The 55,519-nt window shown below is 64.9% G+C and carries 61 protein-coding genes (1 of these 61 running past the window's edge); 24 read left to right on the forward strand and 37 right to left on the reverse strand.

What is annotated here, in order from left to right; translation table 11 throughout:
* Positions 1-67: 67 nt before the first annotated feature.
* The 5 genes from CK489_RS40580 to CK489_RS05185 form a co-directional block, all read right to left on the reverse strand.
* A complete protein-coding gene (locus CK489_RS40580; protein ID WP_143278100.1) occupies positions 68-286 on the reverse strand; it encodes a hypothetical protein in 219 nt (72 codons plus the stop codon).
* Positions 287-486: 200 nt separating this feature from the next.
* Positions 487-861: a DUF6894 family protein gene (locus tag CK489_RS42755; RefSeq protein WP_349626914.1), complete on the reverse strand. Its 375-nt coding sequence runs from the start codon at positions 859-861 to the stop codon at positions 487-489.
* A 30-nt stretch (positions 862-891) separates the two neighbouring features.
* Entirely contained in the window at positions 892-1,653 is a 762-nt protein-coding gene (locus CK489_RS05175) for a Crp/Fnr family transcriptional regulator (protein WP_095731915.1), read from the reverse strand.
* Positions 1,654-1,891: 238 nt separating this feature from the next.
* A complete protein-coding gene (locus tag CK489_RS05180; RefSeq protein ID WP_162240513.1) occupies positions 1,892-2,254 on the reverse strand; it encodes a PRC-barrel domain-containing protein in 363 nt (120 codons plus the stop codon).
* 89 nt (positions 2,255-2,343) lie between these two features.
* Positions 2,344-2,634, reverse strand: coding sequence for a hypothetical protein (locus CK489_RS05185; RefSeq protein ID WP_245350259.1), 291 nt, complete (start codon positions 2,632-2,634; stop codon positions 2,344-2,346).
* Positions 2,635-2,805: 171 nt separating this feature from the next.
* Between CK489_RS05185 and CK489_RS05190 the strand changes: the two genes are divergently transcribed.
* The 3 genes from CK489_RS05190 (at position 2,806) to CK489_RS05200 (ending at position 3,538) form a co-directional block, all read left to right on the forward strand.
* Entirely contained in the window at positions 2,806-2,997 is a 192-nt protein-coding gene (locus CK489_RS05190; RefSeq protein ID WP_050629547.1) for a hypothetical protein, read from the forward strand.
* Positions 2,998-3,032: 35 nt separating this feature from the next.
* Positions 3,033-3,248 (forward strand): hypothetical protein, encoded by a 216-nt coding sequence (locus CK489_RS05195; protein WP_050629546.1) that lies wholly within the window; start codon positions 3,033-3,035, stop codon positions 3,246-3,248.
* A 71-nt stretch (positions 3,249-3,319) separates the two neighbouring features.
* Positions 3,320-3,538 (forward strand): hypothetical protein, encoded by a 219-nt coding sequence (locus CK489_RS05200; RefSeq protein WP_095731520.1) that lies wholly within the window; start codon positions 3,320-3,322, stop codon positions 3,536-3,538.
* Positions 3,539-3,569: 31 nt separating this feature from the next.
* Here CK489_RS05200 and CK489_RS05205 read toward each other — a convergent pair whose 3' ends face one another.
* Positions 3,570-4,427: a DUF6537 domain-containing protein gene (locus tag CK489_RS05205; RefSeq protein WP_095731521.1), complete on the reverse strand. Its 858-nt coding sequence runs from the start codon at positions 4,425-4,427 to the stop codon at positions 3,570-3,572.
* Positions 4,428-4,456: 29 nt separating this feature from the next.
* Positions 4,457-5,125: a Crp/Fnr family transcriptional regulator gene (locus tag CK489_RS05210; protein ID WP_095731522.1), complete on the reverse strand. Its 669-nt coding sequence runs from the start codon at positions 5,123-5,125 to the stop codon at positions 4,457-4,459.
* Between the two features lie 327 nt (positions 5,126-5,452).
* Between CK489_RS05210 and CK489_RS05215 the strand changes: the two genes are divergently transcribed.
* On the forward strand, positions 5,453-6,565 hold the full coding sequence (locus tag CK489_RS05215) for a cyclic nucleotide-gated ion channel (protein ID WP_095731523.1): 1,113 nt from the start codon (positions 5,453-5,455) through the stop codon (positions 6,563-6,565).
* A gap of 11 nt (positions 6,566-6,576) precedes the next feature.
* The gene (locus tag CK489_RS05220; protein ID WP_095731916.1) at positions 6,577-7,362 is read left to right on the forward strand and encodes an enoyl-CoA hydratase/isomerase family protein; all 786 of its coding nucleotides are present in this window, start codon (positions 6,577-6,579) and stop codon (positions 7,360-7,362) included.
* A gap of 58 nt (positions 7,363-7,420) precedes the next feature.
* Here CK489_RS05220 and CK489_RS05225 read toward each other — a convergent pair whose 3' ends face one another.
* Both CK489_RS05225 and CK489_RS05230 read right to left on the reverse strand, forming a co-directional pair.
* Positions 7,421-7,855, reverse strand: a complete 435-nt coding sequence (locus CK489_RS05225) for a DUF6157 family protein (RefSeq protein WP_050629542.1) — start codon at positions 7,853-7,855, stop codon at positions 7,421-7,423.
* Between the two features lie 14 nt (positions 7,856-7,869).
* On the reverse strand, positions 7,870-8,523 hold the full coding sequence (locus CK489_RS05230) for a glutathione S-transferase family protein (protein ID WP_095731524.1): 654 nt from the start codon (positions 8,521-8,523) through the stop codon (positions 7,870-7,872).
* An 83-nt stretch (positions 8,524-8,606) separates the two neighbouring features.
* On the opposite strand from CK489_RS05230, the gene CK489_RS05235 reads away from it, so the two are divergent.
* Complete coding sequence (locus CK489_RS05235; RefSeq protein WP_095731525.1) at positions 8,607-9,617, forward strand: helix-turn-helix transcriptional regulator; 1,011 nt, start codon at positions 8,607-8,609, stop codon at positions 9,615-9,617.
* On the opposite strand, the gene CK489_RS05240 is transcribed toward CK489_RS05235, so the two are convergent.
* From CK489_RS05240 to CK489_RS05280, 9 genes are all read right to left on the reverse strand, one after another.
* Positions 9,611-10,021, reverse strand: coding sequence for a hypothetical protein (locus CK489_RS05240; RefSeq protein WP_095731526.1), 411 nt, complete (start codon positions 10,019-10,021; stop codon positions 9,611-9,613). The two genes, CK489_RS05235 and CK489_RS05240, sit on opposite strands and share 7 nt — an antisense overlap.
* 71 nt (positions 10,022-10,092) lie before the next feature.
* A complete protein-coding gene (locus tag CK489_RS05245) occupies positions 10,093-10,803 on the reverse strand; it encodes a nitroreductase (protein ID WP_095731527.1) in 711 nt (236 codons plus the stop codon).
* Between the two features lie 2 nt (positions 10,804-10,805).
* Positions 10,806-12,050: an acyl-CoA dehydrogenase gene (locus tag CK489_RS05250; protein ID WP_095731528.1), complete on the reverse strand. Its 1,245-nt coding sequence runs from the start codon at positions 12,048-12,050 to the stop codon at positions 10,806-10,808.
* Positions 12,051-12,079: 29 nt separating this feature from the next.
* Entirely contained in the window at positions 12,080-13,327 is a 1,248-nt protein-coding gene (locus CK489_RS05255; protein WP_095731529.1) for an acyl-CoA dehydrogenase, read from the reverse strand.
* A gap of 12 nt (positions 13,328-13,339) precedes the next feature.
* The gene (locus CK489_RS05260; protein ID WP_095731530.1) at positions 13,340-14,467 is read right to left on the reverse strand and encodes an acyl-CoA dehydrogenase family protein; all 1,128 of its coding nucleotides are present in this window, start codon (positions 14,465-14,467) and stop codon (positions 13,340-13,342) included.
* A gap of 156 nt (positions 14,468-14,623) precedes the next feature.
* Positions 14,624-16,492, reverse strand: coding sequence for an AMP-binding protein (locus CK489_RS05265; protein WP_095731531.1), 1,869 nt, complete (start codon positions 16,490-16,492; stop codon positions 14,624-14,626).
* A 41-nt stretch (positions 16,493-16,533) separates the two neighbouring features.
* A complete protein-coding gene (locus tag CK489_RS05270) occupies positions 16,534-17,340 on the reverse strand; it encodes an enoyl-CoA hydratase/isomerase family protein (protein ID WP_095731917.1) in 807 nt (268 codons plus the stop codon).
* 162 nt (positions 17,341-17,502) lie between these two features.
* Positions 17,503-18,261 (reverse strand): SDR family NAD(P)-dependent oxidoreductase, encoded by a 759-nt coding sequence (locus CK489_RS05275; protein WP_050629536.1) that lies wholly within the window; start codon positions 18,259-18,261, stop codon positions 17,503-17,505.
* 46 nt (positions 18,262-18,307) lie between these two features.
* Complete coding sequence (locus CK489_RS05280) at positions 18,308-18,973, reverse strand: TetR family transcriptional regulator (RefSeq protein ID WP_095731532.1); 666 nt, start codon at positions 18,971-18,973, stop codon at positions 18,308-18,310.
* A gap of 174 nt (positions 18,974-19,147) precedes the next feature.
* Between CK489_RS05280 and CK489_RS05285 the strand changes: the two genes are divergently transcribed.
* Together CK489_RS05285 and CK489_RS05290 are read left to right on the forward strand one after the other, a co-directional pair.
* Positions 19,148-20,320 (forward strand): acetyl-CoA C-acetyltransferase, encoded by a 1,173-nt coding sequence (locus CK489_RS05285; protein WP_050629535.1) that lies wholly within the window; start codon positions 19,148-19,150, stop codon positions 20,318-20,320.
* 185 nt (positions 20,321-20,505) lie between these two features.
* A complete protein-coding gene (locus CK489_RS05290; protein ID WP_198960834.1) occupies positions 20,506-22,050 on the forward strand; it encodes an acyl-CoA synthetase in 1,545 nt (514 codons plus the stop codon).
* A gap of 87 nt (positions 22,051-22,137) precedes the next feature.
* Here the strand turns inward: CK489_RS05290 and CK489_RS05295 are convergent, their stop codons facing one another.
* Positions 22,138-22,608 (reverse strand): hypothetical protein, encoded by a 471-nt coding sequence (locus CK489_RS05295; protein ID WP_245350260.1) that lies wholly within the window; start codon positions 22,606-22,608, stop codon positions 22,138-22,140.
* A gap of 163 nt (positions 22,609-22,771) precedes the next feature.
* On the opposite strand from CK489_RS05295, the gene CK489_RS05300 reads away from it, so the two are divergent.
* Complete coding sequence (locus tag CK489_RS05300; protein WP_095731535.1) at positions 22,772-23,920, forward strand: alpha/beta fold hydrolase; 1,149 nt, start codon at positions 22,772-22,774, stop codon at positions 23,918-23,920.
* Positions 23,921-24,026: 106 nt separating this feature from the next.
* Positions 24,027-24,404, forward strand: a complete 378-nt coding sequence (locus tag CK489_RS05305) for a hypothetical protein (protein WP_095731536.1) — start codon at positions 24,027-24,029, stop codon at positions 24,402-24,404.
* Positions 24,405-24,478: 74 nt separating this feature from the next.
* Here the strand turns inward: CK489_RS05305 and CK489_RS05310 are convergent, their stop codons facing one another.
* Complete coding sequence (locus CK489_RS05310; protein WP_095731537.1) at positions 24,479-25,201, reverse strand: hypothetical protein; 723 nt, start codon at positions 25,199-25,201, stop codon at positions 24,479-24,481.
* Between the two features lie 167 nt (positions 25,202-25,368).
* On the opposite strand from CK489_RS05310, the gene mbfA reads away from it, so the two are divergent.
* The 5 genes from mbfA to CK489_RS05335 all read left to right on the forward strand — a co-directional run bounded on the left by mbfA (position 25,369) and on the right by CK489_RS05335 (position 29,884).
* Positions 25,369-26,340 carry an iron exporter MbfA gene (mbfA, locus tag CK489_RS05315; protein WP_095731538.1) on the forward strand — a complete coding sequence of 324 codons (972 nt, stop codon included), beginning with the start codon at positions 25,369-25,371 and terminating at the stop codon, positions 26,338-26,340.
* Positions 26,341-26,356: 16 nt separating this feature from the next.
* A complete protein-coding gene (locus CK489_RS05320) occupies positions 26,357-27,223 on the forward strand; it encodes a hypothetical protein (protein WP_128089578.1) in 867 nt (288 codons plus the stop codon).
* Between the two features lie 37 nt (positions 27,224-27,260).
* Positions 27,261-27,791, forward strand: a complete 531-nt coding sequence (locus tag CK489_RS05325; RefSeq protein ID WP_050629530.1) for a cytochrome b — start codon at positions 27,261-27,263, stop codon at positions 27,789-27,791.
* A gap of 82 nt (positions 27,792-27,873) precedes the next feature.
* Positions 27,874-29,346, forward strand: coding sequence for an amidase (locus CK489_RS05330; protein WP_095731539.1), 1,473 nt, complete (start codon positions 27,874-27,876; stop codon positions 29,344-29,346).
* 184 nt (positions 29,347-29,530) lie between these two features.
* A complete protein-coding gene (locus CK489_RS05335; protein WP_050629528.1) occupies positions 29,531-29,884 on the forward strand; it encodes a nuclear transport factor 2 family protein in 354 nt (117 codons plus the stop codon).
* Positions 29,885-30,052: 168 nt separating this feature from the next.
* Here the strand turns inward: CK489_RS05335 and CK489_RS05340 are convergent, their stop codons facing one another.
* Both CK489_RS05340 and CK489_RS05345 read right to left on the reverse strand, forming a co-directional pair.
* Positions 30,053-31,141 carry a Zn-dependent alcohol dehydrogenase gene (locus CK489_RS05340; protein ID WP_050629527.1) on the reverse strand — a complete coding sequence of 363 codons (1,089 nt, stop codon included), beginning with the start codon at positions 31,139-31,141 and terminating at the stop codon, positions 30,053-30,055.
* 52 nt (positions 31,142-31,193) lie between these two features.
* Positions 31,194-32,975 (reverse strand): acyl-CoA dehydrogenase family protein, encoded by a 1,782-nt coding sequence (locus CK489_RS05345; RefSeq protein ID WP_095731540.1) that lies wholly within the window; start codon positions 32,973-32,975, stop codon positions 31,194-31,196.
* Between the two features lie 71 nt (positions 32,976-33,046).
* On the opposite strand from CK489_RS05345, the gene CK489_RS05350 reads away from it, so the two are divergent.
* On the forward strand, positions 33,047-33,748 hold the full coding sequence (locus CK489_RS05350) for an SDR family NAD(P)-dependent oxidoreductase (protein ID WP_095731541.1): 702 nt from the start codon (positions 33,047-33,049) through the stop codon (positions 33,746-33,748).
* Between the two features lie 158 nt (positions 33,749-33,906).
* Positions 33,907-34,737, forward strand: coding sequence for an enoyl-CoA hydratase (locus CK489_RS05355; RefSeq protein WP_095731918.1), 831 nt, complete (start codon positions 33,907-33,909; stop codon positions 34,735-34,737).
* A 121-nt stretch (positions 34,738-34,858) separates the two neighbouring features.
* On the opposite strand, the gene CK489_RS05360 is transcribed toward CK489_RS05355, so the two are convergent.
* On the reverse strand, positions 34,859-35,482 hold the full coding sequence (locus CK489_RS05360) for a GNAT family N-acetyltransferase (protein ID WP_095731542.1): 624 nt from the start codon (positions 35,480-35,482) through the stop codon (positions 34,859-34,861).
* 66 nt (positions 35,483-35,548) lie between these two features.
* The gene (locus CK489_RS05365) at positions 35,549-35,752 is read right to left on the reverse strand and encodes a DUF1127 domain-containing protein (RefSeq protein ID WP_198960835.1); all 204 of its coding nucleotides are present in this window, start codon (positions 35,750-35,752) and stop codon (positions 35,549-35,551) included.
* 118 nt (positions 35,753-35,870) lie between these two features.
* Between CK489_RS05365 and CK489_RS05370 the strand changes: the two genes are divergently transcribed.
* The 5 genes from CK489_RS05370 (at position 35,871) to tcuB (ending at position 41,273) form a co-directional block, all read left to right on the forward strand.
* Positions 35,871-36,770 (forward strand): transcriptional regulator GcvA, encoded by a 900-nt coding sequence (locus CK489_RS05370; protein ID WP_095731543.1) that lies wholly within the window; start codon positions 35,871-35,873, stop codon positions 36,768-36,770.
* A gap of 162 nt (positions 36,771-36,932) precedes the next feature.
* The gene (locus CK489_RS05375) at positions 36,933-38,255 is read left to right on the forward strand and encodes an MFS transporter (RefSeq protein ID WP_050629521.1); all 1,323 of its coding nucleotides are present in this window, start codon (positions 36,933-36,935) and stop codon (positions 38,253-38,255) included.
* A 79-nt stretch (positions 38,256-38,334) separates the two neighbouring features.
* The gene (gene tcuA, locus CK489_RS05380) at positions 38,335-39,735 is read left to right on the forward strand and encodes an FAD-dependent tricarballylate dehydrogenase TcuA (RefSeq protein ID WP_198960836.1); all 1,401 of its coding nucleotides are present in this window, start codon (positions 38,335-38,337) and stop codon (positions 39,733-39,735) included.
* A gap of 159 nt (positions 39,736-39,894) precedes the next feature.
* Positions 39,895-40,104 (forward strand): hypothetical protein, encoded by a 210-nt coding sequence (locus CK489_RS05385; RefSeq protein WP_245350261.1) that lies wholly within the window; start codon positions 39,895-39,897, stop codon positions 40,102-40,104.
* A gap of 65 nt (positions 40,105-40,169) precedes the next feature.
* Positions 40,170-41,273, forward strand: a complete 1,104-nt coding sequence (gene tcuB / locus CK489_RS05390) for a tricarballylate utilization 4Fe-4S protein TcuB (RefSeq protein WP_095731544.1) — start codon at positions 40,170-40,172, stop codon at positions 41,271-41,273.
* Between the two features lie 21 nt (positions 41,274-41,294).
* Here tcuB and CK489_RS05395 read toward each other — a convergent pair whose 3' ends face one another.
* From CK489_RS05395 to CK489_RS05410, 4 genes are read right to left on the reverse strand one after another with little or no spacing between them, the layout of a single operon-like run.
* Positions 41,295-41,864 carry a class I SAM-dependent methyltransferase gene (locus tag CK489_RS05395; protein WP_245350284.1) on the reverse strand — a complete coding sequence of 190 codons (570 nt, stop codon included), beginning with the start codon at positions 41,862-41,864 and terminating at the stop codon, positions 41,295-41,297.
* Between the two features lie 49 nt (positions 41,865-41,913).
* Entirely contained in the window at positions 41,914-42,327 is a 414-nt protein-coding gene (locus CK489_RS05400; RefSeq protein ID WP_016846808.1) for a Rieske (2Fe-2S) protein, read from the reverse strand.
* The gene (locus CK489_RS05405) at positions 42,327-43,436 is read right to left on the reverse strand and encodes an amidohydrolase family protein (protein WP_095731545.1); all 1,110 of its coding nucleotides are present in this window, start codon (positions 43,434-43,436) and stop codon (positions 42,327-42,329) included. The genes CK489_RS05400 and CK489_RS05405 overlap by 1 nt, the downstream gene beginning before the upstream one ends.
* Positions 43,437-43,451: 15 nt before the next feature.
* Positions 43,452-44,567, reverse strand: a complete 1,116-nt coding sequence (locus CK489_RS05410; protein WP_095731546.1) for an amidohydrolase family protein — start codon at positions 44,565-44,567, stop codon at positions 43,452-43,454.
* A 185-nt stretch (positions 44,568-44,752) separates the two neighbouring features.
* Here CK489_RS05410 and CK489_RS05415 point away from each other — a divergent pair, with 185 nt between their 5' ends.
* Entirely contained in the window at positions 44,753-45,235 is a 483-nt protein-coding gene (locus CK489_RS05415) for a CinA family protein (RefSeq protein ID WP_095731547.1), read from the forward strand.
* 163 nt (positions 45,236-45,398) lie between these two features.
* Here CK489_RS05415 and CK489_RS05420 read toward each other — a convergent pair whose 3' ends face one another.
* The 3 genes from CK489_RS05420 to CK489_RS05430 all read right to left on the reverse strand — a co-directional run bounded on the left by CK489_RS05420 (position 45,399) and on the right by CK489_RS05430 (position 49,413).
* The gene (locus tag CK489_RS05420) at positions 45,399-46,721 is read right to left on the reverse strand and encodes an HlyD family type I secretion periplasmic adaptor subunit (protein WP_095731548.1); all 1,323 of its coding nucleotides are present in this window, start codon (positions 46,719-46,721) and stop codon (positions 45,399-45,401) included.
* Entirely contained in the window at positions 46,718-48,469 is a 1,752-nt protein-coding gene (locus CK489_RS05425; RefSeq protein WP_095731549.1) for a type I secretion system permease/ATPase, read from the reverse strand. The genes CK489_RS05420 and CK489_RS05425 overlap by 4 nt, the downstream gene beginning before the upstream one ends.
* A 149-nt stretch (positions 48,470-48,618) precedes the next feature.
* A complete protein-coding gene (locus CK489_RS05430) occupies positions 48,619-49,413 on the reverse strand; it encodes an acyl-CoA thioesterase domain-containing protein (RefSeq protein ID WP_095731550.1) in 795 nt (264 codons plus the stop codon).
* Between the two features lie 108 nt (positions 49,414-49,521).
* Here CK489_RS05430 and CK489_RS05435 point away from each other — a divergent pair, with 108 nt between their 5' ends.
* Positions 49,522-50,430 (forward strand): LysR substrate-binding domain-containing protein, encoded by a 909-nt coding sequence (locus tag CK489_RS05435; RefSeq protein ID WP_095731551.1) that lies wholly within the window; start codon positions 49,522-49,524, stop codon positions 50,428-50,430.
* A 59-nt stretch (positions 50,431-50,489) separates the two neighbouring features.
* On the opposite strand, the gene CK489_RS05440 is transcribed toward CK489_RS05435, so the two are convergent.
* The 6 genes from CK489_RS05440 to CK489_RS05465 form a co-directional block, all read right to left on the reverse strand.
* Positions 50,490-51,467: an ABC transporter ATP-binding protein gene (locus CK489_RS05440; RefSeq protein WP_095731552.1), complete on the reverse strand. Its 978-nt coding sequence runs from the start codon at positions 51,465-51,467 to the stop codon at positions 50,490-50,492.
* Positions 51,464-52,876: an Asp-tRNA(Asn)/Glu-tRNA(Gln) amidotransferase GatCAB subunit A gene (locus CK489_RS05445; RefSeq protein WP_050631013.1), complete on the reverse strand. Its 1,413-nt coding sequence runs from the start codon at positions 52,874-52,876 to the stop codon at positions 51,464-51,466. The genes CK489_RS05440 and CK489_RS05445 overlap by 4 nt, the downstream gene beginning before the upstream one ends.
* Entirely contained in the window at positions 52,873-53,070 is a 198-nt protein-coding gene (locus tag CK489_RS05450; protein WP_021080297.1) for a hypothetical protein, read from the reverse strand. Before CK489_RS05450 ends, CK489_RS05445 begins: the two co-directional genes overlap by 4 nt.
* The gene (locus CK489_RS05455) at positions 53,067-54,140 is read right to left on the reverse strand and encodes an ABC transporter ATP-binding protein (protein WP_198960838.1); all 1,074 of its coding nucleotides are present in this window, start codon (positions 54,138-54,140) and stop codon (positions 53,067-53,069) included. The genes CK489_RS05450 and CK489_RS05455 overlap by 4 nt, the downstream gene beginning before the upstream one ends.
* Positions 54,141-54,144: 4 nt before the next feature.
* Positions 54,145-55,032, reverse strand: coding sequence for an ABC transporter permease (locus CK489_RS05460; protein ID WP_095731553.1), 888 nt, complete (start codon positions 55,030-55,032; stop codon positions 54,145-54,147).
* 65 nt (positions 55,033-55,097) lie between these two features.
* Positions 55,098-55,519 carry the 3' end of an ABC transporter permease gene (locus CK489_RS05465; protein ID WP_095731554.1) on the reverse strand. Its footprint extends 532 nt past the window's final position, so 422 of the gene's 954 nt are visible here — the last part of the coding sequence; its start codon lies beyond the right edge, outside the window — the gene reads right to left on this strand; the stop codon is at positions 55,098-55,100.

Raw genomic sequence — 55,519 nt, forward strand, 5'->3', positions numbered from 1 at the left:
GCGCAAGGCCCAAGGCACGATCATGCTCGCACAGACGCACGCGCGTCGCCGCTCTCTTTGGCCTTATTCACTTGTTGCTGTAATGAGTTCGCCGCTTCGGCGTGAAGCCGCCGAAGATTTCACCAGCTCGGTGATCCAGGTGGACGGCGCCGCCACTGAAACATTGCGACACATTGTGTTGCCATTGTCGTGTCGAATCACCCGCTCGGGACTTCACTTTGCGGTCGCGCTTGATCGCGCTCGCGATCATGAATTGGCTGTCACCGCTTGGAACGAAGCGGAACACCGGGAGTCGACTCATAGCTCCCGACTTTTAGCCCCCGAGCGCATCGGGAGTAGCGACCCCCTGGTGCCGCCAAACCTCCGGTCCCGGGGGTCGCTGGTCGGCTCGTTCAGGGTGCGGGATATTTGTGGCGCTACAAGACCGCGAAAGCGAGCCTTGGGTGGCCCTTGGGTGCGCGGACTTCACAGTCAGTTGAGGCAGCCTTATTGCCTTAGATGGGTCGTCTCGAAAACGAAGACAACCTTGAAGACCGGGCCGTCCTCGGTCCGCACCTCGATCGCAAAATCGTGCCGGTCGTCCAGCGACGCAAGGTCTCTGGCCAACTCGCCGAGGGTACGAGCGGCCTCTAGTTCTGCGGCCCGTTGATCTTCAAATTCCAGCCCCTCTTCATCCGGATAGAGCCCAGTGCCATCTCTGATATCGAAGAAATAGCGCACCATCCAATCGCCTCCATCATTGTCGGCGACAATGGTCAACAACGCGAAGCATAGGGAAATCGTTCCTAAGCGGGCGACGACAGCCAGGCGCTCATGCGAACCGCTGCGCGCCTGATCCAGCTTGCACCCGTGGAGGACCAAGCGTTGCGTCTCCGCGAAAGGACGCGCCGGTCATCCCGCGGCGGCGTCCGACGGCGTGCCGACGGCGTCGAGCTGCCGCCCCTCGTGATCCATGTGCAGATAGTTCGGATTGAACAGGCCGGCGCGCATCAGCCGGTCGAGATTGGGGACGGACAGGGTCTTGCCCTTGAGCACGATCAGCCCCTCGGCGCGCAACTCCTGTAGCGTCCGGTTGACGTGGACCTTGGAGAGTCCAGTGGCGTCTGCGAGGTCGCCCTGGGTCAGCGGGAAGTCGCAGCTGTCGCCCTGGGTTAATCCGGCAAGACGCAGCCGCAGCCAGATCTCGCAGAGCAGATGAGCGATTCGCTCCAGCGCCGTGCGCTGGCCGAGGCTCATGGTCCATTCGCGCTGGATCGCCGCATTGACCAGGGTTTCCCACCAGAACGCGGTGACGATGCGCGGATGCTCGGCCGCGACCTTGTCGAAGAACTCGCGCGAGAGATCTGCGATCGACACCGAGGTGATGGTGCCGATCGAATGATCCATCTCGCGCAGGATGAAGACGTTCACGTCGCAGATGTCGCCGGGCAGGAAGAACGACACCACCTGGCGCCTTCCGTCCTCGAGCTGCTTGTAGCGACAGGCCCAACCGGAGAGGATCAGATGGACGTCTTTCGGCTTCTCGCCTTCACGGACGATATCGACGCGCGGCCCAAAGTGGCGGACACGCTCGGTCGACGCGCGATTGAGAATGACGTGGTCTACCGGCGAAAGCCGTACGAACTGCTCTAATTTACGGACTAGCGACGCCAACGACATTGATCTCCCCGGATGTCTAATCGGGTAACTGCCGGGCCGTTTTCAATAACGTATGTTACATTGCACAGCTATTGACGTCTGTGCACTAGTGTACAGACGCCGGAGGACTCGACGGTTACAGTCCTCAAGCGCCCTACAATTCGGTTACTGTCAGGGCATCGCCGCCGTTGGCGTTTCAAAAGCCTTGCAAGGGGTGGCCTTGCAAAGCGCCAGCCCTGCAAGCCGTCGCCGCTCAGACGAGCGGCACACCGTAGTAATCATTCACCGCCCGCGTGGTGCCGATGTCGGCCCAATTCCAGTCCCGCTCGCTGCCGTATTTCGGCGCGCCGCGCAGCTGCTGCTCGGTCACGCCGGTGACGTAGCCGCCGAGCCTTGTGTCGTACTTGAGCGACTGCCAGGGCAGCGGATAGTGGTCGTTGCCGAGGCCGAGAATGCCGCCGAAGCCGAGCACGGCATAGGACACCCGGCCGCTTTTCTTGTCGATCATCACGCGCTCGATCGAGCCGATCTTGCGCTCGTCCGATCCATAGACCGCGGTGCCCTCGACCTTGTCGCTGCCGATCAGGTTTCCGAGCTCCTTGTCGTCCATCGCCATATCATTCTCCATCGATCTCCGGGGCCAACGATGAAGCAGCACCTTCGTTCCTGCCGCGTTGCCGCAGGTGCTGCACAGCAAAACATGGTTCAGCAGCTTGGGGGATCTCCGCGATCGTCCGACATCATGCCGGATCCCGGAGTTTTGTCCGCGTCGTTCAACTTTGGATCCCGCGTCGCTTCGGGCTTTCCCGGTTTTCGCTGATCCGTCTTGTGGGCGTTCTGCGCGCGCGCCTTGTCGGCCGGTTGCTCCTGGCCCTTGTCGTCTTTCACGATGCCATGGTTCGAATGTGCCATTGCGTTTCCCTTGGTTCGTTCCCTTGGTTCGATTGCCTTGAAGCTATGCGGGCCCCGGCGATGCAATTCGCCGAGGCCCGTCACCAGAGTGGTCCACTGCCTTCGGGGAGCAAGCAGCGAACGCACGAGCGTTACGCATGGCGCCGAAGATCGTTCCTGCGGTGCTGACGACGATTTCGTTTAAGCCGATGTCATGGGTTAACGACGGCCTCTTGGGAACATGCCTAGTATCGCTGGTTCCACTCTGGAGGCAGCATGATCAAGAAGAAGCGCAACAGGTCGCGGCCTCCCGGATCGTTAGAAGATCGCCTGCAGAAATTCGCCGAGGATTCGCGCCTTGCAGCGCGCAAGCTGCCACCGGGACGGGAACGCGAAACGCTGATGAAGAAAGCCAGGCAGACCGAGACCGTGATGGAAGTCAGCGAGTGGCTGACACTCCGCAAATAGCCGCGCCCCGAAGATGGCCGACAGGGAGAGCTGCGATGATCGAGGAACGGTTTGACTCACGCACGCTTGCCGCCATGAACTTCGCGCTCGACCAGGTCTGCGCCGATGCGCTCCATGGCGAGGAACATGCCACCCGCAAGCGCGTTGCCAGATACATCATCAAGTGCGCCAGGAGCGGCAGAACGACGCTCCCCGAGCTCACCGAAGCCGGGCAGCAGGCGCTGGCCAAGGCCATCGCCGCGGCGGGATAATCGGCACAACCTGCCTTGCAACCCGTCTTGCAGACTGCCTTGCTCCTGGCCTTCAGCAAAGGCAGAACCCCATGCGCATTGCAATCAGCATCGGCCTGCTCGTCTTCCTCGTCGCCGTCGGCGCCTACGCCTATGAAGGGCTCACGGTAGACGCTCCGGTGCCGACCTTCGGCATCGTCATGTTCACGACCGGAATTGCAGTTCTGGGCACGGTCTGCGCCGGCCTGATGGGCCTCTTGTTCTATTCCAGCCGCCGCGGCTACGACGAGCCGCCGCATCTGAAGCGGTAGATCCCTCAGAGGCCCCTCGCCTCTTGACCCGTCATCCCCGCGCGCGAATCTCCGCGATCTTGCGCTTGAGCGACGCCTGCCGCGGATCGGGCATGATGGCGGCGCGGGCCTCGGTGATGGCGCCGGCAAGGTCGGCAAGCGCGAGCACGCCGTCGAAGGTCGGCTTGACCAGCCCGTCGATGATCACATGCCAGTCCGCGATGCCCTGGCGATAGGGATCGCCGTAACCCTGGATCATGGTCGCGGTCTGCACGACGGCCGGGGCGGCGGTCGGCTGCTTGGTCAGGCTGCGGTCGATCATGTGCAGCCAGCGCTCGACCCAGACCCGCTCCTTGGCGTAGCGCCCCGAGAACAGCCGCCAGCGCTTCAGGCCCGCCTCGATCCTGAGCCGGCGAACGCTGAAGCGATTGTTGGCGCTGAAGCGGATCGACACCCGGCGGCGACGCCAGCCGAACTGGTCGAGCACGGCAAGCATCGGATCGGCGACCATCTCCGGCAAAGCGTCGATCAACTCGTCAAGGCGGAGCTTCTTGACGTCGTCGGCCGAGCGCACGGCGAGGCCGGCCGCCGCATCGACCTCACCAAGCTTGAGCTGTGCGATCCGGATTGCATCCTCATAGGCCATGCGCTCCGCCATCAGGCAGGCGATGTCGCCGAGCAGCGCGTCGTCGACGCCGCGGCGGCCGACGAAGCGATTGAGCCGGTCGACATAGAGCTGGGCGTAGCTCGTGCTCTGATAGGCGATCAAGCGATGGATGGCCTCGGTGACAACCGGCCCGAGATGACCCGGGCAGGCGTCAGGCAACACGGGCGGCCCCTCGTCCTCATCGCCGATGATGTCGGCGAACAGGTAGCGGAGCGAAGCCAGCAGACTGTCGTCATCCGGCACTGCGGCGCCTCAATAACTCGTCGCGGGGCTCATGCAGGTTTGGGCTCCGCGACTGGTGGTGTGGCTTGCTGCGCGAGCCGCTGCTCGAGCGTCGCGATATTCTGGAACAGGCGGGCGGAGAACAGACGCAGCAAGTAGAAGCCGAACGCCGGGTTCTGGACGTAGAGCTGCTCGACCTGGTCATAGGTCACCGACAGCACCATGCCGGTCTCGACGCATTCCAGCGTCTGGGTTCGCGTGTTCGACGGCGACAGCATGCCGAATTCGCCGACGAGGGCGCCGACCGGCAGCTCGATGCCGGACTCGACCAGGCGGAAGCGGCCGCTGACGATGTAGAATATGCTGTCGGCCTTCTCGTCCTTGTAGAACAGGACCTCGCCCGCGGCGCATTTGCGCTCCGTCGTGAACGGCCGCAGCCAGTCCATCGACAGGTCGCTGTTGACCGATCGCTTCACGCTGCGGACCAGCTGCAGCATCTGGTGCAGACGATAGGTGTTCACCGGCAGCAGCACGGCATGCAGGATCAGCGTCGCGTAATTGTGGGTCGGGATCGCGGTCACGATCAGGATGATGTTGGTCAGGATGGCGAAGACGCGCAACGGGATCATGGTCCGCATCGACAGCGTCGCGACCACGAAGATCGATGCGAAGAAACTGCCGGCGGCGCCGGCGTGCTCCGCGAGATGTGAGGTATCCATCGGAAACCAACCAATCCTCAAGAAATGAACAGATCGCCTTATTAGTCGCTTCATTCCTGCCGAGGTTGCCGACCCTCGCGTCGCAGGCCAACATCCCCTGATATAGGAAGGAAAAGGCGACGATTTGTCCGATTTCTCACATTCGCGGGCGCAAAATCGGGCCAACATGGTTATGCCATTCGTCCGGCCTATGGGCCTTTTGCCGCGATCATGCCGCCACCGCCTGCGCGTTGACGGCCTCAACCGGGAGAGGCACGTTGTGACCTCGGCCCGGCCACGCGCGGGGTCTCGATTCCCGCAGTTCAGCGACAGGCAAGCACCGTTCCGATGTCCAAGCCGCTCGTCCTTCCGGCCTTGACGCGCTTCGTTGCCGCCACCGCCGGTCGCAACATGACCACTGCGGCCTATGTCGCGGTCGCGGTAGGCGTCGCCATGATGACGCTGCTGACGGTCGCGCCTGCCTATGACGCGGTCCCGCGCTGGGTCGACGCTCTGCTGTGGGCCTGCCTGGCCTATTTCGTGTTCGAATGGCTGGTGCGGCTGCGCCACATGCGACGGCAGGACAAGTTCTGGTTCTACCAGCTGTCCAGCGCCGGCATCGTCGACGCGATCGGCGCGCTGGCGGTGCCGCTGGCGCTGCTCTCCGGGATCGAGCCGAAGACAGCATGGCTGCTCGGCGTGCTCTGGGTGCTCAAGGTGGTGCCCGGCATTCCCGGCCTGCGCCAGCTCCGGCGCGTGCTGGTGGTGGAGTCCGGGCCGCTGCTCAGCGTGCTCGTGATCTTCCTGATGGTGGTGTTCCTCGCCTCGGTCGCCGAATATTTCCTGGAGCGCGACGTCCAGCCGCAAACCTTCGGCAGCGTGCCGGCGGCGCTGTGGTGGGCGGTGGTGACGCTGACCACGACAGGCTATGGCGACGTGGTGCCGATCACCCCGCTCGGCCGCGTGGTCGCCGCCATGGTGATGATCTCGGGCCTCGGCGTGTTCGGGCTATGGACCGGTATTCTGGCGACCGGTTTTGCCAACGAGACCCGCCGCGACAATTTTCTGAAAACCTGGGAGACGGTCAGCAAGGTACCGTTCTTCGCGCATCTCGGCCCGGCCGCGATCGCCGACGTCACCCAGATGCTGCGGACCATGGATCTGCCGCCGCGCACCATGATCATCCGCAAGGACACCAACGGCGACTGCATGTATTTCGTCGCCGCCGGCGAAGTCGAGGTCGACCTGCCCGGGCGCAAGGTCAAGCTCGGCGAAGGCGCGTTCTTCGGCGAGATGGCGCTGCTCGGCAACGCCAAGCGCGGCGCCAGCGTCTCGACCAGCAAGGTGACCCGGCTGTTGGTGCTTGACCTCGTCGATTTCCGCCTGTTGATGGCAAGGCATCCCGATCTCGCCGAGACCATCGACGCCGAGGCGAGGCGGCGCGAACGTGAGAATCAATGATGGAGACCAAGATGGCTGATGCGGCTGACACCGCCAGCGGACCCGTGCTCGAAATCGCGGGCGCGCGCGCCACGGTCCGCCTCAACCGACCGAAGCATCTCAACCGGTTGCAGGCCGAGGACCTCGGCGACCTCGTCCGGCTGTTCGACCGGATCGAGGCTGATCCGGCGATCCGGGTGCTGGTGCTGACCGGGACCGGCCGCGCGTTCTCTGCCGGCTACGATCTCAACTCAGTGGCGGAGCGCGCGGTGAGCGCCAGCGAGCAGCAGAGCGCGGGCTCGGCGTTCGAGGTCGTGGTCAACCGCCTCGAGGATTTGAGCGTGCCGACGATCTGCCGGCTCAATGGCGGCGTCTATGGCGGCTCGACCGACCTCGCGCTCGCCTGCGACTTCCGTATCGGCGTCGATACCGCCGAGATGTTCATGCCCGCGGCGCGGCTCGGGCTACACTATTACAAGAGCGGCATCCAGCGCTATGTCACACGGCTCGGCGTCGACAACGCCAAGATGCTGTTCCTGACCGCGCAGAAGATCTCGGCGCCGGAGATGCTGCGGATCGGCTACCTCACCGCGATGGTGCCGCCCGAAATTCTCGACGAGGAAGTGGACAGGCTGGCGACGATCCTGGCCGGCAACGCGCCGAAGGCGATGGCCGGCATGAAGCGCGCCATCAACGAATTCGCCCGCGGCGAGCTCGATGAGGCCGCCGCCGACCAACGCCACCGCGACAGCATGCGCGGCGACGAGATCAAGGAAGGCATCAAGGCGTTCGCCGAGAAGCGGGCGCCAAGGTTTTAGTCGAACGGCCGGATAGCGTCTCACCCTCCCCTGGAGGGGGAGGTGAAGCAGCGACCCGCTACGCCCGCTTGCTCCGCATCGCGCGCGTCTGCGCGACCTCGGGATCACCAGCCAGCGCCTGGTAGCGCTTGCTGTCGACGGCGTAGATCGCGATGCGGCCTTCGGCGTCGGCGTGCACGCCCCAGCCGAAACGCTTACCGAGCGGCGAGGCGCGCATGCAGGCCTGGCCGCGCGAGAAGAACGTCTCGCGGGCAAGGCCGCGTTCCTTCTTCCCCGCCTTGCCATCAAGCGCGCGGCCGGCCGACGACGTGGCGAACACCACATCGTCGGACGTGTATTTATAGGGCGCGCCGGCAATCATCCGGTATTGCAGCACGGCGACCGTCGGCTGGCCGCCGCGCGGCTGCGGCTCCTCGCCGCGCTGCGCCGGGCAATCCTCGGCGACGCGGATCAGGGTGTTGAAGCAGTTGGTGCTGTGCAGGACTTTCGCCATCGGCACGATCCGTATCACACTCCGGCGGCGACGGCATGCTGCGCCGCCATCTCGTCGTCGGCCTTCGAGATCCGGACGAAGGTCGGACGCGCGACGATGCGTTCAGCGTAACGGACGAACACGTCCCGTTTCGGCACGATACCGAACATCATGGTCCAGGAGAGCGCAACGCCCCAGAGGATGTCGGCCGCCGTGATCTCTTCGCCGAACAGATAAGGCCCCTTGGCGAGCTGCGCCTCGAGTGCGGCCAGCATGGTGTCGTAATCGGCATAGGGCGATTGCGTGATCGGCGCCGGCACGCGCTTCATGAAATGATCGATCACGGCCGGCTCGAACGAAGAGCCGTAATAGGCGATCCAGCGCAGATACGGGCCGCGTCGGGGGTCGTTCAGCGCCGGCGTCAGGCCGGCCTGCGGAAACAGATCGGCGAGATAGATGAAGATCGCGACCTGCTCGGTCACCAGCGCGTCGCCGTGGCGGATCGCCGGCACCTTGCCGAGCGGATTGATGGCGAGATAGGCGTCCTTGCGCTGCTCGCCCGCCTTCATGTTGAGGATGTGCAGATCATAGGGCGCGCCGAGTTCCTCGAGCAGCACGCGGGTGCCGGTGGCGCGGCTCTGCGGCGAGTAATACAGCGTGAGGCGGTCGGTGGGGGCAGCGGTGGTCATGGCAGGTCTCCTTGCGCCGACAGGGGCATGATCCCTTTATGTCCGCCTATACCTGACATCCTGTGTCAGGTATGATTTTCCCCATGCGCGCGAGCCGGCTGTTTTCCATCCTTACCACCCTGCAGGCGCGGGGACAGGTCACCGCGCCCGAGCTGGCCGAGGCCTGCGAAGTCTCGGTGCGCACGATCTATCGCGACATCGACGCGCTCTCGGCCGCAGGCGTGCCGGTCTATGCCGACCGCGGCGCCGAGGGCGGCTACCGGCTGCTCGACGGCTACCGGGTGCGGCTCAATGGGCTGTCGCAGGGCGAGGCCGAGGCGCTGTTCATGACCGGGCTTCCGGGACCCGCCGCCGCGCTCGGCCTCGATGCCGCGATGATGGCGGCACAGACCAAGCTGATGGCGGCGCTGCCGGAGAACTTGCGCCCCAACGCGAACCGCTTGCAGCAGCGTTTCCATCTCGACGCGCCGAACTGGTTCGGCGAAACCGAGGAGCCGAAGCATCTGCGCGCGATTGCCGGCGCGGTGCTGCGCGAGAACCTGATCGAGATCCGCTACCAGAGCTGGAAGGCCGAGAAGCGGCGGCGCGCGGCGCCGCTCGGCCTCGTGCTGAAGGGCGGCAGCTGGTATCTTGCCGGTCTCGTCGACGGCAATGTGCGCACCTACCGCGTCGCGCGGGTGCTGGATTGCACGATCCTGGAGAGGCCGTTCACGCGTCCGGCAGACTTCGACCTCGCGGCCTACTGGCGCGACTCGATCGAGCGGCTCGAGGCCGAGCTGCATCCGAACGAGGCCACGGTGCGGCTGTCGCCGCTCGGGCTGAAGCTGTTCGATGCGCTGGCGCATCCTTACGTGAAGGCGCGGATGCGGCTCGCCGATGGCACCGACACCGACGGTTGGCGCGTCGCCACCATGCCGGTCGGCAAGACCGTGTGGCACGCGGCGAGCGAGCTGCTGCGGCTCGGCGCCGAGGCCGAGGTGACCGCGCCCGACGAACTGCGCGAGAAGATGGCCGAACTCACCGGCGCAATGGCTGAGCGCTATGCCGACGCACCGCCGCGGCGCGTGGCAAAGCGCCGGGCCAATGGTCAGTAACGGCTGTCCGAACTGATGACGAAGCGATCGACAAGATTGACCGGCAATATCTCGAACTTGTCGAGCGTCAGCGTAATCCCGGTCACGAAATCAATCGCCTTGATCGTGCCCTGGAGATCGATCCGACGGCCGCGGCGCAGGCCGCGTGTTTCCGGATGTTGCTCGATATCGATATAGGCATAGATCGGATTGTCGAGACGCGCATGGCGGTGCCAACCTCGTTGCAGGAAGCTGAATTGCAGTACCGAACCGGCGCCCCAGTCGATCGCGTCGAAGAAACGCGTCTTCCACGCGACGCCCTGCCCCAGATAATGCGCGGCGATGAACGCGTCGCGCTCGAGCGCAGGCAGCCGGTGCAGTTGCCAGCTGATCTCAGCCGGCGTCGGAGCGGCGTTGTTCGCCATTGTTCTTCTTGACGTTTCTCGTGTCGCTTCTTCTTGTCCTCGGCAGAGGGATAAGTCCCGCCTTGAGGAAACTATACATCAACGAATGTGACAGTATCAGCCACAGTTGCGCGTGACGTGCGGTAGCTGTTCACTTTGTGTGCATGATCCGCATAGCCGAACGAGATACCGCAGACCACGCGGCGATCGTCAGGCAGGTTGAAATGGCGGCGGATTAAGCCGGAATGGCGGGCGAGCGCGGCCTGCGGGATGGTGCCGAGCCCGAGCGCCTGCGCGGCCAGCATGAAGTTCGAGACATATCCGCCGCAGTCGATTGCACCATAGATGCCGAGCGGCTCGTTGGTGTGGATGACGGCGACATGCGGGGCGCCGAAGAAATTGTAGTTCTCCAGCGCCTGCTTCGAATAGGCGGCCTTGTCGCCGCGCGCGATGCCGAGCGTGTTGTAGAGCTGGAAGCCGCTTTCGCGGCGCCGCTCCAGATAGACCCCGACATATTCGCGCGGCGGTGTGAAGTCGTGATCGTCCTTGGCTCCGGACGCGGCCTCGGCATAGATCGCCTTGCGGAAACGCTCCTTGGCCTCGCCGCTCGCGATCAGCACCTGCCAGGGCTGGCTGTTGCACCAGGACGCGGTGCGCTGCGCGACACTGAGGATATGTTCGATGACCTCGCGCGGCACCTCACGCGGCAGAAACGCTCGCACCGAGTAGCGCTCGTTGAGCAACTCCTCGAGCGCACCGATGCGGTCTTCGGATGAATAGCGCGTGTTCGTTTTCGCATCCATGCTCAGCGCCCCTTGGTCGGGATCTTGTTGTAAGGCACGTCCTTGTCGACCCGGATGTCGCCGGGCAGGCCCAGCACGCGCTCGGCGATGATGTTGCGGAGGATCTCGTCGGTGCCGCCGGCGATGCGCATCGAGGGCGACGACAGCAGCATCTGCTGGAACTGGCCGTTGGCCTGCTCCTCATCGGTGCCGGTGAGGCTGCCGGCTGCGCCCTCCAGGTCCATCGCATAGGTCGCGATGTCCTGCAGCATCAGGCCGGAGACGAGCTTGCCGATGGAATTCTCCGGCCCCGGCCGCTCGCCCTTCGACAGCGCTGAGATGGCGCGGTAGCTGGTGTATTTCAGCCCGCTCGCCTTCACCGCCCAGCTCGCAAGCTTGGAACGGACCGCCGGATCGTCGATCGCAAGCCCGTCCTCGAGCATCAGGTTGGAGCAGAACTCGAACATCTCGGGCACGCCGGTCGCAAGCCGCGCGCCGATCGACATGCGCTCGTTCATCAGCGTGGTCAGCGACACGCTCCAGCCCTCGCCGACCGCACCAAGGCGCTGGCTGTCCGGGATCACGACGTCGGTGAAATAGACCTCGTTGAATTCCTGCATGCCGTTGGCCTGCTTGATCGGCCGCACTTCGACGCCCGGGCTCTTCATGTCGAGGAAGAACATCGTGAGGCCCTTGTGCTTGGGCACATTCGGATCGGTACGCGCGATCAACAGGCCGTAATCGGAGTAGTGCGCGCCCGAGGTCCAGATCTTCTGGCCGTTGACGACCCAGTTGTCGCCCTTCTTCTCGGCGCGGGTACGAAGCCCCGCGACGTCGGAGCCGGCCGACGGCTCGGAGAACAGCTGGCACCAGATCTCCTCGCCCGCAGCGAGCTTCGGCAGATAGCGGCGCTTGGCATCCTCGCTGCCCCAGGCCATCACGGTCGGGCCGCACATGCCCTCGCCGATCTGGAACGGTTGGGTGAGCTTGCCGTAGACGCCCTCTTCCTGCTGCCAGATCACGCGCTCGATCGGGGTGGCGCCACGGCCGCCATATTCCTTCGGCCAGTGCAGGCAGGCCCAGCCGCCTTCCGCCTTCTTCTTCTGCCAGGCCTTGCCGACCTCGACCATGTCGTGCTTGGCGAGCCTGATGCGGCCGAGCGACGACTTCGAGAGCTCGGCCTCGAACTCCTTGGGCGCGTTGGCGGCGATCCACTTGCGCGCAGTGGTGCGGAACTCGGCTTCCTGCGGCGTGTCATCGAAATTCATGGCGAACCTCTTTTTGATTTCACGCGCGCTCAGGCGCGGCCCTTGGTCGGGATCTTGTTGAAGGGAACGTCCTTGTCGACCCGGATATCGCCGGGCAGGCCCAGCACGCGCTCGGCAATGATGTTGCGCATGATCTCGTCGGTGCCGCCCTCGACGCGGGTACCCGGCGCACGGAGCAGCATCGCCTGGAACTTGCCGGCGACCTCGGCATCCTCGGGCCCGCTCAAGGCGCCGGCGGCACCCTGCAGGTCGAGCGCATAGGTCGCGACATCCTGGATCATCGAGCCGGCGACCAGCTTGCCGATCGAGTTCTCCGGTCCCGGGCGCTCACCGCGCGACAGCGCGGAGATCGCCCGCATGCTGGTATATTTCAACCCGCTCGCCTTCACCGCCCAGCTCGCAAGCTTGGAGCGGACCGCGCGGTTCTCGATCGCGGGGCCATCCTCCAGCATCAGGCTGTTGCAGAAATCGAACAGCTCGGGGAAGCCGGTCGCGACGCCGGCGCCGATCGACATGCGCTCGTTCATCAGCGTGGTCAGCGACACGTTCCAGCCGTCATTGACGTTGCCGAGCCGCTGCGAGTCCGGAATTCGCACGTCGGTGAAATAGACCTCGTTGAAGTCGGACGCGCCGCTCGCTTGCTTGATCGGCCTGACCTCGACACCCGGGCTCTTCATGTCCAGGAAGAACATGGTGAGACCCTTGTGCTTGGCAACCGTTGGATCGGTGCGGGTCAGCAGGATGCCGTAGTCGGAATAATGCGCGCCCGAGGTCCAGATCTTCTGGCCGTTGATCACCCATTCGTCGCCGTGCTTCTCGGCACGGGTGCGCAGGCCGGCGACGTCGGAGCCGCCGGCGGGCTCGGAGAACAACTGGCACCAGATCTTCTCGCCGGAGGCCAGCGGCGGCAGATATTTGCGCTTCTGCTCCTCGCCGGCGAACGCCATCATGGTCGGCCCACACATGCCGTGACCGATGATGAACATCGAGCTGAGGCGGCCGAACGGGCCCTCCTCCTGCTGCCAGATCACACGCTCGATCGGCGAGGCGCCGCGGCCGCCATACTCCTTCGGCCAGTGCAGGCAGGCCCAGCCGGCATCGGCCTTCTTCTTCTGCCAGGCCTTGGCGACCTCGAGAATGTTGGCGCCCTTGAGCGCAACGCGGCCGAGCGAGGCCTTGCGCAGTTCGTCTTCATATTGCTTCGGCGCATTGGTTCCGATCCAGGCTTTCGCCTCGGCGCGGAATGCGGCCTCCTGCGGGGTATCGTCGAAATTCATGACGGTCCCCGCTTACGCCGCGTTCTTCTTGCGCATGTGATCGATCAGCGCGTCTTCCCAATAGGAAAGACTGCCGAGCCCGAGCGCCACCGCGTTGGCGCGGCGGTAGTACATGTGGCAGTCGAACTCCCAAGTGAAGCCCATGCCGCCATGAACCTGGATGTTGTTCTTGGCGCAGTGCTGGAACGCCTGCGTCGCGCTGATGCGCGCGGCGGCGGCCGCTTCCGGCAATTCGCCGGCGTTGGTGGAAAGCGCCCAGGCGCCGTAGTAGCAGTTCGAGCGCGCCAGGGTCGCCGAGACGTACATGTCGGCCAGCATGTGCTTGACCGCCTGGAACGAGCCGATCGGACGGCCGAACGCGATGCGGTCGAGCGCATAGTCGCGGCCCATCTCCAGGGCGCGATCGGCGCCGCCGACCTGCTCGAACGCCATCAGCACGGCCGCACGATCCAGCACCTGGGTGATGACGCTCCAACCCTCGCCGGTGGCGCCGAGCGGCTCGGCCTTGGCATCCTTGAAGGTGATCTCGGCCTGGCCACGGGTGAGATCGATGTTGGTCAGCGACTTGATCTCGACACCGCCGGCCTTGAGATCGACGATGAACAGCGAGATATCGGACTCGCGTCCGCTCGAGCCGGTGCGCGCCGCGACAACGGCGAAATCAGCGATCGCGCCATCCGCAACCGGCTTCTTGACGCCGTTGAGCACGCCGCCATTGGCCGTGACCTTGACCGCCTTCGGCGACGGATTGCCCTTGCCCTCGAACAGCGCCAGCGTACCGATGGCATCGCCGGAGGCGATCTTCGGCAGCCATTTCTGCTTCTGCGCGTCGCTGCCCGCGATCAGCAGCGCTTCGGCGGCGAGATAGACGGTGGAGGAGAACGGCACCGGCGCCAGCGCGCGGCCCATTTCCTCGGCGATCACGCAGAGCTCGAGATGGCCGGCGCCAGCGCCGCCGAACTGTTCGGGGATCGCAACCCCGAGGAAGCCCATCTCGGCGAGACCCTTCCAGAGCGACTTGTCGTACGGCGCCTTGCCGTCGAGCACTTCGCGCACGGCCTTCGGCGGGCACTGTTCGCTCAGGAATTTCCGCGCCTCGTCGCGCATCTGCTTCTGTTCGTCGGAGAAATCGAAATTCATGGCGTTTCCTTTTTTCTTGCTGTCACGTGTTCTTCGTCATTCCGGGGCGCGACGAAGTCGCGAACCCGGAATCCATCGGGCTCCGGATTCGCTGAAAGACGGATTCCGGGCTCGCGCTTCGCGCGCCCCGGAATGACGAGTGGAGAGAGTCTTGCCTCAGCACAGCACGATCACCTCGCCGCAGGGCTGCTCGGCATAGAGCTTCTCGACCAGTGCAGCGCGGCGTTCGAGGCCAGCGCGCTGGTTGATATAGCCCTTGTCGGTGAGCTCGTTGCCATCGATCGACGGCGGCTCGACCATCAGCATCGCGCGCGCGATCCGCATGCTGCTGCCGGTGGTGGACGCGTTGTGGGCCTGCAAGCCCTTTTCGAGACAGGCGATCACGGCCGGGTGCCGGATCACGTCCTCATAGCTCGCGTCCGCATTGCCGACGAGCTGACGGCAGGCATGCAGGTTCGGCCAGCACAGCAGGCCGATGAATTCGCGATCCTGCCCCGCCACCAGCGCGTCATGCACGACCGGCGTCGCGGCCGCGATCGCATCGGTGCGCAGCGAGCCGACATGGACGAAGGTGCCGGTGGTCAGCTTGAAGTCCTCGACCACGCGGCCGGCGAAGATGATGCCCTGCAGCGGATCCTGGGGATCGACGAACACTCCGGCATCGCCGATGCAGTAGAAGCCTTCCTCGTCGAACATCTTCGCCGTGAGGTCCGGCTGGCCGAAATAGCCCGGCGTGACGTTGACGCCGCGCAGCCGCAACTCGTATTTCGAACCGCACGGCACCATCTTCAGCTCGACGCCCGGGAACGGCAGGCCGATCAGGCCGACGCGCTCGGTGTCCCAATAGGTGCCGGTCGAGGTCGGCGCGGTCTCGGTCGAGCCCCAGCCGGTGTAGAACACGATGCGCTCGCCCGTGGTCTTCACCGCCAGCGCCTGCATGCGGTCATAGAGATCGTCGGGCAGCCGCGCGCCGCCATAGGCCATGATCGAGAGGTTCTTGAAGAAGCTCTCGCACAGCGCCTCGTCCTTCTCCATCGCGGCCGCAAGCGCGGCATAGCCGGCCGGCACGTTGGCGTAATAGGTCGGCGAGACCTCGCGCAGATTCCTGATGGTTTCCTCGAGCTGGCCCGGCATCGGCCGGCCGTCGTCGATATAGAGCGTGCCGCCGTCGACCAGCACCGGATTGAACGCGGCGTTGCCGCCCATGGTATGGTTCCACGGCATCCAGTCGAGCACGGTCGGTATCGGCCCGGCCGTTTCGCGTGGCCGCACTTGCATCATCATCGCCGCGTTGGCGCACATCATCTCCTGGGTGTTGATGACGGCCTTCGGCATGCCGGTCGAGCCCGAGGTGAACAGCAGCTTGCCGACGGTATCAGGCGTGATCTTCGCGATCGACGCGTCGACATCGGCCGTGACCTTCGTTGCCGCGAGATCGGCGAACGCCACGCTCTTGATGCCCTCGCAGGGACGCAGCACGTGGACGACCGTGATGCCGCTGAGATCGAGCGCTTTCAGCGCCTTCTCGAAGGCAGGTCCATCCTGCACCATCACGACGGCGGGCTTGATCAGGTTGAAGAGATATTTGAGCTTGAGATGATCCTGGCTCATCAGCGAGTAGGCCGGCGACACCGGCGCGGCCGGCAGCCGTGCCTGCATCGCGGCCTGCGTCATCAGCGCGTGCTCGATCGAATTGCCCGAGAGGATCGCGACGGGCCTGCCCTCGGCAATGCCGAGATCGAGCAGGCCCTGCGTCAGCGCATCGACGGTGCGCTTGGCTTCGCCATAGGAGACCTTGCGCCACTGCCGGTCGGGACCGCCGCGTTGCGCGAGCCAGATGCGCTCCGGCGCCTGCGCCGCCCATTTGGCGAGATAGGCCGGGATGTGCGTCTCGTAGGCCTGGAGCGGGATCCGCGACTTCAGGACGACGGTGCCGTCGTCGCGCCGATCAATCGCGATGTCACGTGCGAGCCAATCCACCTTGCGGAAGGCGGGTTTCGTCAGCATCGCCGCGTCTCCATCCATTTTGCGTCTCCCGGAATTCTTGTCCTTTTGAGGATCTGTTCTCAGCGCCTGATATAGACAGGCTTTCGTTTCTCAAGGAAGGCCCTGATGCCCTCCTGGAAATCCTCCGAGCGGCTGCACAGCACCTGGTTGCGATCCTCCATCGCAATCACGGCCTCGATCGAGCCGGCATCGACGCTCATGTTGATGCATTCCTTCGAGAGGCGCAGACCGACCGGTGAGGCTGTCATCATCGCATCGACATAAGGATTGGCAGCGCTATCGAGATCGGTGGCCTCGACGACTTCAGACACGAGACCGACGGCGAGCGCGCGATCGGCGTTGATGAAGCGCCCGGTCAGGATCAATTCGGAGGCGACCGACACGCCGACGAGGCGCGGCAGGAAATAGCTGGTGCCGATGTCGCAGCCGCCGAGCCCGAGCTTGATGAAGGCGCAGTTCATGCGCGCGTTCTTCGCCGCGATGCGGATGTCGGCGGCAAGCGCCAGCGCAAAGCCGCCGCCGGCGGCCGCGCCCTGCACCAGCGCGATGATCGGCTGCGGAGCACGCCGCATCAGCATCACGATGTCGGCAATGCGGCGCTGCGAGTCCAGGGAGTCAGTGACGCTCGGCGGTTCGGTCTGGCCGCCGCGTCGCGCCATCGCGTGCTTGAGGTCGAGCCCGGCGCAGAAATTCGCGCCGGCGCCCTTCAGCACCACGACGCGAGTGTCGCGATTGCGCTGCAAGCCCTGGAAATAGACATTGAGCGCATCGATCAGCGAGGGATCGAGCGCGTTCAGGCTCTCGGGACGATTGAGCGTGACCCAATCTGTTCCGTCATGATGTTCGATCAGCAGCGGTTGAGACACGCGCATGGTCCTCCCGACCGTCGTCCCGGCCAAGCGAAGCGCGAGCCGGGACCCATAACCACAGGCTTTTGTTGTTTTGCGCGGCGTCTGCCAGGTTTGCCTGTTACAAACGCCGCGGAGTATGGGTCCCTGCGTTCGCAGGGACGACGGCGGAGTATGCCGTTAGCGCGGCGCCATGCGGATGGCACCGTCGAGGCGGATGGTCTCGCCGTTGAGCATCGGGTTCTCGACGATGTGGACGGCGAGGTTGCCGTATTCCGAGGCGTCGCCGAGACGGGCCGGATGCGGCACCTGGGCGCCGAGGCTCTTGCGGGCTTCTTCGTTGAGACCCATCAGCAGCGGCGTCAGGAACAGGCCGGGCGCGATGGTGTTGACGCGGATCTTCAGGCTGGCGAGGTCGCGCGCGGCCGGCAGCGTGAGGCCGACCACGCCGCCCTTCGAGGCGGAATAGGCGATCTGGCCGATCTGGCCTTCATAAGCCGCGACCGACGCGGTGTTGATCACGACGCCGCGCTCCTCGCCGATCGTCTCGGCGGTGGCAAGGCGCTCGGCGAACAGGCGCAGCACGTTGAAGGTGCCGATCAGATTGACGTTGATGATGCGGACGAATTTCGCCAGCGGGTACGTTCCGTCCTTGCCGATAATGCGCTGCGAGCCGCCAATGCCAGCGCAGTTCATCAGCACGCGCGCGACGCCGTGCGCGGCTTCGGCCTTGGCGATCGCAGCCTTGATCGCTTCCTCGTCGGTGACGTCGGCGTGCAGGGCAACGCCCTTCACCTCGGCGGCGACCTTCTCGGCGTTTTCCTTGTTCTGGTCGATCACGCCGATCTTGGCGCCCTTGGCGGCCATGGCGCGCGCGGTTGCGGCGCCGAGGCCGGAGCCACCGCCGGTGATGAGAACGGCAACGTCTTTCAACTGCATGAGAGCAACCTTTCCTTGGGCGTTTCTTCTCTAGACTTCGAGCTTGTTATCCGGCGGCGATCGCTGCCGTTTCCTTATCGGGATTGAGCACGCCACCGAAGATCAAGGCTTCCATGTGCTTGATGTATTCGCGGCAGACCTCGTCGGTGACCGGACCGACGCCGACCGCGCGCGACATTGCGTGGCGGCCGAAGAACAGGTGATCGCAAGCGCCGATCAGGCTGGTGTAGAACAGCACCGGATCGATCTTGCGGAATTGGCCGGCCTTGATGCCCTCGGCGAGCAGTCGGCGGTGAAAATCCAGCAGCGGCGCGACGAAGAATTTCGACACTTCGTCCGCAGCGCCAGCCGAGCTCTCGTGCAGGAGATAATGGATCAGCCGGTTCATATAGGGAAACTGGTGGTAGGCGCGGATGATGCCGCCGATATGCAGGCGCAATTTCTCCGCCGGCGTGATCGGCTGCGCCAGCAGATATTCGAGCTGCGATATCTCGGTGGCGGCGTCGCGCGCCAAAAGCGCCAGCAACAGGCCGTCCTTGTTGCCGAAATGATATTTCACCAACGCAGCGTTGACCCCGGACTTCTGCGCGATGTCGGACAGCGAGACCTCGATCGAGGCGCGTTCGATCATCAGCTCGCTGGCTGCGACCAATAGCTTGTCGGCAGTGGCGTTTCTGCCTGCGGCGAGTTTCGTCGGTACGCTGGTATTCAACTGCGCTCTGGTCCCGCTCTGGTGTCTGGACTCGACGGTAAATCGAGGCCGCACATAAGCCCATGGCGGGGCTGCACTCAAGAGTTAATTGATTGATTGACTAAATGCTGGACCGCCCCTTAAATCCGGCCCAACTTGAAGACCACCCCCAAGAAAACCTCAGGGAGATCAGACATGGCCGAGGCATATATCGTCGCCGCCGCTCGCACCGCGGGCGGCCGCAAGGGAGGGCGCCTCGCCGGCTGGCATCCGGCCGATCTGGCCGCGACCGTGCTTGATGCACTGGTCGACCGCACCGGCGTCGACCCGGCGCAGGTCGAGGACGTGATCATGGGCTGCGTGATGCAGACCGGCGAGCAGTCCACCAATATCGCGCGCAATGCGGTGATGGCCTCGAAGCTGCCGGAGAGCGTGCCCGCGACCTCGATCGACCGCCAGTGCGGCTCCTCGCAGCAGGCGCTGCATTTCGCGGCGCAGGCGGTGATGAGCGGCACCATGGACTGCGTGATCGCGGCCGGCGTGGAATCAATGACCCGCGTGCCGATGGGGCTCGCCTCCTCGCTGCCCGCCAAGAACGGCTTCGGCCACTACAAGAGCCCGGGCATCGAGGCGAAGTATCCCAACATCGTGTTCAGCCAGTTCACCGGCGCGGAGATGATGGCCGAGAAGTACGGCCTGTCGAAGGATGAGCTCGACGAATACTCGTACAACAGCCATCAGCGCGCGATTGCGGCCACGCAAGCGGGTCACTTCAAGGACGAGATCGTGCCGGTGAAAATCACCCGCGCCGACGGCTCGACCGACACCCACCATATCGACGAAGGCATCCGCTTCGACGCCAGCCTCGACGGTATCAAGGGCGTCAAGCTGATCGCCGAGAACGGCAAGCTGACTGCGGCCAGCGCCAGCCAGATCTGCGACGGCGCCTCCGGCGTGATGGTCGTCAACGAGAAGGGCCTCAAGGCGCTCGGCGTCAAGCCGATGGCGCGCGTCCACCATCTCACCATGATCGGCGGCGATCCCGTGATCATGCTGGAAGCGCCGCTGCCGGCAACCCAGCGCGCGCTGCAGAAGGCCGGCATGAAGATCGACGATATCGACCTGTTCGAAGTCAACGAAGCCTTCGCCTCGGTGCCGACCGCGTGGCTGAAGACCACCGGCGCCGATCCGGCCCGGCTCAACGTCAATGGCGGCGCGATCGCACTCGGCCATCCGCTCGGCGGATCCGGCACCAAGCTGATGACCACGCTGCTGCATGCCCTGAAGCAGCGCAACAAGCGCTACGGCCTGCAGACCATGTGCGAAGGCGGCGGCATGGCGAACGTGACAATCGTCGAGCGGCTGTAAGAGGCCTCCGCTGAGGCCGTAGCTGCCTCCATGCAAAAGGTGTCGTCCCGGCCTTGAGCCGGGACCCATAACCACAGGTCGATGTGGTTATGCCGGGCTGCGGCCCCAACTCATTTCAACAACACAACACGGTGGTTATGGGTCCCTGCTTTCGCAGGGACGACGCATCACCCGAGGAAACGTCTTTGACCCATCCGTCGATCCACGCGCGCAACCATCCGGACAAGATCGCCTACCAGATGGCGGGCAGCGGCAAGGCTATCACCTATCGCGAGCTCGACGAGCTCTCGAACCAGGGCGCGCATCTGTTTCGCTCGCTCGGCCTGAAGCCCGGCGACCACATCGCGCTCCTGATGGAGAACCGCCTTGCCTTCATGGAGATCTGCTGGGCCGCGCAGCGCTCGGGGCTCTATTACACGGCGATCAGCCGCTACCTCACCGAAGAGGAGATCGCCTACATCATCAAGGATTGTGGGGCGAAGGTGTTCATCACCACGCCGCAATGCGCCGACAAGGTGAAGGGCCTGATCAAGGGCGAGGTGGGCGAACCGCTGTTCTACATGATGGACGAGCCGGCACCGGCCTTCCGCTCCTATGACAAGGAGGCCGCCGCGCAGCCGACCACGCCGGTTGCCGACGAGGTCGCCGGCTACGACATGCTGTATTCCTCCGGCACCACCGGCCGCCCCAAGGGCATCAAGAAGGAGTTCGAAGGCAACCGGATCGACGTGCCGAACCCGTTCCTGCGGATTCTCACCGCCGACATGTGCGGCATGAACGCCGACAGCATCTACCTGTCGCCGGCGCCGCTCTATCACGCGGCTCCGCTGCGCTTCAACATGATGGCGACGGTGCTGGGCGGCACCTCCGTGATCATGGAGCATTTCGACGCTGAGGAGTTCCTGAAGCAGGTCGAGAAGCACAAGGTGACGCAGTCGCAGCTGGTGCCGACCATGTTCGTGCGCATGCTGAAGCTGCCCGACGAGGTGCGCGCCCGCTACAACGTCTCCTCTCTGAAAGGCGCAATTCACGCCGCGGCGCCCTGCCCGGTCGACGTGAAGGCCAAGATGATCGAGTGGTGGGGACCGATCCTGATCGAGTATTACGCCGGCTCCGAAGGCAACGGCGTCACGGTCTCGACCTCGCAGCAATGGCTGACCCACCGCGGCACGGTCGGCCGCGCCGTGGTCGGCAAGGTCAAGATCCTCGACGAGAACGACGAGGAAGCGCCGACCGGGCAGATCGGCCAAGTCTATTTCGCCGACGCGCCTGTGTTCAGCTATCACAACGATCCCGAGAAGACCAAGAAGGCCTACAATGCCAAGGGCTGGTCGACACTCGGCGACGTCGGCTACCTCGACGAAGAGGGCTTCCTTTATCTCACTGACCGCAAGAGCTACATGATCATCTCCGGCGGCGTGAACATCTATCCGCAGGAGACCGAGGACGTGCTGATCACGCATCCCGCGGTGTCCGACGTTGCGGTGTTCGGCGTGCCGAACGAGGAGATGGGCGAAGAGGTCAAGGCCGTGGTGCAGCCGCACGACATCGGCAAGGCCGGCAAGGCGCTCGAAGCCGAGCTGATCGCGTTCTGCCGGCAGCATCTGTCGCCGATCAAATGCCCGAAGAGCATCGACTTCGAGCAGGAGCTGCCGCGCACGCCGACCGGCAAGCTGGTGAAGCGCCATCTGCGCGACCGCTATTGGCCGAAGGCTCCGGCGAAGGCCTAGATCTCCTTATCGTCCCCCTCCAGGGGAAGGTGAAGCGTGCATCGGGGCGGCGCTCGCTCCCCACCTGCGGACTTTGCTGACCCAGACCTACAACTCCGCCGCCGGCTCGCAGGCGGCGGAGGCCGCGGCGCGCAGATGCAGCTGGCCGTGCTTGCCTGACGCCGTGGTGGTCCACTGCGCGTCGATCTGCTGCAAATCTGCCGACAGCTTGCCGCGATGGCTGCCATTGGCCTCGAACGCTCCGCCGTCGTCCGGCGACCGTTCGAAGATCTCGACCTCGAGGTCGGACAGCCGGATGAACATCTCCACGCCGATCTTGGTCACGTGACGGCCGACCTCATATGAACCGCAGCCGCGCGCCTCCGCATTCTGCTCGTTCAGGGCCTTGATCTTGTCGAAGGTGATGACGACGTTCTGCACCGTGTTGTCACCGTCCCACAGGAACTCGCCGATATAGGCCCGCGGCAGCTTCTCGGTCAGCTGCTTGATGTCGGCGGCGCGTACGGCCGACATCAGCACCAGGCTTGCAGCCGCGACCGTCAGACCGAGGCGCGCCATCCCGCCGGGCAGCCTTGCAGTCCCTCTTGCAATCCTCTTTGCAATTCTCGCATGGCGCATGCGGTAGGCACCCCCTGGGCAAAGTTGCTATCGTCACAACAATGACCGCCAGCATACAGCCAAATGCGCTGGTTGTGCGGCGATGCCCAACAGGTGATCCCAGATGGAAGCCCTCCCCGACGTCCCGCTGCCTTCCACCATCCGCTCGCGTTATGTCGACGGGATCAACGGCCTCAACATGCATGTGCTGGAATCCGGCTTCGAGACGTCAGGCCGGCCCTGTCTGCTATTGCTGCACGGCTTTCCGGAGCTGGCGTTTTCCTGGCGCAAGGTGATGCCTGTCCTCGCCGCCGCCGGCTATCACGTGATCGCGCCGGACCAGCGCGGCTATGGCCGCACGACCGGCTGGAGCGCGGAATATGACGGCGATCTCGCCGCCTTTCGCCTGCCCAATCTGGTGCGCGATGCGCTCGGACTGGTCGCGGCGTTCGGCTACCAGCACGTCGATGCGGTGATCGGGCATGATTTCGGCTCGTCTGTTGCCGCGTGGTGCGCGCTGATCCGCCCCGACGTGTTCCGCGCCGTCATGATGATGAGCGCGCCGTTCGCGGGTCCGCCGTCACTGCCGTTCAACATCGCCAACGAACCGGCGAAGCCCGCGACTGAGGACCCCGTGCATCGCGACCTCGCCGCGCTGCCGCGTCCGCGCAAGCATTACCAATGGTACTATTCGACTCGACCGGCCAATGCCGACATGCATCACGCGCCGCAGGGCGTGCACGATTTCCTGCGCGCCTACTACCATCACAAGAGCGCGGACTGGAAAGACAACACGCCGTATCCGCTGCAGTCATGGTCCGCAGGTGAACTGGCAAAACTGCCGACCTATTACGTGATGGATCTCGCCAAGGACATGGCCGCGACGGTCGCCGAGGAGATGCCGTCGCGCGAGGCGATCGCCGTCAACACCTGGCTGCCCGATCGCGAGCTCGCCTACTACAGCGCGGAATATCGGCGCACGGGATTCCAGGGCGGGCTGCAATGGTATCGCTGCGGCACATCAGGCGCATTCACGGCGGAATTGCAGACCTGGAGCGGCCGTAGCATCGACCAGCCATCCGCCTTCATCTCCGGCAAACAGGATTGGGGGACCTATCAACGGCCCGGCGTATTCGAGGCGATGCAGACGAAGGCCTGTACCAAAATGATCGGCTGTCATCTGGTCGACGGCGCCGGCCACTGGGTGCAGCAGGAGCAGCCGGACGAGGTGAGCCGGCTGCTGCTCCAGTTCCTCGCGCGTGCGGCGCAATAGCGAGTTGACGCTTAGGGAAATGCTCCGGAAATTTCCGGGAACATTCCCTGGAACCTGGCGTTGCAGTCAGCCGGTCTTGTCCGGCAGACCGATCTGGAGGAGGACTATGGAAAAGAAGATTGCCGGACTGTTGGGAGCTGTCGCATCGCTAGGCGCGCTCGGGGTCGCGCAAGCTGCGCCGGCACCCGCGCCGACTGACGTGTTACAGGCGAACTCCTACGCGGAATTGCTGGCGCCGATCACCAACGCCTCGGCAAAACTGCAAGCCCTGGACGAGGCGACGCCTCCTCCGGCACGCGAGACCGTCCAGCTCGCGCAGTTCTATCACCACCACCATCATCACCATCACCACCACCATGGCTACCATCGCGGCTATGATCGTGGCTACGGACCTCCGGTCATCGTGGTGCCGCGCTATCGGCGATACCATCACCATCATCACCACCACCATCATCACCACAGCTTCTATCGGCGCGACTACTGAGCCGCGGCGGTTGGGCGACGCGACAACGGGGCCTGCGGGCCCCGTTGGTTTACCTGCAATGATGCGACGACGCCTCAGTCTCCTCGCGCCTTCTCCTTGGCGGCGCGGTGGAGATGGCGATAGGTGCCGTCGAACACCGTGTCGGTCGACGAGGTCCATTCGGTGCCGGCGGCCAGTTTGGGCCGATTGCTGTAGATGCGGCGCGCCTGCAATTCGCGCTCGGCGGCTTCCTCCTCGCCCATCGGCTCGAGCTGAAAGTTCGCCTCATCCGGGATCACGATGATCTGCGCGAACGGCTCGTTCGGCCGGAAGATGTGCGTGCGCCCTTCGGCCGGCGCCTTGAACACGCAGAAGAACATCATCGGCCACCAGTTGCGGATCAGCGCCGGAACGGCGATTGGCACGGTGTCGGTGCGGTCGGTGTAGAAGCGCGGATGCGGCTCGGTGCGGACCGCCATGCCCTGCTCGACCTTGAGATCGAGCAGGATCTGGTAGGTGTAGAATGTGTCGCCGAAATTCCGGAATGGCGGCCACTGCACGCCGCTGTCGGGCGGCTCGCCCCAATCCGCATCAAGATGCAAACGGCCGTCACGCGTGGTGACGTGCAGTTCGAAGGCGTAGGGGTAGAACAGCTCGATCCCGTATTGCGCGCCCTCCGAGAACGGTACGCAATGCCAGACCTGCTCACGTGAACCGTCGGTGCGCGGTTCACGTGTGCCCGACCAGCCCGGAATCTCGAGCTTGGTCCGCCGCGGCGCCAGGCGCGCGTCGTTCAGGCGATATTTGACGGTCGTCATTGCGTCCCCCGGTCATGAGCAGCAGGAACTCGAACGGGCAAGGGATCACCCGGTTCCCGTGATCGTGATCACAAACGGTACGACGAAACGGCGTCCGGATTGACCCGAACCGCCCCACGCAATATTAGAATTATTCTAATTCTAAACTCACTGAAGAAGGCGCTGCCGTGAAGAATTTCGCCGATCTGACCGAGCGCGAGGTGCTGGCGGTCGCGATTGCCTCCGAGGAGGAGGACAGCCGCATCTACATGTCCTTCGCCGAGGACCTCGCCAGCCGCTATCCGGATACCGCAAAGATCTTCGAGGAGATGGCGGAGGAGGAGCGCGGCCACCGCCACCGGCTGCTCGAAACCTACGAGCAGCGCTTCGGCGCGCATCTGCCGCCGATCCGGCGCGAGGACGTCAAAGGCTTCCTGCGCCGGCGACCGATCTGGCTGACCAAGAATTTGCCGCTCGACACCATCCGCAAGGAAGTCGAGACCATGGAGCTGGAGGCCGAGCGCTTCTACGCCAAGGCCGCCGAGAAGGCCGAGGATACCGGCGTACGCCGCCTGCTCGGCGATCTCGCCGAGGAGGAGAAGGGCCACGAGAAACTCGCGGTCAAGCTGACCGGCGACATCCTCAAGCCCGATGTGCGCGCCGAGGAAGACCGCACCCGGCGGCGGATGTTCGTGCTGCAATATGTGCAGCCGGGCCTCGCCGGACTGATGGACGGCTCGGTCTCGACGCTCGCGCCACTATTCGCTGCCGCTTTCGCCACCCATCATAACTGGCAGACGTTCCTGGTCGGCCTCGCCGCCTCGATCGGTGCCGGCATCAGCATGGGCTTTGCCGAGGCGTTGTCCGATGACGGCTCGCTGACCGGCCGCGGCTCGCCCTGGCTGCGCGGCATGACCTGCGGATTGATGACGACGCTCGGCGGTCTCGGCCACACCATCCCCTATCTCGTTCCCGATTCGTGGGCGAATGCGTTCTGGATCGCGACCGCGATCGCCGGGATCGTGGTGTTCTTCGAATTGTGGGCGATCGCCTTCATCCGCTCGCGCTACATGGACACACCATTCCTGCAGGCGGTGTTCCAGATCGTGCTGGGCGGCGCGATCGTGCTCGCGGTCGGCATATTGATCGGCGCGGCATAGGACGGCGAGGTCACCGATGCGATCCCGACACCAATATCGAGATACTGCCGGCGCGGCGCTGCTTGCGCTCGCTGCGGTCGGATACAGCAGCCAGGCACAAGCAACCGACGAAATCCAGGTCTACAACGCCGGGATCGCGGCGGTCGGCCAGCTCACCGTCCAGCAGCATCTCAACTATGTCGGCATCGGCCAGAAGGACCCGCCCTTTCCCGGCGGTTTTCCGTCCAACCACAGCCTCAACGGCACGCCGGAATTTGCCTATGGCATGACGGATTGGTGGGAGCTCGGGCTCTATCTGCCGTTTGCCGTGCAGGACCGGCAGTTCCTGTCCGACGCCTTCAAGCTGCGCACGCTGTTCGTCTCGCCCAACGCCGATAACCGCAATTTGTTCTACGGCATCAATTTCGAGCTCAGCTACGAGATGCCGAAATTCGCGCAGACCCGCTGGGGTCTCGAGATCCGGCCGATCGTCGGCGTGCGCAATGCGGACTATGAATTCATCGTCAACCCGATCGTCGATATCGGCTTCGGCCGATATGGCGAGGCGGATTTCGCGCCTGCCGCACGCGTGGCGCGCAAGCTGAAGGACGATCTGTATGTCGGGCTCGAATACTATGCCGATTTCGGCAAAATCGGCAATTTCGGCCCCCTCGCCGAACAGCAGCATACCTTGTTCGCAGTGACCGACTTCAAGGTGGGTGACGTCGACATCGATTTCGGCGTCGGCTACGGCCTGACCCGCGCATCCGACCGGTTCGTCGTCAAGACCATCATTGGTTATGCCTTTCCAGTGCCCGGAGCGAAGCAGGACAGCCAGCGCGCCAGCGCGAGCGGAGCCATCAATCCGATGGCGCATCTGTCGGCGCGCAGCACGCCGTATTAGACTGTCCGGACGGCTTCAGAATCGGCTTGAGGAGTCCATGACCGACCGTCCGCACTACGGCACCACCGCGAAGCTGCTGCATTGGGTGATCGTCGCCCTGCTGGCCGTGCAATATCCGATTGGCTGGCTGATGCCGGACATTCATCGCGGCCAGGCGCCTGGCGCCGCCATGACCTTTCACATTTCGTTCGGCATCATCATCCTGGTTCTGATCTTGGTTCGGTTCATCTGGAGATTGACACATCCGGTTGCGCCGGAGAGTACGCTTCCGGCCTGGCAACGGCTGAGCTCGGAAGCCGTACACTGGATGCTCTATGTTCTTGTGCTGGCAACGACCGTCAGCGGCTGGCTGTTTGCATCATTTCGCGGCTGGACCGTCTCGTTTCTATACATGATGCCGCTGCCTATGCTGGCCTCGGACAATGCGGCGGCAGGGAAGGCGATCGATGGCCTGCATCAGGCCGCTGAATGGTCCCTTCTCGTGCTGATCTGCCTCCACGTCGCGACAGCGCTAGTGCACCTATTGATCTACCGCGACCGCATCATGCAGCGTATGCTCCCGGGCTAGGTTGTCGGCGCAATCGCGATCAAGCCGGCCTTGCCCGACTGCTCCATTCTGCGCATGATCCGCCAAAATCAGGGAGCACGCCGTGGCCAAATCGCAATGGAGTTTCAAGACCGCCGTCGAATTGTCGGAGGCGCTGCGCAACAAGCAGGTTTCGGCCGTGGAGCTCGCGGAGGATGCGATCGGCCGCATCGAGCGCCATGACGGCAAGGTCAACGCGGTCTGCGTGCGCGATTTCGAGCGCGGCCTCGCTGCCGCCCGTGCCGCCGATGCCGCAATCGCGCGCGGCGAGCACAGGCCGCTGCTCGGCATTCCCATGACGGTGAAGGAATCCTTCAACGTCGCCGGATTGCCGACCACCTGGGGCTTCCCGCCGCACAAGGATTTTACGCCGACCGAGGACGCGCTCGCGATCACGCGGGTGAAAGATGCCGGCGGCGTGATCCTCGGCAAGACCAACGTGCCGGTCGGGCTCGCCGACTGGCAGAGCTATAACGAGATCTACGGCACCACCAACAACCCCTACGACCTCGGCCGCACGCCGGGCGGCTCCTCCGGCGGATCGGCGGCGGCACTTGCCGCGGGCTACGGCGCGCTGTCGCTCGGCTCCGACATCGGCGGCTCACTGCGCGTGCCCGGCTTCCACTGCGGCATCTATGCGCATAAGCCGACCTTCAATCTGCTGGCGTCGCGCGGCCACACCGCACCGCCGGCGCCGCCGATCATCTACGAGCGCGACCTTGCGGTGATTGGCCCGATGGCGCGCGGCGCGGCCGACCTGTCGCTGCTGCTCGACGTGATGGCCGGCCCCGATCCGCTCGATGCCGGCAAGGCCTACAAGCTCGAACTGCCGGCGGCACGGCATACCAACTTGAAGGATTTCCGCGTCCTGGTCATCGACACCGATCCGATGCTGCCGACCGACAGAGCGGTTCGTGGCAGCATCGACAAGCTCGCCAGCAATCTCGACAAGGCCGGCGCTAAGGTATCGCGTTCGAGCCCGCTGCTGCCGGATTTCGCGACGTCCTCGCGGCTTTATATGCGGATGCTGCTGTCGTTCCTTGCGGCGTCCTTCCCGCCGGAGGTCTATGCCGGCGCCTGCGCCGCAGCGGCCACGCTGCCTGTCAGCGACAACAGCCTGCAGGCCGAGCGGCTCCGCGGTATCGCGCTCAGCCATCGCGACTGGGTGCAGGCGACCTACGCCCGCTCGCGACTGCGCGCGCAATGGCGCGAGCTGTTCAAATCGTTTGACACGGTGATCTGCCCGATCATGCCGACGCCGGCCTATCCGCACGATCACGCGCCCGACCAGGAGCAGCGGCGGATTTCGATCGATGGCGAGCCGCACGTCTACACCGATCAGCTCGCCTGGCCCGGTATCGCGACCCTGCCCGGCCTGCCCTCCACCGCGATCCCGACCGGCTTTGCGCCCGACGGATTGCCGGTGGGCGTGCAGATCGTCGGCCCCATGCTGGAGGACCGCACGCCGCTGAAGCTCGCCGAGCTGATCGAGCGCGAGTTCGGCGGCTTCGCGCCGCCGAAGATGTTCAACGATTGAGTGACGCGCGCCGTCATTGCGAGCGAAGCGACTTGTCCGCCGAAGCCTTTGGCGAAGGCGGAAGCAATCCATATATCCGCACATGCGGAGGCATGGATTGCTTCGTCGCCGAGCCTGTCATCGGGCGCGCGTTCGCGCGACCCGTTGGCGCCTCGTAATGTCGAAGGGACCAGGGAGGAAACCAATGAGCAACGACCTCGAAGAGCTGACGAAACTCAACAAGGACTACGTCGACTCGGTGCAGAACTGCGACGTCAAGCGCTTCGATGAAATCCTGGCGCAGGACTTCTACTGCTCCAATCCCGACAAGAGCCTGGTCGACCGCGCCGCCTTCCTGAAGCAGACGGCGATCCCGGTGAAGATCAAGGGCCTGAAGGCCGAGGACGTCAAGATCCGCATCCTCGGCGATTTCGCCATCATCCACGCCCGCACGAGCTACACCACCGCGGACGGCGAACAGGCCTATGGCCGCTACACCGATTGCTGGGCGAGGCAGAACGGGAAATGGCTCGCGGTGTCCGCGCACGTCGCGCGGTGAACCCGATCACAATCTCAACCGTCGTCCCGGCGAAAGCCGGGACCCATAACCACTGCTGCTTTGGTGAGCAAGGAAAGTCGGCCGCCCCCTGTGTCCAAAGCGCAGCCACGGCGTATCGGTCCCGGCTCACGTGCGCAACTGCGCGACTAGAGCCGGGACGACACAATCTCAGCTATCGAACATGATCACGCTGCGCAGCGTCTTGCCGGCTTTCATGTTGGCAAAGCCCTCGTTGATCTCGCTGAGCTTCAGCTTGGCCGAGATCCAATCTTCCAGATGCAGCCTGCCACGCATGTAGAAGTCGACGAGGCGCGGCATGTCGACACGGAAGTGGTTGGAGCCCATCGACGAACCCTGGATGCGGCGCTCGCGCAGGAAGTCGAAGCCGTGCAGCTCGATCTTCTGGCCGAACGGGATCATGCCGACGATGGTCGCGGTGCCGCCCGCGGCCAGCATGGCAAAGGCCTGCTCGGCGGTGTCCTTGCGGCCGAGCACCTCGAAGGAGTGCTGCACGCCGCCGCCGGTGATCTCGCGCACCTGCTGGACCACGTCGCCGCGGGCCGGGTCGACGATGTCGGTGGCGCCGAGCTTGGTCGCAAGCTGCAGCTTGGCCGGGTTGGTGTCGATGGCGATGATGCGGCCAGCGCCGGCGATCTGCGCGCCGTTGATCGCGGCCATGCCGACGCCGCCGCAGCCGATCACGGCCACGGTCTCGCCGGCGGTCACCTTCGCGGTGTTCACCACCGCGCCGTAGCCGGTGATGACGCCGCAGCCGATCAGTGCGGCGAGATCGAGCGGCATCTCCTTCTTGATCTTGACGATGGCATTCTCGTGCACCAGCATCTGCTCGGCGAACGACGACAGATTGAGGAACTGGTTGAGCTTCTCCTTCCGGCCCCAGGACAGCCGATTGGAGGCGCCGGGAAGCATCTTCACCGTGGTGTCGGTGCAGAGCACGGTGCGGCCGGTGGTGCAGTTGTCGCAGGTGCCGCAGAACACCGACAGACAAGTCACGACGTGATCGCCGGGCTTCACGTAATTGACGTCGGAGCCGACCTTCTCGACCACGCCGGCCGATTCATGGCCGAGGACCGCAGGCAGCGGATGCGGATAAAGCCCTTCCATGAAATGCAGGTCGGAATGACAGAGGCCCGCGACCGCGGTGCGGATCAGGACCTCGCGCGGCCCCGGATTGGGCACGCTGACATCCTCGATCACCAGCGGCTGATTGACTTCATGCAGGACGGCGGCCTTCATCGGGGTCTCCCTTGACGTTTTTGATTGTTTGAAAAGTGCGCTCGTGCGCAGCCTACGCTGCGACGAGCAATTCGCCAACCTCGGCCATGCCGATCGCGCGATCGCCGAGCAGGTGCTCGGTCATCCTGCGCTGAACGGTATTTTCCGCAAGCCGGAACGGATCGCCCGGCATCACGCGGTGATCGACCACCATCCGCGACAGCAACAACCGGCGCGCGTCGCCGCGCATCTCATGGATGCGTCCGCCTTCCCATGCCAGCGCCACCGCGCTTGCGACATGATAGAGCAGACTTGTCGCACGCCGCGCGTCGCCCTCATTGTCGATGCGGCCCGCGACCTCGCGTGCAAACCCAATCGCGCGGTCGCTGAGCTCACGCAGCCGGTTGCGCCAGGCCTGCGGCACAATGGCGCTGTCATCGAGCCGCGCGTGCAGATCGGCGGCGAGCGCGTTGTCAGCGCCATGACGTCCGACCGCGCGCTTCAGCGCATCGATCGCGACGATGTTGCCGGTGCCCTCCCAGATCGAGCCGAGATGGGCATCGCGCAGCAGCCGCGGCGTGACGAATTCCTCGATGTAGCCGATGCCGCCACGCATCTCCATGGCGTCGCCGCAGACCTTGCGGGCATCGCGGGTGGCGCGGAATTTCAACGTCGGGGTCAGGATGCGGAGCAGCGCCGCCGCGTCCTGGCTACCGGCTTCGGCGCGGTCGAGCGCGTCGGCGGTCAGAAAGCTCATCGACAGCGCCTGCTCGGTCGGCAACATGATCTTCATCAGCTGACGCCGCGCCAGCGGCAGATCGATGATGCGTTGGCCGAACACCACGCGGCCCCGCGCCACGGTGACGGCGTCGTGCCAGGCGCGACGCATCAGCGCGGTCGATTTCACGCCGTTGGACAGTCGCGACGAGTTGACCATCTCGGCCATCTGCACGAAGCCGCGGTCGAGCTTGCCGACCGCGTAGGCGATCGCGCCATCGAACTTGATCTCGCCCGACGCCATCGAGCGGGTGCCGAGCTTGTCCTTCAGTCGCACGATCCGGTAGTGGTTCTGCGAGCCGTCATCGAGGAAGCGCGGCATCAGGAACAGGCCGACGCCTTTCGTGCCCGGCCCCGCACCTTCCGGCCGCGCCAGCAGCATCACCACCTTCGCGTCGGCGTTCGAGCAGAACCATTTCTCGCCGTAGAGCCGCCAGTGGTCGCCGTCCTGCACCGCGCGCGTGGTCAGCGTGCCGACGTCGGATCCACCCTCCTTCTCGGTCATGAACTGGCCGCCCTGGGTCAGCTTGCTCATGTCGGTCTGGGTCAGGCCGTCGAGATATTTCGCCTTCAACGCCTCGCTGCCGAAATTATTGAGCAGCTTGGCGCAGCCGTCAGTGACGTTGATCGGGCAACCCATGCCGAATTCAGTCTGGTTGAACAGGAAGGTGAAGGCGTGCTTGGCGACGACTGGATATTTGTCGGGCCAGCCCATGATGCCCTTGCGGATCGACAACGCATGAATACCGAACTCGCCGAACGCGGCGTTCTCGATCTCGCGATAGGCCGGATGATATTCGATTGTTTGCACGTCGCGGCCGAACTTGTCGCGCTGGTGCAGCACCGGCGTGTGCCGGTCGGCAAGCCGCGCGCATTCGTCGAGGTAGCCGCCGGCCAGGCCGCCGAGCCGGTCGAGATGCGGCTCGATGTGGCGGAACAACGCCTCGGGCAGATGCAGCTTGAGAAGATCAGTCAGCGCGGGATCGGCCCGGTAGAAATTCATTCCCGTCGTATCGGGCGCCAGCAGGCCCGGCTGACTGGCGGACGACGTTTTCGGATCCTGCTTGTGCGGCTGCATTGAATTCCCGGCTGCGGTGCTCATTTGTTTGGGCACGACTATCCTCCTCCGGCCGAGCAAAGGAAAGCCCAATGGATATTCCAAAGTACAAGATCGCCCTGATCGTCGGCGCCGGCGCGGGCCTCAGCGCCTCGCTGACGCGGCTATTTTCGCAGGAGGGAATTCGCGTGGCGCTGGGCGCCCGCAGCATCGAGAAGCTCGGCGCGCTCTGCACCGAAACCGGTGCGAAGGCCTATGCCTGCGATACCTCCAAGGCCGAGGATGTCGAGCGTCTGTTTGGTCTGGTCGAGCGCGAGATCGGAACACCCGATATCGTGGTCTACAACGCCTCCGGCCGCTCGCGCGGGCCGTTCGTTGAACTGGTGCCTTCGGAGGTCGAGCAGGCGATCGCGGTCTCGGCGTTCGGCGGCTTCCTGGTGGCGCAAGAGGCGGCGAAGCGGATGCTGCCCAACAAGAAAGGCGCGATCCTGCTCACCGGCGCTTCCGCCAGCGTGAAGGGCTACGCGCAATCGGCGCCGTTCGCGATGGGCAAGTTCGCGTTGCGCGGGTTGGCGCAGAGCATGGCGCGCGAATTGTCGCCGCAGGGCATCCATGTCGCGCATTTCGTGATTGACGGCGGCATCCGCAGCGCCGCCCGCACCGAGCCCGCCGACAAGCCGGACTCGATGCTCGATCCCGACGCGATCGCGCTGAGCTACTGGAACGTGCTGCAACAGCCGCGCAGCGCCTGGACCTGGGAGCTGGAATTGCGGCCCTGGGTTGAGAAGTTTTGAGATGACGGAGATCATGCAAGCGGCGTAACGTTCACGGGCACCATCCGCCGCACTCGTCATTGCGAGCGGAGCGAAGCAATCCATCCACCACAAGCGGTGAAGTGGATTGCTTCGGCGCTTCGCGCCTCGCAATGACGAAGGAAACAGGGGAAGGAAACATGACCGCTGAAATCAAGATCGAAACCGGCACCGACGAACTGCTCTGCGTGATCCGCGACCGCGTCGCCATCGTCACGCTGAACCGCCCGGATGCCCGCAATTCGCTGTCGGACACGCTGACGCCGGCGTTGCGCACGATGATCCGAACCTGCGGCGAGAATCCCGAGGTCGGCGTGCTGCTGGTCACCGGTGCCGGCAAGGCGTTCTGCGCCGGCGGCAACGTCAAGGGCATGGGCGCCAATCGCGACCCGAAGAAGCTCGAAATGTCCTATGAGGACAAGGTCGCGGATTTGCAGGAGCGCCAGCGCCTGCTCACCGGCGCGCTCGCCTCGGTGCGCAAGCCGACCATCGCCGCACTGCCCGGCCCCGCGGTCGGCGCTGGCCTTGCGATCGCGATGGCCTGCGACATCCGGATCGCGGCGCAATCCGCCTTCATCTCGACTGGTTACCTGCGCGTGGCGCTGAGCGGCGACTACGGCATGGCCTGGCTGTTGACGCGCCTGGTCGGGACCTCGCGCGCCCGCGAGCTGATGTTCACCTCCGAGAAGGTCGATGCGGCAAGGTGTGAGCAAATCGGCCTCGTCAACCGCGTGGTGCCGGACGAGGCATTGCACGACGAGGCGTTTGCGCTGGCAAAGTCGATCGCCGAAGGCCCGACCTTGGCGCTGCGCTACATGAAGGACAATCTCGACGAAGCACTGCAGTTCGACTTCGCCACCGCACGCGACCACGAGGCCGAGCGGTTGATCCGCCTGACCACGACATCAGATCACAAGGAGGCGGTGCAGGCCTTCATCGAGAAGCGCAAGCCAGTGTTCCGGGGGAGCTAGCCGCGTAGCGCCTTTGAAGTCACCTCTCCCCTTGTGGGAGAGGCGACAGCGAAGCAAGCCGTAACAGCATTCAAAAAGAAAAGGGCCCGGTTCTGGAGGGGCCAGAACCGGGCCTAGTCAGTCAAACCGCAAGCGAGGACATCGCGGCCAAGCGGGAAGTGGCGGCAAGCCGCCAGCTGGCACAGGGAATGTCTTGCGGTTCAACGTGGATCTCTTTCGAGAAGCGCACCAGCTTCCAGTCGCCGGGGCTAGCAGTGAAGGCGTAATCCGATTTGCGGGCGAGGCCGATCATCGTCGCGTTGGACCGCAACGTGTCGCCGAAAATGCGCTCGGCTCCAAAGGACGCCGCGCGGCATTCGAGATTCTTGAGCAGCGCCTTGCCAATGCCGTGGCCCTGCCACCGGTCATCGATCGACAGGCCGAACTCGACGCTCGACGTATCGGCATGGAAGGCGTAGCGGGCTTCGCCGACGATGGTCTCGAAACCATCGACCAGCATCGACGCGACCACCGTGAACCGGTCAGCCTCGCCGACGTGAACGAAACGCTCGAGCTCCGTCTTCGGCAGCTCGTTCAACGCACCCAGGAAGCGGTTGTAACGGGACCCCGCGGAGAGCGAGCGGATGTAGCTCTGCAGCTCCTCGCGGTCGCGCGGCTCGACGAAGCGCACCTTGATCTCGCTGCCGTTCTTGGCGCGCAGCACGTCAGAATATTGCTTGAGATCGTCGAGATGCAGCGCAGTCATGACACGCTCCTCGGTGAAAATTGGCCGGCGCCCCTCATAGAGGCGGCGCCGGCAAAGGCGTCCTCCTCAGGCCCGCCAGAACGGCTTCTCGGTCTCGAATACGACGTCGCTGCGGGACATGCCGATGTCGTGCAGGTCGCGCTCGGTCCACTGCGACAGCTCGCGGCGGCGCTCATAGCGCTCCCACCAGACGTGAAGGGTCTCGCCGACCTGATGCAAAAGGCCCGGCGTATGATGATTTGTCATCGATTCATGGGTGAAAATGGACATTTGCGGCTCCTATCGGTAACCTGTTGGCGGTAATATCGGAGCTATTCGGCCCGTTCACAAACGACACTTTGTACCGCTTCGCATGAATTAAAGTCATGCGTTTGGAGACGTACCAGAGATGACCAGCCGCCTGCCTTCGCTGAACGGCCTCAGGGCATTCGAGGCCGTCGCACGGCACATGAGCTTCACGCTGGCGGCCTCCGAGCTGAATGTGACGCAGACCGCGATCAGCCATCAGATCCGGCGGCTCGAGGAAGAGCTCGGCGTCCGCCTGTTCATCCGCCAGAACCGCTCGCTGAGCCTGACGCCGGAGGCTGCCGAATACCTCCCCGGTATCCGCGCCGCCTTCAATGACCTCAGGCTCGCGACCGACCGCCTGCTGCGCCGCGACGACGATCACGTGCTCACCGTCTCGACGCTGGCATCGCTTGCGGCCAAGTGGCTACTGCCGCGGTTGTCCGCCTTCCAGGAGGCGCATTCCGGCATCGACGTCCGCATCACCACCTCGACCAGCCTGGTCGACTTCCAGCGCGACAAGGTGGACGCTGCGATCCGCTATGGCCGCGGCCAATGGGCGGGCCTGCGCGCCGACTGGCTAATGGCGGATGAGCTGTTTCCGGTGTGCAGCCCATCGCTGCTGCAGGGAACCAGACCGCTGAAATGCCCCGAAGACCTCAGGGATCACGTGCTGCTGCACACCAGTAACGCCAACAGCGACGACTGGCGGCTGTGGCTGACTGCGGCGGGCCTTGCGACCGACATCTCCAAGCAGCCGGGGGTGACCTTCGACCTGCTGTTCGTGACGATCCAGGCCGCGATCGACGGCATCGGCATCGCGATGGGCCGCACCTCCTATGTGCAGGACGACATCGCCAAGGGCCGTCTCGTGGTTCCCTTCAAGATCGCACTGCCAGCGGACGCCGGGTTCTACCTGGTCACACCGCAGGGCCGCGCCGATTCACCGAAGCTGTCGGCATTCCGCTCCTGGCTCGGCGCCACGGCGCATACCGCGGCCTGATGCGGCGCACGCAGTCTCTACGGCTTTTTTCCGATAGCGGCGGCGCGATTTCGGGTTGGTCACGCCGGACGGGCGTGCCAAATTGCCGCATACGGCAGTCAACTGCCTTGGCCGGCGAGACAATTTGCGCCGGCCGTTTTGCCACGGGGAGGAAAGGGCGCTATGTCGCAGTCGAGTTCATCGCAAGTCCCGCAAGTCAAATCGCGCCTCGGCGCCATCCTGCGCGCGACCAGCGGCAATTTCCTCGAACAGTTCGACTTCTTCCTGTTCGGCTTCTATGCGCAGGACATCGCTAAGGCGTTCTTTCCCGCCCAGAACGAGACCGCGGCACTGCTCAATGCCTATGGCGTGTTCTGGCTCGGCGCGCTGATGCGCCCCGTGGGCGCCATCGTGCTCGGCTCCTACATCGACCGCATCGGCCGCCGGCAGGGCCTGATCGTGACGCTCGCATTGATGGCGCTGGGCACCGTCGTGATCGCGTTCTGTCCAGGCTATGCCGCGATCGGTATCGCCGCTCCGATCATCGTCCTGGTCGGCCGCCTGATCCAGGGCTTCTCGGCCGGCGTCGAACTCGGCGGCGTGTCGGTGTATCTGTCCGAGATCGCGACACCCGGCAATCGCGGCTTCTACACCTCGTTCCAATCGTCCAGCCAGCAGGTGGCGATCTTCGTCGCAGCGATCCTCGGCTTCATATTGAGAGAAGCCATTCCGGGCGACACGTTCCTGGATGCCATGGGCGGCATCGCCAAATGGCGTATCCCGTTCTTTGTCGGATGTTTGATCATTCCCGTCATCTTCATGCTGCGGCGGTCGCTCGAGGAAACTCCGGTCTTTCTGGCCATGAAGAAACATCCGACCGCGAGCGAAGTGTTCGCCTCGGCGCTCGCGAACTGGCGCATCGTCATCCTCGGCATGATGATCGCGGTCCTGACCACCACGACCTTCTATTTCATCACGGTGTACGCGCCCGGCTTCGGCAAGGAGCTCCATCTCTCGGCGACCGGAACCCTGCTCGTAACCCTGCTCGTCGCGGTGACGAATTTCATCTGGAATCCGGTCGGAGGGGCCCTCTCGGATCGGATCGGCCGCAAGCCGGTGCTGATCGCGATTGCGTGCCTGTCGTTCGTGACCGCCTACCCGGCGCTGTCCTGGCTCTCGCACGAGCCCACGCTCGGAAAGCTGCTGGCGGTCCAGATGATGCTGTCGTTCTACTTCGGCGTCTACAGCGGCACGATGCTGGGATGTCTGGTCGAGATCGTGCCCGCGCACGTCCGCACCACCTGCTTCTCGATCGCGTTCGCGCTGGCAGCGGGCCTGTTCGGCACCTTCACCCCCTTCGCGGCGACATCGCTGATCGCACGTACGGGCGACAAGGCCTCTCCGGCCTATTGGCTGATGTTCGGCGCGGCGCTCGGCATCATCGCGGCCCTGATCGTCTATCGGGGCGGCCGGACCGTCGAGCAGCGCGAGACGGTGGCGGCCTGATCTTCAGCATGCAATTGGGGCAGGCCGATCGCCTGCCCCGGCATGTTGCTTTCCATGCCAACAACGATAACAAGAGCGCATGGTTGATCTGACGCGCAGGTTCGACGTCTTGGTGATCGGCGGCGGCAACGCTGCCCTCTGCGCTGCGATCAGCGCACGGCGCGCCGGCGCCTCTGTGCTGGTGCTGGAAGGCGCCCCGAAGTTCTACCGCGGCGGCAACACTCGCCACACCCGCAACATGCGCTGCGCCCATGACGCGGCGACCGAGATCCTCACCGGTCCATACACCGAGGAGGAATTCTGGAAGGATTTGCTGCTGGTGACCGGCGGCCAGACCGACGAGGAACTGGCCCGCTTCATGATCCACGAGTCCAAGGACATATTGAACTGGATCGTCGAGCAGGGCGTGCGCTGGCAGCCCTCGCTCGGCGGCACGCTCAGCCTCGGCCGCACCAACTCGTTCTTCCTCGGCGGCGGCCGTGCGATGCTGAACGCGCTGTATCGCACCGCCGAGGAGCTCGGCGTCGATATCCTCTACGATGCCGAAGTGATCGATCTGAATATCGAGCACGGCATGTTTCTCTCGGCGCAGCTGAAGCAACCGGTCGGCGGCCGGACCGAGGTGCGCGCCTCGACGCTGGTCGCGGCCGCCGGCGGCTTCGAGGCCAATATCGAATGGCTGAAGGAATATTGGGGCGAGGCCGCCGACAATTTCCTGATCCGCGGCACGCCCTATAATCGCGGCGCGATCCTGAAGATGCTGCTGGCCAAGGGCGTGCAGGAGATCGGCGATCCGACGCAGTGCCACGCGGTCGCGATCGACGCCCGCGCGCCGAAGTTCGACGGTGGCATCATCACGCGGCATGACTCCGTGGTGTTCGGCATCGTCGTCAACAAGCATGCCGAGCGCTTCTACGACGAGGGCGAGGACATCTGGCCGAAGCGCTACGCGATCTGGGGCCGCCTGGTCGCCGCGCAGCCGGACCAGATCGCCTACATCATCTTCGATTCGACTGTCGTGACCAGCTTCATGCCGACGCTGTTTCCGCCGATCGCGGGCGCGACGATCGCCGAGCTCGCCGGCAAGCTCGAGCTCGACGCGGCCGCGCTGGAAAAGACCATCACCGACTTCAACGCCGCGGTGCAGCCCGGCACGTTCGATCACACCATCCTCGACGACTGCCGGACCGAAGGCATCACGCCGGCGAAGACGCATTGGGCGCGCAGGATCGAGACGCCGCCCTATCTCGCCTATCCGGTGCGGCCCGGCATCACCTTCACCTATCTCGGCACCCGCGTGAACAAGCAGTCGCGGATGCTGATGAAGGACGGCAAGCCGTCGGCCAACATGTTCGCCGCCGGCGAGATCATGGCCGGCAACGTGCTCGGCAAGGGCTATGCCGCCGGCATCGGCATGACCATCGGCAGCGTGTTCGGCCGCGTCGCCGGACGGGAAGCGGCGAAGAATGCGCGGAACTGATACCGCCTTGCTTACCTCGCCCCGCCTGCGGGGAGAGGTCGTATCGCATCGAAGATGCGATACGGGTGAGGGAGAATCTCCAAGAGCACGGTGCTTGGAGAGCCCCCTCATCCCGACCTTCTCCCCGCACGCGAGGAGAAGGGGAAGATCGGAGGACGAATGTCACGCCTTGCAATCGCTGCGGCTATCCTGATGGCCTCCGCCACGAGCCGCGCCGCCGAGCCGATCGCGCTGCGCGACATGGGCTCATTCCATGTCGGCGGTCGCCTCGTCGAGATATCAGGCAAGCCGGTCAAGGAGGTCACCTTTACGCCCGGCGGAGTGTTGATCCAGACATGGCTGGAAGGCAAGGGGCTGGCGAAGAAGTAACATAGCGTTTTCAAGCGAAGTGGGAACCGGTTCAAGAAAACGCGTCAAACAAAGAGCAATACGCGATGCACGGAACGAGGACATTGCAGGAAGCCGACCGTTTGATGACGGTATGCAATTCCTGCCGTTATTGCGAGGGCCTGTGCGCGGTATTTCCTGCGATGGAGATGCGCCGCGCCTTCTCCGACGGCGACCTCAACTACCTCGCCAACCTCTGCCATGCCTGCGGCGCCTGCTACACCGATTGCCAGTTCTCGCCGCCACATGAGTTCAACGTCAACGTGCCGAAGACGCTCGCGGTGGCGCGCGCCGAATCCTACGCCACCTATGCTTGGCCGCGCGCATTTGCCGGTGCGTTCGCCCGCAACGGCCTCGTCATCAGCGTGATCGCGGCGCTTAGCGTCGCCGCCTTCATCTTCGGCTTCGCCGCGCTCAACGACCGCGGCGTGCTCACCGGCATCCACACCGGGCCCGGCGCGTTCTACAAGCTGATGCCACACAATGCGATGGCGCTGTTGTTCGGTGCCGCCCTGCTCTACGCGATTGTCGCGCTGGCGATGGGCGTGCGCGCATTCTGGCGCGATATCGGCGAGCCCGTCGGCATGACGACGGATGCGAAATCGCTGTTGCAGGCGGTCCGCGATGCCGGCGAGTTGCGCTATCTCGACGGCGGCGGCGTCGGCTGCTTCAACGAGGACGACCACCCGACCGACCGCCGCAAGCTGTATCACCACTTCACCTTCTACGGCTTCGCGCTGTGCTTCGCCGCGACCTGCGTCGGCACGCTCTACCACTACCTCCTGGCGCGCGAGGCGCCCTATGCATGGTGGGACCTGCCGGTCGTGCTCGGCACACTCGGCGGCATCGGCCTCGTCGTCGGACCGATCGGGCTCTTGTCGGAGAAATGGAAGCGCGACCGCGTGCTGGTCGACGAGCGGGCCATGGGCATGGACACCGCGTTCATCCTGATGCTGTTCCTGACCAGCGTCACCGGCCTTGCCTTGCTGTTGTGGCGCGAGAGCGCCGCGATGGGCCCGCTGCTGGCCCTGCATCTCGGCGTGGTGTTCGCGCTGTTCATCACCATGCCCTACGGAAAATTCGTGCACGGCATCTACCGCTTCGTCGCGCTGGTGCGCTACGCGCGGGAGCGGCAGATGATGGCGGAGTGAATTACGCCTTGCCGACCCGCCCTACGACGTTTTCGTCGCCAGGGCACAAAACCGCTGCTCCGCGTCCACCAGGCGAGCCGCAGTGAAACCCGCGGCCACAAGTCTGTCCGCCACCCCATCCTTGGGCTGCCCGGAATGGGACGTGAAGCCGAGCGCGACCCGGCCGCCCGGCTTCGTAACTCGCCTTATCTCCCGCAGCCCTGTGATCGCGTCCGGCCAAACCTGCATCGAGTTGATCGCCAGTACCTTGTCGAAGCTGCCGTCATCGAATGGCAAGTGCTCCACCGAGCCCAGCCGCAGGTCGACACGACCATCCTGAATCGCGGCGCCGTTCCGTGCCCGGGCCTGCTGGACCATCTCCGGCGACGCATCGACGCCCGCGATTGAGCCCGCCGGGATCGCATTCGTCAAACGTTGAATGACCACGCCGGGACCGAAGCCGACTTCCAGCACACGGTCGTTCGGTCTCAACTCAAGAAGATCCGTGACCCACGCCCCGCAGTCGGCGTTCATGTGCGCCATGACCATGCCGCCCAGCCTGCCCAACAGGCCCTGTGGCCGTCCAAACGCGCGCAAGAGAAGGCTTCGCATGATGCTCACCGACTGCCTCCGGTGAACCTGGTTTCAGACCCGATGATCGCTATAGATCGACCACCACGTAGTCGCTTTCCACCGCAACCTTGATGGTTTCGGCGACATACGGCCCCTTCACCACATTGGTGCCCGGCTCGACGCTGACGGGATAGGCGCGCACGCGGAAGCGGCGCGGATCGCAATAGGACTGGCCGGTGCGGATATCGAACTCCCAGCCGTGCCAAGGACAGCGCAGGATCTCGCCGAGCTTGGTGTATTCGATCTCGCCGGGATCGGACGACGATGCGAGCCCGATCAGCGGCCCCTCGCACAGCGCCGCACCTTGATGCGGGCAGCGGTTCAACAGGCCGAAGAACTCACCCTTGACGTTGAAGACGGCGATCGGCCGCCCGTCGATCTCGAGGAATTTTCGCGAACCCGGCGGCAACTCGTCCACCGGAGCGATCACATGTCTTGCCATTAAGAGACGCCGTAAAGCTGCTTGGCATTGTCGAGATAGAACGCCTGGCGGTTGGCGTCGCTGACGCCGGCCGGCAGCACGCGCGACGGCTCGTCGTAATCCCAGTGCGGGTAGTCGGTCGCGAATAACAACTTGTCCCAGCCGATCCACTCGATGGTCTGGAACAGATGGTCGCGACTCTCCGGGTCCTCCATCGGCTGCGTCGTCCACCAGATGTGATCGCGGATATATTCCGACGGCTTGCGTTTCAGATGCGGCACCTCGCTGTGCAGCCGCGCGAACACCTTGTCGAGCCGCCACGCCAGCGACGGCGCCCAGCCGAAGCCGGCCTCGACCATCACCATCTTCAGTTTCGGGTAGCGCTCGAACACACCCTCGAGCACGAGGCTCGCCAGCGCGGTCTGCTGGCACTGCGAATGGCCGACCATTTCCTCGATGTAGTGGCTTGGCCAGCCCGAGGCGGTGATCGGGTTGCCGCCGAAACCGAAGGCATGCACGCCGATCGGAAGGCCGGCCTCCTGCGCCGCCTCATAGATCGGCCAGTAGCGGCGCTGGCCAAGCGGCTCGACGTTACGGCTCAGCAGCAGCACCTGAACGAAATTCTTGTCCCCTGCCCGTTTGCGGATTTCCGCGGCGGCCGACACGCCATCCTCATTGGCGACGACGACCGAACCCTTCAGCCGGGAGTCCTTGCTGGTCCATTTCTCGATCTGCCAGTCATTGATCGCCGAGCAGACCGCGCCGGCGAGATCCTGGTTGCGGAGCCCTTGTCCGGTGGCGAGCGGGTTGAGCACGCCGAGCGCGACATTGTTGGGATCGAGATGCTGCTTCTGCATGAAGGACAGCGAAGAGCCCTGCGGGCCGCCTTCCGGCGGATAGGCATCGCGGCGCGACGCGTTCGGTTGCGCCTTCGGATAGGGCGGGCCTTCCATCATGCCCTGATAGGCCTGGATGCCGAAGGTTTCGAGATGCGCGTGCCAGCGCTTGGCCAGATAAGGATACAGCTCGTCCTTGGTCGCGCGCGCCGGATGAATGTCGCAATCCGCGATCGCGGTCTTGATGCCGGTCGACGATGCCGCGTCCGGGCGCTCCCGAAGCTGGATGTTCATCGCGTCGTCTCCTCTTCAGTTCTGGGCATGACCTTGTCCGAAAACCGGAGGCCGCTTTTCGGGATCATGCCCCACCTTGAGCCGCGGATAGGTCGCATGCGGGTTGTCGATCATGATCTTGCGGACCAACTCCGGCGACAACCCCCGCGGCAGCACCTCGTTACCGTCGAACTGCCAGTGCGGATAGTCCGTCGAGAATAGGAGCAATTCGTCCGACTGCATATGGTCGAACAGCCGGTTCAACGTCTCGGGTTCCGGCGGCGCGTCGACCGGCTGCAGCGAGAAGCGGATGTTGCTGCGCACAATTTCCAGCGGCGCCCGGTCGACCCACGGCGTCTCCATGCGCACGCCGCGCCAGAACTTGTGCAGCCGCCACAGGAACGGCGGCAGCCAGGTGAAGCCGGATTCCAGCATCACCATTTTCAGCTTCGGGTGGCGCGCGAACACGCCCTCGACGATCAGGCTGGTGAGCTGGGTCTGGAACGCCTGCGCCTGCGCGACATAGTCCTCGATGTGATAGGAGCCCCAGCCGACCGAGGTCGGCGGGTTGTGATAGGCGCTGCCGGCATGGATACCGATCGGCAGGCCCAGCCGTTCGGCCGCCGCGTAGATCGGCCAGTAGTGACGCTTGCCGAGCGGCATGTCGCCCATGACAAGCATCAGCACCTGCACGAAGCGCTGGTCCTGCGCACAGCGCTCGATCTCGGCGACCGCCTTCTCGATGCTCTGCACAGGGATCACGATGGAGCCGCGCAGGCGATCGTCCTTGTCGAGCCATTCCTTGACCAGCCAGTCGTTCAGCGCGCGGCAGAACGCATCGGCCATGTCCTCGGAGAACACCATCTGCACGCCGTAGAGCGGATTGCAGATGCCATAGGCGGTGCCGAACCGGTCGAGCGCCTGGTGCTGCATGTCGGCGAGGCTCGAGCCCGGCTTGCCTTGTGCGGGCCGCCAGTCCGGCCGCGACGAGATCGGCGAGTTGGTGGGATAGGATTGCGAGACCAGGTCGGTCATGCCGCGCGTCGTCACCTGGTCGCGCCAGTAATCGTTCATGTATGGCAGCAGGCTGGTGAGGTGAGGCACGGCGGGATGCAGATCGCAATCCACGCCGCCCGAGATCGGCGACGTCATCAGGTTTCCTCGACGAGTTTCCTCTGCATACGCTCTCACGACAACGCGCGAGGCGCGGGCTGGTTGTTGTCCGATATTCAAGCAGGCCGGGCCGCGATCCGCAACTCGGCAGGGACTGGTGTGGTGTGCTAGGAAGGCAGAACGCCCTACAGGAATTTCATGGCAAGCAACGAGAAAGAGCGCCGATGAACGCACTCACATCCATCGCCGAGCAGGTCGCCGCCAAACTGATCGCGAACAAGCAGACGATTGCGGTCGCGGAATCATCCACCGGCGGGCTGATCTCGGCATCGCTGCTCGCAGTACCCGGCGCTTCGGCCTACTTCCTCGGCGGCGGCGTGATCTACACCCGCGATGCGCGGCGCGCACTGATGGATATTCCGGATGACGCAATGCGCGGTCTCCGCTCGTCGTCGGAGCCCTACGCGCAACTGCTGGCGCGGCAGATCCGCGAACGGCTATCGACCGATTGGGGATTGTCGGAGACCGGCGCCGCCGGCCCGACCGGCAACCGCTACGGCGATGCCGCCGGCCACAGCTGCATGGCGATCGCAGGTCCGAAGCAGCAGGTGATCACGCTCGAGACCGGAAGCGGCGACCGGGCCGCGAACATGCAGGCGTTCGCGAAGGCGGCGCTGGAGTTGTTGTTGAGGAATCTGTCGCGCTAATTCTCCACTGTCGTCCCGGGCAAGCGAAGCGCGACCCGGGACCCATAACCACGACTGCCAACGTTGAAGATCGCTGGGGCCACGGCCGTGTGCTGCAACGATCCGCGGTGGTTATGGGTCCCGGCTTACGCCGGGACGACGTGTGGAGGGATATTCGCGAACCCTACTTCTCGCGGAACGAGCGCATGAACTGGTCGCTCAACGGCTTCATCAGATACGACAGCATGGTGCGGTCGCCGGTCTGGACGAAGGCTTCCACCGGCATGCCCGGGATGATCTTCACCTCGCTGCCGAGGCGCGCGACCTCTTCCGGCGGCATCGAGACGCGGATGGTGTAGTAGCTCTGCCCGGTGCGCTGGTCGGTGGTGGTGTCGGCGGAAACGCGGGTGACGACGCCGTTGAGCTCGGGCGTGGTGCGCTGGTTGAAGGCGGAGAGCCGCAACAGCGTCTTCTGGCCGACCTGCAGCTTGTCGATGTCCTGTGGATTGACCTTGGCCTCGACCGACAGATCGTCGGCCTTCGGCACGATCATCATGATGGCATCGCCGGCGGTGATGACGCCGCCGACGGTGTGGACGGTCGATTGCAGCACCACGCCGTCCTGCGGCGCGCGGATCTCGATGCGCCGAAGCTGATCCTCGGCGGTGACCTTGCGCTCGACGAACTCACCGATCTTGTCGTTGGTCTCGCGCAGGTCCTTCGAGACTTCCGACAGCATGTCCTTGTCGACCTGGATGATCTGCAGCTCGGTCTCGGTGATCTTACCCTTGGCCTGGGCGCGCGAGGCGATGTACTGCGCGCGTTCGCCGGCGAGACGCGCCGCGTCGCGCTCCAGCGTGGTCAGGCGGGTGAGCTGCACCAGATGCTGCTCATAGAGCTGGCGAACGCCGACCAGTTCCTGCTGCACAAGCGCGATCTCCTTGTCCTTGGCGGCTTCCTGCGCCTGCAGGCCCGCGATCTCCTCGTTGAGCTGGGTCACGCGCTCGCGCAACTGCGCCTTCTGGCCGGTGCGGCCGTTGACCCGCACCTCGAACAGCTTGGTTTCGCTCGTCATGATATCGCGAACGTCGGGATCCCTCGCCTGCTCGGTGAGCTGCGGCGGAAACGCGATCTTGTCGAGCGCCTGCTGCTCGCCCTGGAGCCGGGCCGCGCGCGCATAGAGGCCGTTCAGCGTCTTGACCACGATCGCAAGGCTCGCCTTCACGACAGTCTCGTCGAGACGCACGACGACATCGCCCGCCTTCACCGTGTCGCCGTCGCGCGCAAGGATTTCGCCGACGACGCCGCCGGTCGGATGTTGCACCTTCTTGACGTTGGTATCGACCACCACCGAGCCCGGCGCGATCAGCGCGCCCGAGATCGGCACCGCCGCCGCCCAGCCGCCGACGCCGCCGCCCAGCACCAGAACCACGGCGAGGCCGACCACGAGGTGCTTCCGGATCGAAGCATGTGCGTTGCGCGGCTGATCGGTCATGCGGTCGTTCATGACTTGGTCGCCCCGGCATCGGCAACGATCTTGATCGGCGTCGGCACCGGCGGGGCGGCGCGCTGCAGCACCTGCGCCAGCACGGTTTCCTTCGGCCCGAAGGTCTGCATGCGGCCGTCCTTCAGCACCAGCAGCTGGTCGACGCCCTCGATGCCGATTGGCCGGTGCGCGACCACGATGACGACGGCGCCACGCTCGCGGGCGCCGCGCACCGCGCGAGTCAGCGCCTCGTCGCCCTCGCTGTCGAGGTTGGAGTTCGGCTCATCCAGCACGATCAGGAACGGACTGCCGTAGAGCGCACGCGCCAGCGCCACGCGCTGGGCCTGGCCGGCGGAGAGAGCGGTGCCCTGCTCGCCGACCTGGGTGTCGTAACCCTCGCGCATCTTGATGATCATCTCATGCACGCCGGCCTCCTTGGCCGCCGCGATGATGCCGTCGGACTTGGCGTCGGGATCGAACCGGCAGATGTTCTGCGCGACGCTGCCGGCGAACAGTTCGACGTCCTGCGGCAGATAGCCGACATAGCGGCCGAGTTCGTCCGACGACCATTGGTCGAGCGCGGCACCGTCGAGCCGCACCTTGCCGCGCGCCGGCACCCAGACGCCGACCAGCGCCCGGATCAACGACGATTTGCCGGACCCGCTCGGGCCGATCACGCCGACGCCGCTGCCGGCTTCGACGGCGAAGCTGACGTCCTGCACGATGGGACGCTGGTCGCCCGGCGCAACCATGGTCACCGCCTCGACCGTCAGCTTCTTCTCCGGCGGCTGCAGCAGCGTCTGCGTCGGCCGCGCCGGAATCTGCTGCAGCAGGCGGTTGAGGCGCTGCCAGCTCTGCCGCGCGGCGACGAAGCTCTTCCAATGCGCGATCGCAAGATCGACCGGCGCCAGCGCCCGCGCGCTCAGGATCGAACCGGCGATGATGATGCCGCCGGTGGCCTCCTGGTGGATCACGAGATAGGCACCGACCGCGAGCACGGCCGATTGCAGCATCATGCGCAGCACCTTGGCGACCGCACCGAGCCCGCCGGTGACGTCGCTGGCACGCTGGTTGCCGGAGAGATACTCCTCGTTGGCCTCGTTCCAGCGCTTGTTCATCCGCCCGGCCATGCCCATCGCCACCAGCACTTCGGCATTGCGGCGGCTGGAGGCGGCGAGATCGTTGCGCCGCGCCGCGAGCGACATCGCTTCCCTGGCCGGTGTTCGCGACATGTATTCGGTGATCAGCGTCAGGGTCACCAGGATGATCGCGCCAACCAGCGCCGTGACGCCGAGCAGCCAGTGGAACGCGAAGCAGATCAGCATGTAGAACGGCAACCAGGGCAGATCGAAGAACGCGCCGGGGCCCATGCTGCCGAGGAAGGAGCGTATATTGTCGAGATCGCGCAGCGGCTGCAGGCCCTCGCTGCGATTGCCGGCCATCAGCGGCAGCCGCACGATGGTGTCGAACACCCGCGCATTGAGCGCCTCGTCGAGCGAAGTGCCGACGCGGCCGAGAATTCGTCCGCGCAAGAGATCGAGCACGCCCTGGGCGATGTAGAGCACGGCCGCGATGACGACGAGGCCGACCAGGGTCGGCACGCTGCGGCTCGGCAGCACGCGGTCATAGACCTGCAGCATGAACATTGAACCTGTCAGATACAGCAGGTTGATCATGCAACTGATGAGGCCGACGCCGATGAAGGCACTGCGGCATGCGCGCAGCGCCTCAGCCAGTTCGGAACGCCGGACAGCGGGCGCGGCTGCCATAAAAACCGATCTCTGCAAAACAAAAGAGTTACGTGATCACCACGTTGTATAGACGTTTGCGACCACCGTCCATTTTAAGTCGCCCCAACCAAAGCATGGTTCGCGGTCTATTTTTGTGATCCCACAGACAGTTGACGGAATAATTAGGGTTAACCGGTCGCGGAACCCGGGCCTGCGGCGGACGCACTTCTCGGCAAGGGCACGAGAACGACCGACATCGCGACCCGGCCGATCTCGCCGTCGACATCGAGCAAGACCCCGCAGCCGATGCCAAGCCCGGCCTCCGGGCGCCAGCGGGCCTCGGCGCGGATGCCGATCCACGCGCCGCGCGGCGGCCTGAACAGCTGCACCGCGAGGTTCGGATTGGGATCAGCCACCGCGTTCTGCACCGGGCGTGCGATGCCGTGGGTCCAGTCGGCCGGACCGAGCACGCGCGCGAGCGGGCCGGCATCCGCGATCACCTCATGATGCATGCGAAACCAGGCGACGTCGCCGCCGGCCCGAGCCTCCATCGCGTCCATGAACCAACTGCGGCCGTGGACGGCGTGCGGGCTGCGCAACGGAAAGCGCATGGGATCGACCGGGTCGGCCGTACTGGCCTGAAAACCGTGGACCTCGACCGCACGTTCGCGCGACAACGTCACCCGCACGGTCGCGCAGGGTTGCGCCTCGCCGGCCGGCCAGAGCGTGTTGTCGACGACGCTGACCCGGCCGCCTTCGGTCACCACGGTGACATGCGTGCGCAATTCCGCCATCGGTGTCGGCCGCAGGAACCAGACCGATGCCGAGATCGCGGTGCCCCAGTTGCGCGCGTTGGCCATGGCTTCGACCTCGGCGGTCAGGAGGCTCGCGACCGCGCCGCCCTGAAGGCCAGCGAACGGCCCGGCCGCCAGCGCGGCGGGCCTCCAGTGATGCGGCGTGGCAGTAGGTTCGAAGATGGCCAAGGCGAGTGGTCCTGAGGTGAGCGGGATTGAGCGTTCGGCCAATCTGATCCAAGTATAGCGGCTATGACAAAAGGCCATTCATCACTCGAGGTGAACAGGATTCACCCATTGGATGCTCCCGATCCGCGGGTCATCCCGCCGCTTTCGGCACTGCTCGCCTTCGAGCGTGCGGCGACGCAACTCAGCTTCCGCCGCGCCGCCCGCGACCTGTCGCTGAGCCCGTCGGCGATCAGCCACCAGATCCGCGGGCTGGAACAGCAGTTCGGCACCAGGCTATTCGTCCGCGGCGCGCGCTCGGTGCGGCTGACCGCGGACGGCGAACGCTACCTTGCAAAGGTGTCGGCGGCGCTGGCGACGCTGGACGAGGCGAGCCGCGACATGCTGCGGCAACGCGGCGAGACCGGCGGGGAACTGTGGATCAGCTCGCTGCCGTTCTTCACCAGCGCGGTGCTGCTGCCGGCGCTGCCGGAGTTCAAGCGGCGCCATCCGCAACTGACACTGCGGATCGAGGCCACCCATCAATATGCCGACTTCAACGGCTCCCGTGTCGACGTCGCGATCCGCTACGGCCGGGAACACGCCGCCGGGCTCAAGGTCGAGCCGCTAGTCCAGGTCAGGGGATTGCCGGTCTGCACGCCGGCGCTGGTCAAGGCAGGGCTTCGGGCTCCTGCGGACCTGTCGCGCGAGGTGCTGATCCACGTCACGACGCAACCGCGGGCGTGGCCGGCCTGGCTGAAGGAGGCCGGGCTGCCGCATCTCGCCCCGCGCGGGCATCTGTGGCTCGACAGCGTGCCGGCGATGCTGGAAGCCGCCGAGCATGGGCTCGGCGTGGCGCTGGCGTTGGCGCCCCTGATCAAGGCGCGGCCGGGCTTCGGCAAGCGGCTGGTGGCGCCGTTTGCGTTCGAGCCGGCACATCACGAGACGATCTATCTGGTCTCCCGCACCGAGCAGGCGCGGGACCGGCGGATTTCAGCGGTGCGGCGCTGGATCGCAGACGCGGTCGCGCGGGCGAGCTAAGCGCGTTTTCGAGCGAAGTGGGCTCCGGTTCGCGTGAAGAAAACGCGTCAAACAGAAATCTAGGCCGTCGCGACGCTGGGCTCCGCCAGGACGCAGCGCGCCTGGTGGCCCGGTGCGACCGGCACATTCGGCGGCAAGCTTTCGCTACACCGCTGTTCGGCGAACTTGCAACGCGGTGCAAACGAGCAGCTCGCCGGCGCGTGGTCGAGCGAGGGCGGCGTGCCCGGGATGGTTTCGAGCCGCTGACCGCGCATCGCGCCGTGAATGGTCGAGGCCAGCAGGCCCTTGGCATAGGGATGCACCGGCGTGCGCACGATATCGCGCAAGGCGCCCTGCTCCACAATCTGCCCGGCATACATCACCGCGACGCGGTCGCAGATCTCGATCGCAACGCCGATGTCGTGGGTGACAAAGATGACCGACATGCCGAACTCGCGCTGCAACTCGCGCAGCAGCAACAGGATCTGGATCTGCACGGTGGCATCGAGCGCGGTGGTCGGCTCGTCCGCGAGCAGGACCTTCGGCTTGCAGGCCAGCGCGAGCGCGATCATCGCACGCTGACGCATGCCGCCCGACATCTCGTGCGGATAGGACTCCAGCCGCCGCTTCGCCGAGGGGATCCGCACCACTTCGAGCATCTCGAGCGCGCGCGCCGTGGCCTCGCGTTCGCTCTTGCCCTCGTGACGCATCACCGTCTCGGCGATCTGGCGGCCGATGGTGTAGACCGGATCGAGCGCCAGCGCCGGCTCCTGGAAGATCATCGAGACGGTCTGGCCGCGGAATGCGGATAGCGCCTCGTCGTCCATCGCCAGCACCTCCCGGCCCAGCACCTTGACGCTGCCGGAGATCTGCGTGCGCTTCCGCGGCAGCAGCCGCATCAGCGCGCGCAAGGTCACGCTCTTGCCCGAGCCGGACTCGCCGAGCAGCCCCAACACCTCGCCTTCGCCGAGCGACAGGCTGAGATCGTTCACGGCATGGACCGTGCGATCGCCGGTGAAGCGGATGTTGAGGTTGTTGATCTCGACGAGGTTGGTCATGCGAGCTTGGGCACCTTGGCGTGGAAATCGGTCGCGCGCTGGAACGCGGCGCCGATCCGGAGCAGTGTGGCCTCCTCGAAGGAGCGGCCGATCAGCTGCATGCCGACCGGCAGTCCCGTCTTGGTGAAGCCGGAGGGAATCGAGAGCGACGGCAGGCCGAGATAGTTGACCGGACGGGTGAACCGCGTCAGCCGCTGGATCACCGCCTCCGCACCCGGACCGTTACCGACATCGCTCTCTGCGATTGTCGGCGCCGGCACCGGCGAGGACGGCGCGATCACAGCATCGACGCCGTTGACCGCCGCATTGTGCGCGGCGAGCGCGGGCCCACGCCAACGCATCGCCTCGAGATAGGTGACGGCAGGAATGGTCAGGCCGTTCTGCAGCCGCATCAGGACCTGCGCACCGTAATCCTGCGGCCGCTCGATCATCCAGCGCTTGTGGAGGGCGGCAGCCTCGACCGCGAGCACCAGTTGCGACGCCGCACCAAGCTGGCGCTGGTCGGGCAGCTCGACCTTGACGATTTCGGCGCCCTCCCGCTTCAGCGTCGCCACCGTCTCATCGAGGACGCGCGCCACCTCCGAATCGAGGTCGTCGACATAGAACGCCGTCGGGACGCCGATCTTGAGACCCTTCAGCGGCTGCCTGGTCGCAGCCATGTAGTCCGGCACCGGCTGCGTCGACGCGGTGAGATCCTCGGGGTCGGCGCCGGCCATCAGGCCGAGCAGCAGCGCGCAATCCTCCGCGGTCTGCGCCAGTGGACCGACGGTATCGAGCGACTGCGACAGCGGCATCGCGCCGGCGCGGCTGACGCGGCCGACGGTCGTCTTCAGGCCGGTAACACCGCAGAAATGCGCCGGCATGCGGATCGAGCCGCCGGTGTCGGAGCCGAGCGCGGCGAAGGTGAGCCGTGCGGCGACCGCCGAGCCCGAGCCGGATGACGAACCGCCGGTGATGTGCTCGACATTCCAGGGATTGCGCACCGCACCGTAATGCACGTTGTGACCGGTCGGCCCATAGGCGAACTCGACCATCTGCAGCGAGCCGAGCCGGATCTGCCCGGCATCCTTCAGCCGCTGCAACGCCGTCGACGTTGTCTTCGGCACGAAGTCGCGGCGGATCAGCGAGCCACAGGTCACGACCTTGCCGGCGTCGTAATACATGTCCTTGTGCGCCAGCGGCACGCCGTGCAGCGCGCCACGACTCCTGCCTTTGGCGAGGTCGGCATCAGCCTCGGCCGCCGCGGCAAGCGCCTGTTCGGATTCAATTGCCATAAAGGCGTTGAGACGCGGCTGCCATTGCGCAATGCGATGCAGCACGGCACGCGTCACCTCATGCGAGGAGACCTTCTTCTCGGCGATCGCCTCGGCGACCGCGGTCAGCGTCATCAGGGCCGGATCAGCGCTCATTTCGACACCTTTGCGATCTGCGCCAGCAGGAAGCTCGCGGGTTCGAGATCGAAGGGCAGCGTGCCGGCGATCGGCGCGAAGCCGTCGAATGCGGGTCCGATCGAGTTGGCGATGCGGGTGGCGACTTCATCATCAGCGGGCACGTCGGCGACGTGCGCGATCACCTTGACGTCCTTGGGAGTGGGTCTGGTCATGCCGCGTTTTCTCCTTTTGCTTTTGCCGGCGCGCGGCTGTGCCCCGAGCCAGGAATGGCCATGTAGCACGCCGCTTGATGGCCCATTGTATCGAGATCGCTGAGTTTTGGCGTGTCGTTTGCGCAGAGCGGCTCCGCAAACGGACAACGGGTGTGAAACCGGCAGCCCGGCGGCGGATCGATCGGGTTGGGCGGATCGCCGGAGATCGGCGGCACCTCGGTGCGCTTGTCGGGATCGGATGACGGCATCGCCGCCAGTAGCGCGCGGGTATAGGGATGCGCCGGCGCATCCCAGACCGCATCGACCGGGCCGAGTTCGACGACCTCGCCGAGATACATCACCAACACCCTGTCGGAGATGTAGCGGACGACGTTGAGATCGTGGCTGATGAACAGATAAGTCAGGCCGAATTCGCGCTTCAAATCGGCGAGCAGATTGAGCACCTGCGCCTCGACCGACTTGTCGAGCGCGGAAACCGCCTCATCGAGGATCACGAGCCGCGGCGACAGCGCGAGCGCGCGGGCGATGTTGACGCGCTGGCGCTGGCCGCCGGACACTTCATGCGGATAGCGGTTGGCGAAAATCTCCGGCCGCAGGCCGACCTTGCCGAGCAGTTCGCGCGCCAGCGTCCGCGCCGTGTCGTCGGCCATGCCGTGGACCTTTGGTCCGAAGGCGATGGATTCCTCGATGGTGAGGCGCGGGTTGAGCGACGCGTAGCTATCCTGGAACACCATCTGCACGCCGCGCCGAAGATCACGCAGCGAGAGCGCCGGCCCGACCTGCCGACCATCATAGATGATGTCGCCGCCATCACGGGGCATCAGATGCATCAGCAGCCGCGCCGTGGTCGATTTGCCGCAGCCGGATTCGCCGACGATACCGACGGTCTCGCCCTTCATGACCGCGAAGCTGACATCGTCGACGGCGCGAACGGTCTTGCGTGGGCCGAACAACCCGCCGCGCACCGGGAAGTGCTTGGTCAGCCCCGTGACCTGCAGCAGCGGCTGCGCGGCGCCGCCGATGTCGGCGACCGGCTCCAGCATGTCGGACACGGGATTGGCATCCGTCATCGCACTAGTTCCTGATGTCCATGGCGCTGCGCATGCCGTCGCTGAGCAGATTGAAGCAGATCGAGACCGCGAAGATCATCGCACCCGGCAGCGCCGCGACCCACGGATTGACATAGATCGCGGTGCGCAGCGTGTTCAGCATCAGACCCCATTCCGGCTCCGGTGGCTTTGTACCCAGCCCGAGGAAAGAGAGGCCGGCGGCCAGGATCATCGACACCGAGATCAGGCCGGTGGCGTAGACGAAGATCGGGCCGAGCACATTGCCGAGCATGTGAACGCGCATGATGGTGAAGGGACCGGCGCCGGAGGCGCGCGCCGCCTCGACGAAATCCATGCTGCGGACGCCGGTGGTGACGCTTTCGGCGACGCGGGTGATCTGCGGCACGAACACGATGGTCAGCGACACGATCGAATTGGTGATGCCGGCGCCGAGCGCGCCCGAGATCGCGATCGCCAGCAGCACCGACGGGAAGGCGTAGAACACGTCGACGGTTCGCATGATCGCGGTGTTGAGCTTGCCGCCGACGTAGCCGGCGACGAGGCCGAGCGAGGTGCCGATCACGAATGCGAAGATCACCGGCAGGATGCCGATCACCAACGAGAGACGGCCGCCATAGATCAGACGCGCCAGCATGTCGCGGCCGAGCTCGTCGGTGCCGAGCGGATAGCCCGGCGTGCCGATATGGCGGAGACGGCGGATCATCGAGCCCTGATAGGGATCGGCGAGATGCAGCCACGGCGCCAGCAGCGCCGAGGCAAAGATCAGCAGCAGGATGATCGCGCAGGCCATGCTGACCTTGTCGCGCCTGATCCGTCGCCCGACCGTCGCCCAGTAGCCGCGCGCCTTGCTCGCGGGTGCGGCTTGCAATGCAGTATCTGACATCGCACTCATGCGAAGCCCCTTGGTTGGAGCATGATCTCCGCGGAAAGCCGGTCTCCACTTTTCCGGATCATGCTCTAACTCCGCTTGATGCGCGGATCGATCGCGGCCTGCGCGATGTCGACCAGGAGATTGAGCAGCACGAAGAACAGCGCCAGCACCAGGATCGTGCCCTGAAGCAGCGGCAGGTCGCGCTGAAAGATCGCCGAGTTGAGCAGGAGGCCCGAACCCGGCCAGGAGAACACGGTCTCGATCAGGATCGAGCCGCCGAGCATATAGCCGAGCTGCAAGCCCATCACCGCGAGCGCGGTCGGCGCCGCGTTCTTGATGACGTGACGGAACACCTCGGTCTCGCGCAGGCCCTTGGCGCGCAGCGCTTCGACGAAATCCTGGCTCAGAATGTCACCGGTCAGCGCACGCACGGTGCGGGTGACAATGCCCATCGGGATCACCGAGGTGGTGATCGCCGGCAGCACCAGATAGCGCAGATGCTCCCAGT

This window comes from Bradyrhizobium sp. UFLA03-84, from assembly GCF_002289535.1.
GTDB lineage: Bacteria > Pseudomonadota > Alphaproteobacteria > Rhizobiales > Xanthobacteraceae > Bradyrhizobium > Bradyrhizobium viridifuturi.

Bases quoted from the DNA above. Each gene is read 5' to 3' on its own strand.
- CK489_RS05180 (WP_162240513.1), bottom strand. From the start codon at position 2,254: ATGGCGATGGACGACAAGGAGCTCGGAAACCTGATCGGCAGCGACAAG.
- CK489_RS05215 (WP_095731523.1), top strand. From the start codon at position 5,453: ATGTCCAAGCCGCTCGTCCTTCCGGCCTTGACGCGCTTCGTTGCCGCC.
- CK489_RS05210 (WP_095731522.1), bottom strand. From the start codon at position 5,125: ATGGATACCTCACATCTCGCGGAGCACGCCGGCGCCGCCGGCAGTTTC.
- CK489_RS05260 (WP_095731530.1), bottom strand. From the start codon at position 14,467: ATGAATTTCGATTTCTCCGACGAACAGAAGCAGATGCGCGACGAGGCG.
- CK489_RS05235 (WP_095731525.1), top strand. From the start codon at position 8,607: ATGCGCGCGAGCCGGCTGTTTTCCATCCTTACCACCCTGCAGGCGCGG.
- CK489_RS05405 (WP_095731545.1), bottom strand. From the start codon at position 43,436: ATGAACATCCAGCTTCGGGAGCGCCCGGACGCGGCATCGTCGACCGGC.
- CK489_RS05415 (WP_095731547.1), top strand. From the start codon at position 44,753: ATGAACGCACTCACATCCATCGCCGAGCAGGTCGCCGCCAAACTGATC.
- CK489_RS05385 (WP_245350261.1), top strand. From the start codon at position 39,895: ATGTCACGCCTTGCAATCGCTGCGGCTATCCTGATGGCCTCCGCCACG.
- CK489_RS05245 (WP_095731527.1), bottom strand. From the start codon at position 10,803: ATGGATGCGAAAACGAACACGCGCTATTCATCCGAAGACCGCATCGGT.
- CK489_RS05265 (WP_095731531.1), bottom strand. From the start codon at position 16,492: ATGGATGGAGACGCGGCGATGCTGACGAAACCCGCCTTCCGCAAGGTG.
- CK489_RS05400 (WP_016846808.1), bottom strand. From the start codon at position 42,327: ATGGCAAGACATGTGATCGCTCCGGTGGACGAGTTGCCGCCGGGTTCG.
- CK489_RS05310 (WP_095731537.1), bottom strand. From the start codon at position 25,201: ATGACGACCGTCAAATATCGCCTGAACGACGCGCGCCTGGCGCCGCGG.
- CK489_RS05445 (WP_050631013.1), bottom strand. From the start codon at position 52,876: ATGAGCGCTGATCCGGCCCTGATGACGCTGACCGCGGTCGCCGAGGCG.
- CK489_RS05230 (WP_095731524.1), bottom strand. From the start codon at position 8,523: ATGACCACCGCTGCCCCCACCGACCGCCTCACGCTGTATTACTCGCCG.
- tcuB (WP_095731544.1), top strand. From the start codon at position 40,170: ATGCACGGAACGAGGACATTGCAGGAAGCCGACCGTTTGATGACGGTA.
- CK489_RS05365 (WP_198960835.1), bottom strand. From the start codon at position 35,752: ATGTCCATTTTCACCCATGAATCGATGACAAATCATCATACGCCGGGC.
- CK489_RS05425 (WP_095731549.1), bottom strand. From the start codon at position 48,469: ATGGCAGCCGCGCCCGCTGTCCGGCGTTCCGAACTGGCTGAGGCGCTG.
- CK489_RS05340 (WP_050629527.1), bottom strand. From the start codon at position 31,141: ATGAAGGCCGCCGTCCTGCATGAAGTCAATCAGCCGCTGGTGATCGAG.
- CK489_RS05335 (WP_050629528.1), top strand. From the start codon at position 29,531: ATGAGCAACGACCTCGAAGAGCTGACGAAACTCAACAAGGACTACGTC.
- CK489_RS05250 (WP_095731528.1), bottom strand. From the start codon at position 12,050: ATGAATTTCGATGACACGCCGCAGGAAGCCGAGTTCCGCACCACTGCG.
- CK489_RS05225 (WP_050629542.1), bottom strand. From the start codon at position 7,855: ATGGCGAAAGTCCTGCACAGCACCAACTGCTTCAACACCCTGATCCGC.
- CK489_RS05325 (WP_050629530.1), top strand. From the start codon at position 27,261: ATGACCGACCGTCCGCACTACGGCACCACCGCGAAGCTGCTGCATTGG.
- CK489_RS05300 (WP_095731535.1), top strand. From the start codon at position 22,772: ATGGAAGCCCTCCCCGACGTCCCGCTGCCTTCCACCATCCGCTCGCGT.
- CK489_RS05440 (WP_095731552.1), bottom strand. From the start codon at position 51,467: ATGACCAACCTCGTCGAGATCAACAACCTCAACATCCGCTTCACCGGC.
- CK489_RS05370 (WP_095731543.1), top strand. From the start codon at position 35,871: ATGACCAGCCGCCTGCCTTCGCTGAACGGCCTCAGGGCATTCGAGGCC.
- CK489_RS05200 (WP_095731520.1), top strand. From the start codon at position 3,320: ATGCGCATTGCAATCAGCATCGGCCTGCTCGTCTTCCTCGTCGCCGTC.
- tcuA (WP_198960836.1), top strand. From the start codon at position 38,335: ATGGTTGATCTGACGCGCAGGTTCGACGTCTTGGTGATCGGCGGCGGC.
- CK489_RS05455 (WP_198960838.1), bottom strand. From the start codon at position 54,140: ATGACGGATGCCAATCCCGTGTCCGACATGCTGGAGCCGGTCGCCGAC.
- CK489_RS05355 (WP_095731918.1), top strand. From the start codon at position 33,907: ATGACCGCTGAAATCAAGATCGAAACCGGCACCGACGAACTGCTCTGC.
- CK489_RS05460 (WP_095731553.1), bottom strand. From the start codon at position 55,032: ATGAGTGCGATGTCAGATACTGCATTGCAAGCCGCACCCGCGAGCAAG.
- CK489_RS05345 (WP_095731540.1), bottom strand. From the start codon at position 32,975: ATGCAGCCGCACAAGCAGGATCCGAAAACGTCGTCCGCCAGTCAGCCG.
- CK489_RS05375 (WP_050629521.1), top strand. From the start codon at position 36,933: ATGTCGCAGTCGAGTTCATCGCAAGTCCCGCAAGTCAAATCGCGCCTC.
- CK489_RS05450 (WP_021080297.1), bottom strand. From the start codon at position 53,070: ATGACCAGACCCACTCCCAAGGACGTCAAGGTGATCGCGCACGTCGCC.
- CK489_RS05410 (WP_095731546.1), bottom strand. From the start codon at position 44,567: ATGACGTCGCCGATCTCGGGCGGCGTGGATTGCGATCTGCATCCCGCC.
- CK489_RS05255 (WP_095731529.1), bottom strand. From the start codon at position 13,327: ATGAATTTCGACGATACCCCGCAGGAGGCCGCATTCCGCGCCGAGGCG.
- CK489_RS05275 (WP_050629536.1), bottom strand. From the start codon at position 18,261: ATGCAGTTGAAAGACGTTGCCGTTCTCATCACCGGCGGTGGCTCCGGC.
- CK489_RS05350 (WP_095731541.1), top strand. From the start codon at position 33,047: ATGGATATTCCAAAGTACAAGATCGCCCTGATCGTCGGCGCCGGCGCG.
- CK489_RS05220 (WP_095731916.1), top strand. From the start codon at position 6,577: ATGGCTGATGCGGCTGACACCGCCAGCGGACCCGTGCTCGAAATCGCG.
- CK489_RS05190 (WP_050629547.1), top strand. From the start codon at position 2,806: ATGATCAAGAAGAAGCGCAACAGGTCGCGGCCTCCCGGATCGTTAGAA.
- CK489_RS05360 (WP_095731542.1), bottom strand. From the start codon at position 35,482: ATGACTGCGCTGCATCTCGACGATCTCAAGCAATATTCTGACGTGCTG.
- CK489_RS05285 (WP_050629535.1), top strand. From the start codon at position 19,148: ATGGCCGAGGCATATATCGTCGCCGCCGCTCGCACCGCGGGCGGCCGC.
- CK489_RS05195 (WP_050629546.1), top strand. From the start codon at position 3,033: ATGATCGAGGAACGGTTTGACTCACGCACGCTTGCCGCCATGAACTTC.
- CK489_RS05395 (WP_245350284.1), bottom strand. From the start codon at position 41,864: ATGCGAAGCCTTCTCTTGCGCGCGTTTGGACGGCCACAGGGCCTGTTG.
- CK489_RS05295 (WP_245350260.1), bottom strand. From the start codon at position 22,608: ATGGCGCGCCTCGGTCTGACGGTCGCGGCTGCAAGCCTGGTGCTGATG.
- CK489_RS05320 (WP_128089578.1), top strand. From the start codon at position 26,357: ATGCGATCCCGACACCAATATCGAGATACTGCCGGCGCGGCGCTGCTT.
- CK489_RS05305 (WP_095731536.1), top strand. From the start codon at position 24,027: ATGGAAAAGAAGATTGCCGGACTGTTGGGAGCTGTCGCATCGCTAGGC.
- CK489_RS05240 (WP_095731526.1), bottom strand. From the start codon at position 10,021: ATGGCGAACAACGCCGCTCCGACGCCGGCTGAGATCAGCTGGCAACTG.
- CK489_RS05420 (WP_095731548.1), bottom strand. From the start codon at position 46,721: ATGAACGACCGCATGACCGATCAGCCGCGCAACGCACATGCTTCGATC.